This is a genomic window from Galbibacter orientalis DSM 19592 (genome assembly GCF_000260115.1).
GTDB classification, from domain to species: domain Bacteria; phylum Bacteroidota; class Bacteroidia; order Flavobacteriales; family Flavobacteriaceae; genus Galbibacter; species Galbibacter orientalis.
On record NZ_JH651379.1, the window covers coordinates 2,177,665 to 2,235,335 of the forward strand.

The 57,671-nt window shown below is 30.9% G+C and carries 51 protein-coding genes (2 of these 51 only partly in view); 25 read left to right on the plus strand and 26 right to left on the minus strand.

Translation table 11 applies throughout. The annotated features are described in order from the left end of the window. Window positions 1–745, minus strand: partial view of a CDP-alcohol phosphatidyltransferase family protein gene (locus tag JOOMADRAFT_RS09635; protein WP_008612867.1) — the 5' portion only. The gene continues 14 nt to the left of window position 1, outside the view; the window shows 745 of its 759 coding nt (coding positions 1–745); its start codon is at window positions 743–745; its stop codon lies beyond the left edge, outside the window. A 267-nt stretch (window positions 746–1,012) separates the two neighbouring features. Here JOOMADRAFT_RS09635 and lnt point away from each other — a divergent pair, with 267 nt between their 5' ends. Next, complete coding sequence (gene lnt, locus JOOMADRAFT_RS09640; RefSeq protein ID WP_008612868.1) at window positions 1,013–2,599, plus strand: apolipoprotein N-acyltransferase; 1,587 nt, start codon at window positions 1,013–1,015, stop codon at window positions 2,597–2,599. 61 nt (window positions 2,600–2,660) lie between these two features. On the opposite strand, the gene JOOMADRAFT_RS09645 is transcribed toward lnt, so the two are convergent. Next, window positions 2,661–3,329 (minus strand): DUF1684 domain-containing protein, encoded by a 669-nt coding sequence (locus tag JOOMADRAFT_RS09645; RefSeq protein ID WP_008612869.1) that lies wholly within the window; start codon window positions 3,327–3,329, stop codon window positions 2,661–2,663. Between the two features lie 679 nt (window positions 3,330–4,008). On the opposite strand from JOOMADRAFT_RS09645, the gene JOOMADRAFT_RS09650 reads away from it, so the two are divergent. Next, window positions 4,009–5,217: an MDR family MFS transporter gene (locus tag JOOMADRAFT_RS09650; protein ID WP_008612870.1), complete on the plus strand. Its 1,209-nt coding sequence runs from the start codon at window positions 4,009–4,011 to the stop codon at window positions 5,215–5,217. 133 nt (window positions 5,218–5,350) lie between these two features. Here JOOMADRAFT_RS09650 and JOOMADRAFT_RS09655 read toward each other — a convergent pair whose 3' ends face one another. Together JOOMADRAFT_RS09655 and JOOMADRAFT_RS09660 are read right to left on the minus strand one after the other, a co-directional pair. Further along, window positions 5,351–6,088, minus strand: coding sequence for a class I SAM-dependent methyltransferase (locus JOOMADRAFT_RS09655; RefSeq protein WP_008612871.1), 738 nt, complete (start codon window positions 6,086–6,088; stop codon window positions 5,351–5,353). A gap of 51 nt (window positions 6,089–6,139) precedes the next feature. After that, window positions 6,140–7,525 (minus strand): alpha/beta hydrolase, encoded by a 1,386-nt coding sequence (locus JOOMADRAFT_RS09660; RefSeq protein ID WP_008612873.1) that lies wholly within the window; start codon window positions 7,523–7,525, stop codon window positions 6,140–6,142. Window positions 7,526–7,654: 129 nt separating this feature from the next. On the opposite strand from JOOMADRAFT_RS09660, the gene JOOMADRAFT_RS09665 reads away from it, so the two are divergent. Next, complete coding sequence (locus JOOMADRAFT_RS09665) at window positions 7,655–8,224, plus strand: DUF1543 domain-containing protein (RefSeq protein WP_008612875.1); 570 nt, start codon at window positions 7,655–7,657, stop codon at window positions 8,222–8,224. 217 nt (window positions 8,225–8,441) lie between these two features. Here JOOMADRAFT_RS09665 and JOOMADRAFT_RS09670 read toward each other — a convergent pair whose 3' ends face one another. Next, the gene (locus tag JOOMADRAFT_RS09670; RefSeq protein ID WP_008612876.1) at window positions 8,442–8,885 is read right to left on the minus strand and encodes an Lrp/AsnC family transcriptional regulator; all 444 of its coding nucleotides are present in this window, start codon (window positions 8,883–8,885) and stop codon (window positions 8,442–8,444) included. 322 nt (window positions 8,886–9,207) lie between these two features. Between JOOMADRAFT_RS09670 and JOOMADRAFT_RS09675 the strand changes: the two genes are divergently transcribed. The 7 genes from JOOMADRAFT_RS09675 to JOOMADRAFT_RS09705 all read left to right on the plus strand — a co-directional run bounded on the left by JOOMADRAFT_RS09675 (window position 9,208) and on the right by JOOMADRAFT_RS09705 (window position 18,307). Further along, window positions 9,208–9,636, plus strand: a complete 429-nt coding sequence (locus tag JOOMADRAFT_RS09675) for a hypothetical protein (protein ID WP_008612878.1) — start codon at window positions 9,208–9,210, stop codon at window positions 9,634–9,636. Between the two features lie 158 nt (window positions 9,637–9,794). Beyond that, window positions 9,795–11,657: an ABC-F family ATP-binding cassette domain-containing protein gene (locus tag JOOMADRAFT_RS09680; protein WP_008612880.1), complete on the plus strand. Its 1,863-nt coding sequence runs from the start codon at window positions 9,795–9,797 to the stop codon at window positions 11,655–11,657. Window positions 11,658–12,063: 406 nt separating this feature from the next. Further along, entirely contained in the window at window positions 12,064–12,393 is a 330-nt protein-coding gene (locus JOOMADRAFT_RS09685) for a hypothetical protein (RefSeq protein WP_157136670.1), read from the plus strand. Between the two features lie 181 nt (window positions 12,394–12,574). Next, entirely contained in the window at window positions 12,575–13,162 is a 588-nt protein-coding gene (locus JOOMADRAFT_RS09690) for a cob(I)yrinic acid a,c-diamide adenosyltransferase (protein ID WP_008612883.1), read from the plus strand. Between the two features lie 133 nt (window positions 13,163–13,295). Then, window positions 13,296–13,517 (plus strand): DUF2795 domain-containing protein, encoded by a 222-nt coding sequence (locus tag JOOMADRAFT_RS09695; RefSeq protein WP_008612884.1) that lies wholly within the window; start codon window positions 13,296–13,298, stop codon window positions 13,515–13,517. Window positions 13,518–13,602: 85 nt separating this feature from the next. Further along, complete coding sequence (gene secA, locus JOOMADRAFT_RS09700; protein ID WP_008612885.1) at window positions 13,603–16,959, plus strand: preprotein translocase subunit SecA; 3,357 nt, start codon at window positions 13,603–13,605, stop codon at window positions 16,957–16,959. Window positions 16,960–17,146: 187 nt separating this feature from the next. Beyond that, complete coding sequence (locus JOOMADRAFT_RS09705) at window positions 17,147–18,307, plus strand: sensor histidine kinase (RefSeq protein WP_169313487.1); 1,161 nt, start codon at window positions 17,147–17,149, stop codon at window positions 18,305–18,307. A gap of 5 nt (window positions 18,308–18,312) precedes the next feature. On the opposite strand, the gene JOOMADRAFT_RS09710 is transcribed toward JOOMADRAFT_RS09705, so the two are convergent. Continuing rightward, window positions 18,313–18,684, minus strand: a complete 372-nt coding sequence (locus tag JOOMADRAFT_RS09710) for a hypothetical protein (protein ID WP_008612888.1) — start codon at window positions 18,682–18,684, stop codon at window positions 18,313–18,315. 2 nt (window positions 18,685–18,686) lie between these two features. Beyond that, complete coding sequence (locus JOOMADRAFT_RS09715) at window positions 18,687–19,256, minus strand: RNA polymerase sigma factor (RefSeq protein WP_008612889.1); 570 nt, start codon at window positions 19,254–19,256, stop codon at window positions 18,687–18,689. Between the two features lie 124 nt (window positions 19,257–19,380). On the opposite strand from JOOMADRAFT_RS09715, the gene JOOMADRAFT_RS09720 reads away from it, so the two are divergent. Beyond that, complete coding sequence (locus JOOMADRAFT_RS09720; RefSeq protein WP_008612890.1) at window positions 19,381–19,722, plus strand: DUF6249 domain-containing protein; 342 nt, start codon at window positions 19,381–19,383, stop codon at window positions 19,720–19,722. Window positions 19,723–19,907: 185 nt separating this feature from the next. After that, entirely contained in the window at window positions 19,908–20,597 is a 690-nt protein-coding gene (gene msrA, locus JOOMADRAFT_RS09725; protein ID WP_008612891.1) for a peptide-methionine (S)-S-oxide reductase MsrA, read from the plus strand. A 233-nt stretch (window positions 20,598–20,830) separates the two neighbouring features. On the opposite strand, the gene JOOMADRAFT_RS09730 is transcribed toward msrA, so the two are convergent. The 3 genes from JOOMADRAFT_RS09730 to JOOMADRAFT_RS09740 are packed head-to-tail and all read right to left on the minus strand — an operon-like array spanning window position 20,831 to window position 23,349. Beyond that, window positions 20,831–22,261 (minus strand): hypothetical protein, encoded by a 1,431-nt coding sequence (locus JOOMADRAFT_RS09730; protein WP_008612892.1) that lies wholly within the window; start codon window positions 22,259–22,261, stop codon window positions 20,831–20,833. Further along, the gene (locus tag JOOMADRAFT_RS09735; protein WP_008612893.1) at window positions 22,233–22,823 is read right to left on the minus strand and encodes a hypothetical protein; all 591 of its coding nucleotides are present in this window, start codon (window positions 22,821–22,823) and stop codon (window positions 22,233–22,235) included. Before JOOMADRAFT_RS09735 ends, JOOMADRAFT_RS09730 begins: the two co-directional genes overlap by 29 nt. Next, entirely contained in the window at window positions 22,807–23,349 is a 543-nt protein-coding gene (locus tag JOOMADRAFT_RS09740; protein ID WP_008612894.1) for an RNA polymerase sigma factor, read from the minus strand. The genes JOOMADRAFT_RS09735 and JOOMADRAFT_RS09740 overlap by 17 nt, the downstream gene beginning before the upstream one ends. Before the next feature lie 268 nt (window positions 23,350–23,617). Here JOOMADRAFT_RS09740 and JOOMADRAFT_RS09745 point away from each other — a divergent pair, with 268 nt between their 5' ends. Then, on the plus strand, window positions 23,618–24,571 hold the full coding sequence (locus JOOMADRAFT_RS09745) for an aldose epimerase family protein (RefSeq protein ID WP_040879661.1): 954 nt from the start codon (window positions 23,618–23,620) through the stop codon (window positions 24,569–24,571). 79 nt (window positions 24,572–24,650) lie between these two features. Here the strand turns inward: JOOMADRAFT_RS09745 and JOOMADRAFT_RS09750 are convergent, their stop codons facing one another. Beyond that, the gene (locus JOOMADRAFT_RS09750) at window positions 24,651–25,076 is read right to left on the minus strand and encodes an organic hydroperoxide resistance protein (protein WP_008612899.1); all 426 of its coding nucleotides are present in this window, start codon (window positions 25,074–25,076) and stop codon (window positions 24,651–24,653) included. A 93-nt stretch (window positions 25,077–25,169) separates the two neighbouring features. Between JOOMADRAFT_RS09750 and meaB the strand changes: the two genes are divergently transcribed. The 5 genes from meaB to JOOMADRAFT_RS09775 all read left to right on the plus strand — a co-directional run bounded on the left by meaB (window position 25,170) and on the right by JOOMADRAFT_RS09775 (window position 29,940). Next, window positions 25,170–26,249, plus strand: coding sequence for a methylmalonyl Co-A mutase-associated GTPase MeaB (gene meaB, locus JOOMADRAFT_RS09755; protein WP_008612900.1), 1,080 nt, complete (start codon window positions 25,170–25,172; stop codon window positions 26,247–26,249). 70 nt (window positions 26,250–26,319) lie between these two features. After that, the gene (locus tag JOOMADRAFT_RS09760; RefSeq protein WP_008612902.1) at window positions 26,320–27,033 is read left to right on the plus strand and encodes a glycosyltransferase family 2 protein; all 714 of its coding nucleotides are present in this window, start codon (window positions 26,320–26,322) and stop codon (window positions 27,031–27,033) included. Beyond that, on the plus strand, window positions 27,034–27,657 hold the full coding sequence (locus tag JOOMADRAFT_RS09765; protein ID WP_008612903.1) for a lipid-A-disaccharide synthase N-terminal domain-containing protein: 624 nt from the start codon (window positions 27,034–27,036) through the stop codon (window positions 27,655–27,657). Then, entirely contained in the window at window positions 27,650–29,272 is a 1,623-nt protein-coding gene (locus JOOMADRAFT_RS09770) for an ArnT family glycosyltransferase (protein WP_008612904.1), read from the plus strand. The genes JOOMADRAFT_RS09765 and JOOMADRAFT_RS09770 overlap by 8 nt, the downstream gene beginning before the upstream one ends. Before the next feature lie 2 nt (window positions 29,273–29,274). Further along, a complete protein-coding gene (locus JOOMADRAFT_RS09775; RefSeq protein ID WP_008612905.1) occupies window positions 29,275–29,940 on the plus strand; it encodes a hypothetical protein in 666 nt (221 codons plus the stop codon). A gap of 62 nt (window positions 29,941–30,002) precedes the next feature. Here the strand turns inward: JOOMADRAFT_RS09775 and JOOMADRAFT_RS09780 are convergent, their stop codons facing one another. Further along, on the minus strand, window positions 30,003–31,514 hold the full coding sequence (locus JOOMADRAFT_RS09780; RefSeq protein ID WP_008612906.1) for a carboxypeptidase-like regulatory domain-containing protein: 1,512 nt from the start codon (window positions 31,512–31,514) through the stop codon (window positions 30,003–30,005). Window positions 31,515–31,758: 244 nt separating this feature from the next. Between JOOMADRAFT_RS09780 and lpdA the strand changes: the two genes are divergently transcribed. Together lpdA and JOOMADRAFT_RS09790 are read left to right on the plus strand one after the other, a co-directional pair. Continuing rightward, a complete protein-coding gene (gene lpdA / locus JOOMADRAFT_RS09785) occupies window positions 31,759–33,150 on the plus strand; it encodes a dihydrolipoyl dehydrogenase (protein WP_008612908.1) in 1,392 nt (463 codons plus the stop codon). 354 nt (window positions 33,151–33,504) lie between these two features. Then, window positions 33,505–34,134, plus strand: a complete 630-nt coding sequence (locus JOOMADRAFT_RS09790) for a porin family protein (RefSeq protein ID WP_008612909.1) — start codon at window positions 33,505–33,507, stop codon at window positions 34,132–34,134. A gap of 104 nt (window positions 34,135–34,238) precedes the next feature. Here JOOMADRAFT_RS09790 and JOOMADRAFT_RS09795 read toward each other — a convergent pair whose 3' ends face one another. Beyond that, window positions 34,239–34,967: a Dph6-related ATP pyrophosphatase gene (locus JOOMADRAFT_RS09795; protein WP_008612911.1), complete on the minus strand. Its 729-nt coding sequence runs from the start codon at window positions 34,965–34,967 to the stop codon at window positions 34,239–34,241. 62 nt (window positions 34,968–35,029) lie between these two features. Beyond that, window positions 35,030–35,452 carry a type II 3-dehydroquinate dehydratase gene (aroQ, locus tag JOOMADRAFT_RS09800; protein WP_008612913.1) on the minus strand — a complete coding sequence of 141 codons (423 nt, stop codon included), beginning with the start codon at window positions 35,450–35,452 and terminating at the stop codon, window positions 35,030–35,032. A 649-nt stretch (window positions 35,453–36,101) separates the two neighbouring features. On the opposite strand from aroQ, the gene xerD reads away from it, so the two are divergent. Then, entirely contained in the window at window positions 36,102–37,004 is a 903-nt protein-coding gene (gene xerD / locus JOOMADRAFT_RS09805; RefSeq protein ID WP_008612915.1) for a site-specific tyrosine recombinase XerD, read from the plus strand. 172 nt (window positions 37,005–37,176) lie between these two features. Further along, complete coding sequence (locus JOOMADRAFT_RS09810; RefSeq protein ID WP_008612916.1) at window positions 37,177–38,124, plus strand: aldo/keto reductase; 948 nt, start codon at window positions 37,177–37,179, stop codon at window positions 38,122–38,124. 191 nt (window positions 38,125–38,315) lie between these two features. Here the strand turns inward: JOOMADRAFT_RS09810 and JOOMADRAFT_RS09815 are convergent, their stop codons facing one another. Continuing rightward, complete coding sequence (locus JOOMADRAFT_RS09815) at window positions 38,316–39,647, minus strand: NAD(P)/FAD-dependent oxidoreductase (RefSeq protein ID WP_008612917.1); 1,332 nt, start codon at window positions 39,645–39,647, stop codon at window positions 38,316–38,318. A gap of 240 nt (window positions 39,648–39,887) precedes the next feature. Between JOOMADRAFT_RS09815 and JOOMADRAFT_RS09820 the strand changes: the two genes are divergently transcribed. The 3 genes from JOOMADRAFT_RS09820 to JOOMADRAFT_RS09830 all read left to right on the plus strand — a co-directional run bounded on the left by JOOMADRAFT_RS09820 (window position 39,888) and on the right by JOOMADRAFT_RS09830 (window position 43,611). After that, a complete protein-coding gene (locus tag JOOMADRAFT_RS09820) occupies window positions 39,888–40,382 on the plus strand; it encodes an RNA polymerase sigma factor (RefSeq protein WP_008612918.1) in 495 nt (164 codons plus the stop codon). Then, a complete protein-coding gene (locus tag JOOMADRAFT_RS09825) occupies window positions 40,382–40,999 on the plus strand; it encodes a hypothetical protein (protein WP_008612919.1) in 618 nt (205 codons plus the stop codon). The genes JOOMADRAFT_RS09820 and JOOMADRAFT_RS09825 overlap by 1 nt, the downstream gene beginning before the upstream one ends. Before the next feature lie 566 nt (window positions 41,000–41,565). Further along, the gene (locus JOOMADRAFT_RS09830; protein ID WP_008612920.1) at window positions 41,566–43,611 is read left to right on the plus strand and encodes a tetratricopeptide repeat-containing sensor histidine kinase; all 2,046 of its coding nucleotides are present in this window, start codon (window positions 41,566–41,568) and stop codon (window positions 43,609–43,611) included. A 527-nt stretch (window positions 43,612–44,138) separates the two neighbouring features. Here the strand turns inward: JOOMADRAFT_RS09830 and JOOMADRAFT_RS09835 are convergent. The 11 genes from JOOMADRAFT_RS09835 to JOOMADRAFT_RS09885 all read right to left on the minus strand — a co-directional run. Next, window positions 44,139–46,094: a polysaccharide biosynthesis protein gene (locus tag JOOMADRAFT_RS09835; RefSeq protein ID WP_008612921.1), complete on the minus strand. Its 1,956-nt coding sequence runs from the start codon at window positions 46,092–46,094 to the stop codon at window positions 44,139–44,141. 94 nt (window positions 46,095–46,188) lie between these two features. Then, window positions 46,189–46,743, minus strand: coding sequence for a sugar transferase (locus tag JOOMADRAFT_RS09840; protein WP_008612922.1), 555 nt, complete (start codon window positions 46,741–46,743; stop codon window positions 46,189–46,191). Between the two features lie 174 nt (window positions 46,744–46,917). Continuing rightward, window positions 46,918–47,817 carry an NAD-dependent epimerase/dehydratase family protein gene (locus tag JOOMADRAFT_RS09845; protein ID WP_040879664.1) on the minus strand — a complete coding sequence of 300 codons (900 nt, stop codon included), beginning with the start codon at window positions 47,815–47,817 and terminating at the stop codon, window positions 46,918–46,920. 106 nt (window positions 47,818–47,923) lie between these two features. Next, complete coding sequence (locus JOOMADRAFT_RS09850; protein ID WP_008612930.1) at window positions 47,924–49,126, minus strand: glycosyltransferase family 4 protein; 1,203 nt, start codon at window positions 49,124–49,126, stop codon at window positions 47,924–47,926. A gap of 33 nt (window positions 49,127–49,159) precedes the next feature. After that, a complete protein-coding gene (locus tag JOOMADRAFT_RS09855; RefSeq protein ID WP_169313488.1) occupies window positions 49,160–50,590 on the minus strand; it encodes an alginate lyase family protein in 1,431 nt (476 codons plus the stop codon). A 137-nt stretch (window positions 50,591–50,727) separates the two neighbouring features. After that, window positions 50,728–52,854: a bi-domain-containing oxidoreductase gene (locus JOOMADRAFT_RS09860; protein WP_008612932.1), complete on the minus strand. Its 2,127-nt coding sequence runs from the start codon at window positions 52,852–52,854 to the stop codon at window positions 50,728–50,730. Continuing rightward, a complete protein-coding gene (locus JOOMADRAFT_RS09865) occupies window positions 52,826–53,296 on the minus strand; it encodes a hypothetical protein (RefSeq protein WP_008612933.1) in 471 nt (156 codons plus the stop codon). Before JOOMADRAFT_RS09865 ends, JOOMADRAFT_RS09860 begins: the two co-directional genes overlap by 29 nt. Before the next feature lie 296 nt (window positions 53,297–53,592). Further along, complete coding sequence (locus tag JOOMADRAFT_RS09870; protein ID WP_157136671.1) at window positions 53,593–54,411, minus strand: O-antigen ligase family protein; 819 nt, start codon at window positions 54,409–54,411, stop codon at window positions 53,593–53,595. A gap of 244 nt (window positions 54,412–54,655) precedes the next feature. Continuing rightward, window positions 54,656–55,666: a glycosyltransferase family 4 protein gene (locus JOOMADRAFT_RS09875; protein WP_008612937.1), complete on the minus strand. Its 1,011-nt coding sequence runs from the start codon at window positions 55,664–55,666 to the stop codon at window positions 54,656–54,658. 15 nt (window positions 55,667–55,681) lie between these two features. Beyond that, window positions 55,682–56,740 (minus strand): glycosyltransferase family 4 protein, encoded by a 1,059-nt coding sequence (locus JOOMADRAFT_RS09880; protein ID WP_008612938.1) that lies wholly within the window; start codon window positions 56,738–56,740, stop codon window positions 55,682–55,684. 6 nt (window positions 56,741–56,746) lie between these two features. Beyond that, window positions 56,747–57,671: the 3' portion of an O-antigen ligase family protein gene (locus JOOMADRAFT_RS09885; RefSeq protein ID WP_008612939.1), read on the minus strand. It continues 293 nt past the right edge of the window; only the last 925 of its 1,218 coding nucleotides appear in the window; the start codon falls outside the window, past its right edge; the stop codon is at window positions 56,747–56,749.

The following is a 57,671-nucleotide window of genomic DNA, read 5'->3' on the forward strand; positions in this document are numbered from 1 at the left end:
TCTGTTGAAAACTCATCACAACCGAAAACAATACATACAATACTATAATCAATGGAATTGCAGCAAACTGGAGCAGTATTAATAAAAGGGCTGCTATTACTAAAAACACATATCGGATGCTATTTTCTTTGAATCCCCAGCTTTTAAACTTCAATGCAAAAAGAGCAATTCTGGCATTCAACATATAGGTACTTAAAATGGTTATTACTATTAAAAACCATTTATTAAGAATTAAACTGTCTAAAAAACTAGACTCTTGAAAATGTAATATTAATGGTAACGATAATATAAAAAGTGCATTTGCTGGAGTTGGCAAACCTATAAAAGAAGTTGCTTGCTCCTCATCTATATTAAACTTTGCCAATCTGTATGCAGAGCCTAAAGTAATTAAAAGCCCGAAAATTGCTAAAAAAGAAAATTTAAACCCGTCAACATTTACCATCGTTTGAGTTACTTCATGATTGTCCCAAGTATAATTTTCTTCGCTCATATTAAATAATTGAAACATAACTATACCTGGTACAACCCCAGAAGTCACCATATCTGCCAACGAGTCGAGTTGTAAGCCTAATTCACTTTGCGCATTTAAGAGTCTTGCAGCAAGCCCATCAAAAAAATCAAAAAAGATTCCTGCAAAAACAAAATATGCAGCAAAAATGAGACTACCTTGAACTGCTAAAATAACTGCAATAGTACCGCAAAGTAGGTTTAAAAGTGTTAATCCGTTGGGAATAAATTTCTTCATTAGTGTAAAATTTCAATTATGTAAAATTACTATTTTTAAAATTTAAGTGGATGAGATATTATTTAAATATAATAATTATATAGTATCTCTTTTCACTCCACATGGTGCTATCAAATTTTATTAAGATATTAGCAGTATCAAAATAATTTCATGAAACCCTCATGGAGGGATTAAGTATAGCCAAGGTAAACGTTTCTTAAAAGAAAATGATTCTTTGCTTAATTATGTAAGTTCTTGAAATTTAAATTTTAACTTAAGTTTATTAGTGTGAAAAACTCGTATTTACTCGCCATATTATCAGGACTATTATTAGCACTAGCTTGGCCAACATATGGTGTCCCTCTGCTTGCTTTTATTGGTTTTGTTCCCTTACTGTTAGCCGAAAAACACATCCGAGAATCTAATTATAAAAGAAAAGGAACTAAAGTATTTTTTACAGCATACCTAGCTTTTATTATTTGGAATTCTATAACCACTTGGTGGATTTGGTATTCTACCCCTTTTGGGATGTTTTTTGCATTGGCTGTGAATTCACTTTTAATGACGATTGTTTTTTCTCTTTATCATTTTGTTGCAAAGCGTTTACCCGCAAAAATCCATCTTATATTTCTCCCTGCTATTTGGATGGCTTTTGAAAAGTTTCACCTCAACTGGGATTTTTCTTGGCCATGGCTCAACTTAGGAAATGCCTTCTCCCAATATACTACTTGGATTCAATGGTATGAGTATACAGGAACTTTTGGAGGTGCACTTTGGATTTGGATTATTAATATTGGAGTTTTTACAACAATTGTTAAATATCAAGAAAGTAAGAATAGACGTATTTTATCAAAAGGAATTGCTCGCAATGTTTTATTAATTGCGATACCTATTATTTTTTCTCTCTTTTTACTGAAAAATTACGAGGAGTCCTCTCAAAAAGCAGCAATTACTTTACTACAACCCAATATAGACCCATACTCTCAAAAATATGATATTTCAAACCTTCAAATGGCAAAAAGCCTTGTAAAACTAGCTGAACCAGTTGTTACATCGAATACAAATTATGTTATTGCGCCAGAAACGGCATTGGCAAAAGGCTCGTCTATAGATGCATTTGATAACGCTACAGAAAAAATGGTTTTACAAAACTTTGTGAGTCAGTATCCAAATATGCAATTTATTACAGGAGTAGATTTCTATCGTCATTATCCTCAGAAAGAAAAACCTACAATTACTGCAAACTTTTACGGTCAAAATGGTTGGTTTGATTTTTACAATGCTGCCGTACAAGTAGGAAAAAATAACATTTCAGAAAAATATATAAAATCAAAATTAGTTGTTGGGGTTGAAAACTTTCCATTTAAAAATGTTCTAGAACCTTTATTAGGAGATGTCATGCTAGACTTAGGAGGAACTGTGGCAATGCGAGCAACACAAAAAGACCGCAGCGTTTTCTTTTCAAATGATAAAGTATTTGCAGCTGCTCCTATTATATGCTACGAATCTATTTATGGGGAATTTGTAACAGGATATGTAAAAAACGGAGCTAACTTTTTAGCAATTATTACTAATGATGCTTGGTGGGACAACACCCAAGGACATAAGCAACATTTAAGTTACGCAAGACTTCGTGCTATAGAAACTCGTAAAAGTGTTGCCAGAAGTGCAAATACGGGAATTTCTGCCTTTATAAATGAGAAGGGAGAGGTTACCAAAACACTTGCTTATAATGCCAAAGGAAGTTTATCTGGAGAAGTTACTATCAATAATAAAGAAACCTTTTATGTAAAATATGGGGATTATATTGCCCGATTGAGTGTGCTTTTTGCAGGAATGATTTTACTTTATGCTATTGCTCGTAAAAAACAATAACTTTTTACTGTTAATTAGAAATGCTAAATCAAACTCACGGTATGTAACTTCCTTTAGATATTTAATGAGACTTAAATTTTTTAACCCCAGCAGTAATTGCATAATCTAACGTATTCTCTTTTGGCACAATAGGACAAGAGTATTTTTTATTATACGCACAATACGGATTATACGCTTTATTAAAGTCAATTGTAATGGAATCGGTTTCCGGGATCCTAAGGTCTATATAACGCCCCCCTCCATAGGTTTCTTCCCCATTAGTTGTATCAGCAAATGGCAAAAAGAGATAATCTTTATATTCTTCTGTTTCTTTTAACTGTAGATTTTGATATACGTTTAAAGAAAACTTTTTACCATGCAATTCAAAATAAAGGATTCCAAACAAAACTTCCTCCGATTTTCTATCTGTGGTTGTTGGCATTAAAAATGGCTGTTCGTTTGGAGTTAATTCTAATTTGGCAACCACATTAAAACTTGTATCTATTGGAAAAAATTCTAAACTCTCAAATCCTATAAAATCTTCTTTCGTTAATGGAGATTCTTTAGGATCTGCATATTCTTCATTTATTTCCTTCTGAAAAGCTAGTGCCTGAGCTTCCTTACTTAATTCAGTTTTTATATTTTCTGAAGTTGCTTTTATTTCCTTTTTATCATCATGATATTTTTTCCCATCCTTACAAGCAGTCATTAAAAACACAATAGAAAGAGTAATAAAAAAGTTTAATTTCACACTAATAAATTTAAGTTTAACAATTAATTCTCAATGTTTTATCCCACAACACAAAGCGCCACTACCTTTAAAAAGACCTTCGTTTTATTATTCCCTTTTGTGGAAGTAACTGTTCTTGGTCATTATAAAATCCTACTATAAGGACATTTTAAATAGTTTTTTCTGAAAAACAAAAATACAACTTATTACTTTTTTAAGTAGCTTTGTTTTGAATTCGTTTAGGCGAGTTCATTAACAATAAAAAAATGATGAAACATATTACAACGTATAATAAATCTTATGTGTACTCTCTGGTACGCTGTTGGTGCTTTTGTATGATGTAATAATGTTACAAACATAACTATATAAAAGCCCGACGCTAAAAACGTCGGGCTTTTCTTTTTAAAACCAATTAATAATTTTTTAAACTGATAAACCCCATACAGAGGGATTTGTTTTAGTTTAAGTATTTGCCTTAATAAAAGTAATTGAACAAAGCTAAGGGTTTTAAAAAAGCTAGTTATTAATCAACTACCTCGGGGCAAACTATGAGGTAGTCAAAGGAAAATAAGTAAATCCATTTCGATATCGAGCCCTTTGGTAAACTCTGGACAGGCTTTGGGGAATAAAACCCTCAATGATGGATTTACAAAGCAGATTAACAATCTTAAAACAAAGTATATAACTTAAAAATTTTCATGTGAAAAAATTATACTTAGGATACATTTCATCTTTTCAAGGGCTATCAAAAGAAGTTTGGTGGCTTGCTTTAATAACTTTAATAAACCGAGCTGGAACTATGGTAATCCCATTCCTATCGCTTTATCTTACACAAAAATTAAGTTTTACCCTTGCAGATGTTGGCTGGATTATGACTTTCTTCGGACTCGGCTCGGTTGTTGGCTCTTGGATTGGAGGCAAGTTAACCGATAAAATAGGATATTATAAAATAATGGCATTTAGCTTATTAGGATCGGCTCTAAGTTTTGTAGCGCTTCAATTTTTAGACACTTTCTGGAGTATTTGCTTCGGTATTTTTACAGTAATGTTGATTGCAGATATGTTCCGTCCTGCTGTTTTTGTAGCATTAAGTGCTTACAGTAAGCCAGAAAATAAAACACGCTCTGTAACGCTAATCCGTCTTGCTATAAATCTAGGATTTTCTGCAGGACCAGCTATTGGCGGACTCATAATAACAAACATGAGTTATGGCGGACTTTTTTGGGTTGATGGGATTACATGCTTTTTTGCTGGAATATTATTGTTAAATGTACTAAATCCAAAAAGAGCTAAAGTTTTAGATGAAGTAAAAAACAATGCTCCAAAATCGGCTTATAACGATTTTCCGTATTGGTTATTTTTTGTGTCCATGATTTTGTTTGGATTTATTTTCCTTCAATATTTTTCAACAGTTCCGCTTTATTACAAAGAAATTTTCACCCTAACTGAAGATGAAATAGGACTTCTTCTAGGGTTTAATGGTTTTTTAATATTTTTATTTGAGATGCCTTTGGTTCAATTTTTCGAAAAGAAAGCATGGAGCAACCTTTCTATTGTAATGATAGGCTGCTTTTTAACCTTTTTGAGTTTTGTAGTTTTAAATATTTCTGGATGGATAGGAATGCTAGTTATCGGGATGATATTAATGAGTTTTGGAGAAATGCTTGTGTTTCCATTTTCTAATGCATTTGCCTTGAATCGAGCCAAAAGAGGTAATCAAGGAGAGTATTTGGCTCTTTACAGTATTTCATTTTCTGTATCGCATATTTTAGGACATAATTCTGGCTTCCATTTAATAGATTTATTTGGGTTTGAATTTACTTGGTACTTTATGATTATGCTTGGAATTATAGCTTGCCTATTGCTTTATTATTTAAACAGAAGAGTTATAATTCAAGGAAATGATTAAATAAGAGGCTGTCTTATAAACAATTTGCCACGAATTCACAAATGTATTTTTATTCCCTGTCATCCCATGGGCAAACTCTAAAACGAAGTCAAATACAATATATTTGTAAATTTGTGGCTAAAATTTCACCTCCCTATTTTAAACTTCCAATTCTATAAAAAACAGGGAATTCTAAACTGATTTTCTCAATTCCAGAAAGCAGTTGTATAAAATCTTCAACTGGATTCTCGTTATTTTGCTTTTCATATTTTTTTACTGCCGACCAACTTTCTAAATACCCCTTTAATTGCGCTAATGTCCAATTAACTTTTATGAAATAATCTTTAGAGAGGTTTATTTCATTGAAAGGAAAATTAATGTTCTGATATTTTTCATCAATATAAATACGTTCCTTATCCCAATAACTCCCTATAACTTCTTCGTAAAAAACGTTCATTTTTGCATTAAAATCAGCACTTCCTCTCAAAACACCATAACCAAATAAAGCTAGTACCCCCCCTGGTTTTAAAATCCGCTTCGCTTCTTCATAAAAAGCATCAAAATCAAACCAATGAAATGCTTGCCCAACCGTAATTAAATCAAAATACTGATTGTAAAATGGCGTTTCTTCCGCTCTAGATACCTGATATTCAATATTAGGTAACTGTATCGCATTTTTAAGCTGATTCTCACTAATATCAATCGCATTTACTTGTGCAAAAATTTCACTTAAAACAACAGCTACTTGCCCATTTCCTGTGCCAATATCTAAAGCTGACTTCTTGTAATTTACATGGTGAGAAATTTCCTCTATAAACTCTTTAGGATATGTAGGACGGTATTTAGCATAATTACCAGAATCAGTAGAAAAATTATCTATTATTGTTTTCATATGCATATTTTTATTGTTTTTCAATAGCTATATAGACAAACTTATGAAGAATTAATACATTGTTTCCAAACCATATGCTTCTAGCAAATCGTTATATTCTGGTTGTATTCTTAGCAACGTAATTCCCTCTTGATTATTTAATTGGTCAACATCTTTAAAATCATTCTTCAGCATTTTCTCCAAGTAAAATAGTGCCATTCCATAATCTCCTTTTTTCACTGTATATTTCAACACTTTCAAATATGCGTCATATTCTTTTGGAGTTATTATTGTTTTAAAAATATTGATATACAGCAAATTCTGTAAGTTTTCTTCTTCATTATACGAAGCTTCTAATTCCGAAGGAACAACTGTTAAAAAACTTATCAATCGCTTGCCCATTTTCTGTTTTGCTGGATCTGGAGAATTTATAAAATCTTTATTAAGTGAAATTATTTCTCCCTCCCAATATCCCAAAGATTCAAGCTCTGCGGCAGCAATATCTCTAGGAAGGTAATTAAGATAATCCATATAATAACTAGGCTCTATCTCATCTACATAATATTGACTATTACGCTGAGTTCGATAATTTTTTGTCCTCTTAACCTCCTTTTGTAAGTCTTTTATGCTATCTTTTTCAAAATAAAAACGGTAATTTTCTTTCATTGCTTCAAGGTCTCTATAGGCATAAAGCATTTCATTTTTATTCACTAAATCCCTATTAAATTCTAGATCTTCAGTATAAAACTGTTTAATTTTTTCTTCATTCTTCGGAAGTATATTTCTAGTCATCGACTTTAAGGTTAGCAGTCGTACTCCTTTTGTAATAAAGTGTTTTGGTGGCCATACGTGTCCTTCAGAAAAAATTAATAAATCTGAATCGAATTTCAATTTATTCAAATAATCGTCGGCCGATTTCATTTCACGATAATTAAAATCCTCATCTCCTACTATTCCTACATATAAAAAGCTATTTCTTTTAGGCATATAGGTATTATTATTCGCAAAAGAAGCTCCGCAAGCCAGCACCCCTTTAATATTTTTAGAGATTACTGCTATTGCAGATGCCAAACGAGCACCTCCCGAAAAACCTCCCAAATAAATTCCGTTATCATCGGTGCTATAACGAGACAAAACCTCAGCATAAAATGCCCTTGCGATATTAAAATTTTCCTGATATGTTGCATTTTTGACATTATTGGAGCCTGCAATTATATAACCATACTTCTCGGAGGCTTCTATAAAATGACTCACAGCCAACTCCCCTCTTCCGGATGGGTCGAAAACCATTATTACAGGCCATTTTTTTTCTTCAGAATAGGTAGTTGGTAAATACACAGCGTAGGTACCTCTATCTCCGCTAATTAACAGAGAGTCGGTTATTTTTCCAAGGGGTAATTCTTTATCCTGAGCAAGCCCAATAGTAGATATAAAAAGAAGTAAAATTATTTTTCGCATAAAAAATTAGGTGTCAAAAATATAGCCAAAAGCTGTTTCTAAATTTATTGATAAAAATAGATTTCTCAAGAATGTTCTTAAATTCTTTTTAAAAAAATATCTTTGTTCCCTTAAATAAAGAGATCAAGAATGGCGACTAAATTAAAACTTTTTATGGTGATGTTAGGCTGTAAACCTGAAGGAAGATTTACAGAACAACACGATATTTTCTTCGGAATTGGGACTTCTTTAAAAGAATTAATCCCTGAGATGAAAGCTTTTTGGCCAGAAGCAAAAGGACAAATTCATATCGATGCTTGGCGCGAAGTTACTAAAGTAGATGGTTTCCAAATTGATGTTGAAGCTAGAACATCTCCCGTTAAAAATGACTCTCAATTATTTTTTATCAACCTTGGCGGTTATAAAGAAAATGAATTTGAAGAATATCATTATAAAATTTTAACAGTTGCACCAACTAAAGCAGAGGCAATAAAAAAATCTAAACAGACTACTTTTTACAAACACTGTGGGTTTAAAGGAGCCGAGTCTCATATTGATGATAAATACGGAATTGATGTAGATGACATTTATAATATTGAAGAAATGCTTCCTGCTATTTTCAAAGAAAAACAGCAATTAAAATATACCAAAACAGAACATAAAGATGAAGATGAATTACATATTGGTTATGTAAAAATAGATAAGCTATTAAAGGAGTAAATTGGTTTTAAATAAAGAAAAATTTGTTTGCCACGAATTCACTAATGTATCTTTTATTCCAGTAAACCTATAAAAAGGGAAATACTATAAATCCGTGAATTTGTGGCTGAAATTTTTGAAACCCAAAAGAAGCTGCAATAAAATTGAGTATTTTAAAGCATATCTGAGATTAATACAATAGTACATTTTCAAATTATACAATCGTTAAATTAAACAATCATCTATTTTTACCGATTGGATTATTCTCAATAACATTAGAAAGCACTATTGAAGTACGAACTTCTCCATAGGTAATAAGTTTATCGATAAATTCTTCCAGATGAAATTGATCGTATAACACCACCTCCATTACCAAATTCTCATTTCCAGTAATTCGGTAACAATTAAGTACTTCTTTATAAGTTTTTACTTGCTCCAAAAAAGGTTTTAGTTTCCCCATAAAGGCTCGTAAAGTTACGAAGGCTTTTAATTGATATCCTGTTTGAATATGGTTTATTTCGGCCTTATAACCATCAATAACCCCTATATCTTCTAATTTTTTTATCCGCTCTGCAACTGCTGGAGATGAGAGTCCTATTGTACGTCCAATTTCTGCATTTGTATAACGTGCATTTTCCTGTAAAAGCTTTAAAATTGACCAGTTTAGATTATCTATCTTCATATAAAAATTCAAATTAAACAATTAATTTTCGGTATTTTATACAATCACACAAAAGGTTTCTAGCTCATAGAAATCTTCACTTTATTATGAATGCAACTATTTTAATTCTAATAAATCTCTCTATAAAGGTTTCATCTAATTAACTTTTAAGAGAAATTAATACTTACATAGTCTAGCTACTTAGTAGAGTAAAACGAATGCATGCTGTTATTTTTAAATAAAAAAACATAAAATACCTTTATTATTAATGCAAAATAATCATTTCACTTTAAAAAATAAATAAATCTTTTTGTTTTCTGATGTAATTTTGTAAAAAGCAGCAATGATGAAAAAGAACTATTCTCTTTATAATTACCGAAGGCGTAATGTAACCAAATTACCGGTGTACAGAAAAGCGCTTTATATCTTTAAATTAAGTAGGCAAATTGTTGAATACTTAAGAGGAGATAAATCGGTTATAGAGCTTCATAATTCTAAAATTGCATCAGACCAATTTTCAGATAAACTGGTAATGACATCTTTAGGTTTGGCTCCAAAAATAGCCATGGCAGAAGCAACGCCAGATCCTACAATTAAATTAGCTTCTATTTCTTCCATTCAAAAAAACACAGCTGCTTTGCTTCACTATTGTGAAAGTTTAGAGTTAACTCATGGTCAGGGAAAAGAATTTTTGCACCTTTTACGCAAAGAGGTTAAAAAATTTGGGCATCTTCAAAATAAATGGGCTTTAGGAATTTCCAACAAAAATTAATCTCTCATGGAGGGTTTAACATAAAATATAGTAGGTATATATAGTACACTTTCTTTTTAATTCAACATTCAACATTTAAAATTCAACATTTATAATTCAGTTAGTGTTTTTTATCGCTTCTCAATTCTAAATTGCTTTAATTTGCAAAAATTGTTTTTGTGAATTACCTATCAATAGAAAATATTGCCAAATCTTTCGGAGAGAGAGTTCTATTTACCGATATTTCTTTCGGAATAAATAAAGACCAAAAAATAGCATTTATTGCTAAAAATGGTACTGGAAAAACTTCCATGTTAAATATTATTACTGGAAAAGATACACCAGATAGCGGACAAGTTGTTTCTCGAAATGGAATTAGGATTTCTTTTTTATCTCAAGAACCAGATTTAGATCCAAATCTAACTATTGAAGAAACCATTTTTGCTTCTGATAATAATGTTTTAAAAACAATTCAAAATTACGAAAAAGCACTAGAAAATCTAGACGATACGGAGGCCTACCAAAAAGCCTTTGAACAAATGGATATTAAAAATGCTTGGGATTTTGAAACGCAATACAAGCAGATTTTATTTCAGCTAAAACTTGACGATCTTAACAAAAAAGTAAATAAACTTTCTGGAGGTCAGAAAAAGCGACTAGCATTAGCTACTATTTTGTTAAATACGCCCGATCTTTTAATTCTAGATGAGCCTACAAACCATTTAGATTTAGAAATGATTGAGTGGCTGGAGCAGTATTTTGCTAAAGAAAATATTACGCTATTTATGGTTACACACGACCGTTATTTTTTGGAACGTGTATGTAATGAAATTATAGAATTAGACCACGGAAAAATATATCAATACAAAGGAAATTACTCCTATTATTTAGAAAAGAAAGAAGCGAGAATTCAAGCAGAGCAAGCCTCAGTAGATAAAGCTAAAAATTTATTTACTAAAGAACTAGATTGGATGCGTAGACAACCAAAAGCTCGTACTACCAAATCGAAATCTAGAATTGATGATTTCTATAAAATTAAAGAAAAAGCGCATCAACGAAGACAAGATCATCAGATCCAATTAGAAATTAATATGGAACGGTTGGGGAGCAAAATTGTAGAGTTCCATAAAGTTTCCAAAAGTTTTCAGGAAAAAACAATTCTCGACCAGTTTGAATACAACTTCCAAAGAGGAGAGCGTATTGGAATTATTGGAAAAAATGGGACTGGAAAATCTACTTTCCTTAACATTTTAACTGGTAATTTAGAACCCGATGCTGGAAAAGTAATTATTGGAGACACCATTAAGTTTGGGTATTACACACAAAGTGGAATCAATCCGAAACCTGAACAAAAAGTTATAGATATTATCAAAGAGTATGGAGAGTTTATTCCGCTTACAAAAGGAAGAACAATATCTGCTGCTCAACTTTTAGAACGCTTTTTATTCGACCGTAAAAAGCAATACGACTATGTGGAAAAACTAAGTGGAGGAGAATTAAAGCGTCTGTATCTATGTACTGTTTTAATTCAGAATCCAAACTTTTTAATTCTCGATGAGCCTACCAACGATTTGGATATTGTAACACTAAATGTATTAGAATCGTTTCTCTTGGATTTTCCAGGCTGCTTATTGGTTGTTTCTCACGACCGTTATTTTATGGATAAAATTGTAGATCACCTTTTTATTTTTAAAGGAAAAGGAGAAGTAGAAGACTTTCCAGGAAACTACACCGACTACAGAGCCTATGAAAGTAGTGAGCCACAAAAAGAAGAGAAAATTACATCTGAAGACACTCCTAAAAAAACTTGGAAAAAAGATGCTAATACAGCTTTAAGTTATGAAGAACAGAAAGAGTTTAAAAAGTTAGAGCGAGATATTAAAAAGTTAGAAGAAAAGAAAAAAGAAGCGGAAGCAGTTTTTGCTACTGGGGAATTAGAAGGTGAAGAAATTGATAAACAGTCTATAAAACTTCAAGATATTATAAATGAACTTGAGAAAAAAACAGAAGCTTGGTTTGAACTTTCTATGAAAATGGAGTAGCTCTAGGCTCTAGGCTCTAGGCTCTAGGCTCTAGGCTCTAGGCTCTAGGCTCTAGGCTCTAGGCTCTAGGCAAAAAAAGCTTTTCTGAAACATTTCAACAACCTAACTCGATAACTTTTTAACTTAACAAAAGTCAGAAGACGGGAGTTAGAAGTGTTCAGGAAACAGTAAGCCGTTTTTATTAAATTTCATAACAACATAACAGCGTAACAACATAACTTTTTTTACTTTCAACTTTTCAACTTTTAACTTTATAAACTTGCTTTCCTACATAACATACCTTTTTAAATCTACCAATCAGCATGGTATCCACTCCCCTTTTGTGTATTGTTTGGTTACAAAAGGACTTTATAAAAAGCAAGTTTTAGAGGAGCATTCATTTTTAAAAAATTTAAAAAAGAGTGTTATGTTGAGTGCTAGAAAACAAAAAATTATCAATCGAGCAATTAACTATTTGAATAATGCGGATTTTGTAAATGAGCACGAGAATGCCTTCAGCAGTAAAAAAACCACCTATTTTTCATTAAAGAAAGCTACTTTAGAGAGCATTCAGAAAGAAAAAAATAACTTTACTTTTTTTATAGTGGACGATTTAAAATGCAATAAAAACGCACAAAATGGGTGGGAAAAATTAAAAAACAGTGATTCTTTTACCGTTAGTATCGACTTTTACAACATCGGATTTCTATTTATTAAAAAGGGACAGGTAAAAGAAGGTTTTTGTATCCGAATTTAATTTATTATATTCTTATAAAGAAAAGTAAAATGGAAACTAATATTATTTGGATTGTTGTTATGGCAGTTCTCTTTATTTTTGTTTGGCTTAATAATAAGCGGAATATGAAAAACAAGAGAGAACGAAGAAACAATAGGTTTGAGGACAGATATGCGTCTAAAAAAAATAAAAACTTAGAATCTTGAAAATTTACACCAAAACTGGCGATAAAGGAACCACTGCTCTATATGGCGGCACGAGAGTTCCAAAACACCACATCCGAATTGAAGGATATGGAACTGTGGACGAATTAAATTCGTGGATTGGACTTATACGCGACCAAGAAATTGAAGATGCTTATAAAACAGTTTTGATAGCAATTCAAGACAGATTGTTTACCATAGGTGCTATTTTAGCAACTCCGCCAGAGAAAGAGTTTTTGAAAAATGGGAAAAAGCGCCTTGATATCCCAAGGGTTTCCAAAGAAGATATTTCTTTATTAGAAACCGAGATTGATGCAATGGATGCTTCGCTTCCACCCATGACACACTTTGTCCTTCCAGGAGGGCACACAACGGTGTCATATTGTCATATAGCTAGAACTATCTGTCGGAGAGCAGAACGAAAAGCCACTTATTTACATGAAAATGAACCTTTTGACGAATTAGTTCTTAATTATTTAAATCGTTTATCGGATTATTTATTTGTATTGGCACGGAAGTTGACTTTCGATTTAAAGGCAGATGAAGTAAAATGGATTCCAAACAAAGAAACATCGGAACAAAAATGACATTTTATTGATTTTTATTCAATATAAAGCCTTAAAAACTACGTTCTTAGAAATAATATGTAAATAATATAAATTTTACTTGACTTTTTACTATAAAAATTTATTTTTGCACAAAATTAAAAATCAATAGCAGATGTATTGGACTTTAGAATTAGCATCATATTTAGACGATGCGCCTTGGCCAGCAACAAAAGATGAATTAATTGACTATGCTATTAGAACCGGCGCTCCATTAGAAGTTGTAGAAAACTTACAAGCAATGGAAGACGAAGGCGATATGTATGAATCTATTGAAGAGATTTGGCCGGATTATCCAACAGAGGAAGATTACCTCTGGAACGAGGATGAATATTAACAAACACATTAACATTATAAAGCAAAAAAGTCTCTGTCGAGGCTTTTTTTTTGCTTAATTTTGAAATATAAATACACATACAGACATGAGTTTACTCAATTCAGTTTTAAAAGTTTTCGTAGGAGATAAGGCCAAGAAAGATGTTAAGGCATTACAACCTATTGTAAACCAAATAAAATCTTTCGAAGAAACACTTTCTCAACTCTCCAATGACGAGCTTAGAGCTAAAACACAAGAATTTAAAGATAAAATAAAGGCTTCTTACGCCTCTCTAGACGAGAAAATACAAACGCTAAGGACAGAAGCAGAAGCTTCAAACGATATCGACAGAAATGAAGATATTTATACAGAAATAGATGCGCTTAAAGAAAAGGTATATGAAAATACCGAAAAAACACTTAATGAAATTCTTCCTGAAGCATATGCTGTAGTTAAAGAAACTGCAAAACGCTTTGCGAATAACGAAACTATTACCGTTACCGCTTCCACTTTTGATAGAGAAATTTCTGGAAATAACGATTACGTTAGCTTACAAGACGACAAAGCCATTTGGAAAAACTCATGGGATGCCGCTGGAAAAGAAGTTACCTGGGACATGGTACATTACGATGTGCAGCTTATTGGAGGGATTGCAATGCACCAAGGTAAAATTGCAGAGATGCAAACGGGAGAAGGTAAAACATTGGTAGCAACCTTACCTGTTTACTTAAATGCACTTTCAGGAAATGGAGTACATTTGGTTACTGTAAACAACTACTTAGCACGTCGAGATAGTGCTTGGATGGGACCTTTATTTGAGTTTCACGGACTTTCAATAGACTGTATTGATAATCACCAACCTGGTTCTACAGGACGTAGAAATGCATATTTAGCAGATATTACGTACGGAACTAATAATGAGTTTGGTTTTGACTACTTGCGTGATAATATGTCTCATACGCCAGAAGATTTAGTGCAACGTCCTCACAACTACGCTATTGTTGATGAGGTCGATTCTGTTTTAGTGGATGATGCAAGAACCCCACTTATTATTTCTGGACCTGTTCCACAAGGAGACAGACATGAGTTTAATGAGTTAAAACCAAAAGTAAACGATATTGTTTCTAAACAACGTCAGTATTTAACAGGAGTTTTAGCAGAAGCCAAAAAATTAATAGCTGCTGGAGATACTAAAGAAGGTGCTTTTCAATTATTAAGAGTACACCGTGGTTTACCTAAAAATAAAGCATTAATTAAGTTTTTAAGTGAAGAAGGAATTAAACAATTACTTCAAAAAACTGAAAACCATTACATGCAAGATAACAATCGAGAAATGCCAAAAGTAGATGAGGCTTTATGGTTTGTTATCGATGAAAAAAATAATCAAATTGAATTAACCGATAAAGGAATAGAATACCTGTCTGGAGATACAGATCCAGATTTCTTTGTTATGCCAGATATCGGAACTGAAATTGCTCAGATTGAGAAGAAAGACCTTCCTACAGAGGAAGAAGCTGAACTTAAAGAAGAGCTATTTAAAGATTTTTCCATAAAAAGTGAGCGTATTCACACTATGAATCAGCTTTTAAAAGCATATACTCTTTTTGAAAAAGATGTAGAGTATGTGGTAATGGAAAACAAAGTAATGATTGTTGATGAGCAGACTGGACGTATTATGGACGGTCGTAGATACTCAGACGGATTACACCAAGCTATTGAAGCAAAAGAAAGTGTGAAAATTGAAGCTGCTACGCAAACTTTTGCTACGGTAACACTTCAGAATTACTTTAGAATGTATAGAAAACTATCTGGGATGACAGGTACTGCTATTACAGAAGCTGGAGAATTCTGGGAAATATATGAATTGGATGTTATGGAAATTCCAACCAATCGTCCAATTGCAAGAGCAGATAAACAAGATCTTATTTATAAAACAAAACGAGAAAAATACAATGCTGTAATTGAAGACATTGTAAAACTTGTAGGAGAAGGTAGACCAGTACTTGTAGGTACAACTTCTGTTGAGATTTCGGAATTACTTTCTAAAATGCTTTCTATTAGAAAAATACCTCATAATGTATTGAATGCTAAAATGCATAAAAAGGAAGCAGATATTGTTGCAGAAGCTGGTCAAAGTGGTATTGTTACAATTGCAACCAATATGGCAGGACGTGGTACCGATATCAAACTTAAAAAAGAAGTTAAAGATGCAGGGGGACTTGCAATTATTGGTACTGAGCGTCATGACTCAAGACGTGTTGACCGTCAGTTAAGAGGTCGTGCTGGTCGTCAAGGAGATCCGGGAAGTTCTCAGTTTTATGTTTCTTTGGAAGATAATTTGATGCGCCTTTTCGGTTCAGAAAGAGTTGCTAAAATGATGGACAGAATGGGACTTGAGGACGGAGAAGTTATTCAACATTCCATGATGACAAAATCTATTGAACGCGCACAGAAAAAGGTAGAAGAAAATAACTTTGGGGTTCGTAAGCGTTTGTTAGAGTATGATGACGTTATGAACGCACAACGTGAAGTAGTTTACAAAAGAAGAAGACATGCTTTGGAAGGTGAGCGTTTAAAACTTGACATTGCGAATATGGTTTTTGATACTTGCGAAGCTATAGTTGAAAGTAATAAACTTGCCAGCGATTATAAAAACTATGAGTTTGAATTGATAAAATTCTTCTCTATTACATCTCCAATTAGCGAAGAGGAGTTCAAGAAGAAATCGGCAAGAGAAATAACGGAGATTGTTTATAAAGCTGCTTTAAATTACTATCAAGATAAAATTGAGCGTAATGCAAAAACTGCTTTTCCTGTTATTAAAAACGTTTATGAAAATGAGAACAATAAGTTTGAGCGTATTGTAGTACCTTTTACAGATGGAATAAAAACTCTAAAAGTAGTTACTAACCTTAAAGAAGCTTACGATTCTGAAGGGAAAAAATTAATTACAGATTTTGAAAAGAATATAACGCTTGCAATTATTGATGATGCTTGGAAAACGCATTTAAGAAAAATGGATGAGTTAAAACAATCTGTACAGTTAGCCGTTCACGAACAAAAAGATCCATTACTAATTTATAAGTTTGAAGCTTTTGAATTATTTAAAGTAATGATTGACCAAGTGAATAGAGAAGTTATTTCTTTCTTATTTAAAGGAGAACTTCCTACAGAAGACACAAACAACATCCAAGAAGCTAGAGAAGTTAAAAAGAAAGAAAACTTTCAAACTTCAAAAGAAGAAATTCCAAATAGTGATGAGTTAGCCGCTCAAAATAGAGCTGCCGGACAAACACAACAAAGACCACAAGTTACCGAAACCATCGTTAGAGACAGACCTAAAATTGGAAGAAACGATAAGGTAACAATAAAAAATGTAATGTCTGGAGAAAATAAAGTTGTTAAATTTAAGCAAGCTGAGCCCCTGTTATCTAAAGGCGAGTGGGTACTTGTAGAAGAATAAAACAACACCAATTTTTATAAAAGCGATAGAACTCATACTTCTATCGCTTTTTTTTTGAAGAAAAATGAGATACCTTAGATATTAAATAAAAAACCTAGAATATAACCACTATCCATCCAACAAAACTATTTATAGTTTGTAGGGCGTATTAAATTAAATGAATCAACCTACTCATACATCCGAAAGAATGAAAGAAAAAGTGCAATTAATTCTTAGCACTAATTACTTTTCATCAATATTAATGATATGCTTAGCTCCTCTATGCTATTTCCTTTTGGACATAAAAGAAATAATACCCCAAACATTTATTATATATGGAGTATTAAATATTATAAATACATTTTTTTTCTACAGACATAGAAAGCTTATTTACACATATTTAATTACATCTTGTATTGGAATTATATGTGCAGCAATTGTAACATTATACAGCGGAGGTATTAATAGTCCGTTTACATTTGTTCTTGCATTAATTGTGTTTGCAGGGTACATTTCTACTAAAAATTATGGAAGATTCCATCTCTACCTAATTTTACTCTTTATCCTTTTTATTTACTTTCATGATAGTTTAGATTTTAACTTTCAAAACAAAGTTCCAGAATATTCTAGAGATTCCCTGAGCTTAATTGGAATTCTATTTAGCGTTTATATTCTTGGGGGGATTTTTGGTAAAATTTTACTTACCAATTATAACAATTTATACATTTCAAAGAGAGAGATAGAGAAGAAAAGTAAGGAAAATGAAATCTTATTAAAAGAAATTCATCATAGAGTAAAAAACAATTTGCAAACAATTTCTAGTTTACTAAATATACAAGCTAGAAATACTAATAATGATGAAACAAAAAGAATCTTAACAAATAGTCATAACAGAGTACTATCTATGGCTATAGTCCATGAAATGCTATATGCTAGAGAAGACTTATCTAGAATAGAATATAAAGAATATGTAACTCAATTAGGAAAATTCCTCATAGAATCTTTAAATAAAGAGGATAAGAAAATAGAGTTGAATATAGCTATTTCTAATATCAAGTTTAATATTGAAACCTCTATTCCCTTAGGACTTCTTATAAGTGAATTTATAACAAACTCTATAAAACATGCATTTTTAAACAAAAACAGTGGTAAAATTGGAATCAACATCGAAAAGGTAGATCCAGAATTTTTCCAACTTACCTTAACGGATAATGGAATTGGATACAATAAAGAGCTCCTTTGTGAAAATCCAAACTCTATGGGTTTTAAATTAATTGCTAATTTATCCAGACAATTAAGAGGTACAATAAATAAGACTACATCCGAAGGAAATGGTGTTATTTATGTTTTAAAATTCAAAGAAATATAAAATTACTAGTTGTTATCTAAGCGCTTTTTCAAAATTGGTATTTGCACTATTATTAAGCTCCCTACAACTACAATTCCATAAATAAAATTATTAGGTAAATTCACCGATAATGATGCTACAAACTGAGAAAAATTGCCTAAAACTGGCGTTAATAAATCGTCATTAGATAAAAAAGTAGACAATCCTATAATTCCAATAAGCAATATAAAAACAATCACTTTTGCCCTGTTAGATATTAAAGCTCTATAACGAATAGCTTTAGATTGTGTGTTCAAAGCCTGCATAATATTTAGCTTTAAAGCTGCAGAAGGCTGTTCTTTCCCTACTTCATTAACAATTCTACGAGTAAGTTCGTCTAATTTATGTTCTTTACTCATCTTCATATATTTTTATATAATCCTTGCTTATTTTTCAATATAGTAAAAAGCTTTTTTCTAGCTCTAAAAAGTTTTATTTTTACATTTTGAGCAGATATTTCAACAACTTCTGCTATTTCTTTAATAGATAAATCATCAAAATAATACAGTGTAACAATGGTTTGCTCTTCAGCTTCCAATCGTTCTAAGGCACCTTTTACAAGCTTTACACGCTCTTCAGACTCTAATATATCCAATGCATTAGCTACATCATCTACTTGGTCATAAGAATATTCCTCTATGGTTTCCGACAGTATGTTCCTATCATTTTTCCTACATTTATCTAAAGCACTATGATATACAATTCTGTACAACCATGTAGAAAACTTTGAGTCTCCTTTAAAAGAAGCAAGAGAATGATAGCACTTTATAAAAGCATCTTGAACAACATCTTCTGCTTGTTCTCTATCTTTTAAGACCCGTATAGCAACTGTAAAGGCTAAGTTTTGATACGTATCTACAAAATAAGAGAAAGCATTTGTGTTTCCATCTAAAACACGCTTTATATATTCTTTATCTGTTTGGCTAGTCATTCATTCATAAGACGCAACATTTTCATTATTGGTTACAAGATAAATCAACTTTATTATTTTTTTTGTAACCAGCTTGTTTAAAGTTACGTCATAATAGCAAACAATATATTAAAAAATAAAAATTATGGAAGGAGTTATCGTAGTAGCAATCATTTTTGGAGCAATATTCGGCATTATCTATTTATTTATTACAGCCAGGCACAAAGAGCGTTTATCTTTAATAGAAAAAGGAGCAGACGCTTCTATTTTCTACAGCACAAATAAGAGAAAGACAGCTCCTATTTGGAAAATTCTAATACTTAATATCTCATTACTATTAATAGGTGTTGGTGTAGGGATATTTTTAGCTGGTATTTTACATCGTAATTTTAATGTAGATGCTGAAGTAGCCTTCCCAGGAACTATCTTCACATTAGCAGGGATTGGTTTATTTGTTGGATTTAACCTGTCTAAAAACTTAGATTAGTCATAATCGACTACCTTTAGGCAAGCTCATGATGGATTCAAAGGAAAATAATTTAATCCATTTCGACACAAAGCCCTTCGATAAACTCAGGACAGGCATCGGGGAATAAAAACCCTCCATGAGGGATTAAAAAAGATTAGAGTAAGGAATTCAGTACATTTAAGACTAAATATAAAAATATATTTATGAAACTTATAAAACTGAATTCTTTACTTTTTTTATGCTTATTCTCCATAAGCTGCCAATCTTCCACAAAAAAACAAACCTCAACAGTAGCTACAGATGGTACAAGCTCAAAAGTTGAGCTCAAAAAAACACCACAAGATTTATCTAAATATGAAACTGCTTATTTTGCTAGCGGATGTTTTTGGTGTGTAGAGGCTGTATTTGAGAGTGTAAAAGGAGTTAAAGAAGCTGTTTCTGGATATTCTGGAGGAATAGAAAAAAATCCCACTTACCAACAAGTAGGCGCTGGAAATACTAGTCACGCAGAAGCTGTAATGGTTTACTACGACCCAAAAATTGTGTCTTTTGAAACATTAGTTCGTGTGTTTTTTGGTTCTCAAGATCCAACTCAATATAACGGACAAGGGCCGGATATAGGAGCACAATACCGCTCTATTGCTTTTTATAAAAATGATGAAGAAAAAGAAATTATAGAACGCTATATAAAACAGCTTGAAGACAAAGAGATTTACTCAAAACCAATTGTTACACAAGTAGCACCTTTTGATAAGTTTTGGAAAGCAGAAGACTACCATCAAGATTATGAAAAAAGAAATCCTAACAATCCATACGTTAAAAATGTATCGATTCCTAGGTTAAAAAGGTTTCAGAAAAAATATCCTGAATTATTAAAAGATAATGTTCATTAATTATTTTAATATATTGTTGTCCGATAAAAGCAGACAGCGTTTATTGCATTCCACATATATCAAGGGTTAACAGAGGTTTTTAAAATAGCCCCCTTTGCTATTAAGAAAAATGAATAAAAAGAGGAGTTTCGTAATATTATTTCTTTAAGTTTCTCATTTTGTAATAGTTAAGATTTAGTCTTTGTTCTTTTCTCTTACAGCGAAGCGGTCTTGTATTTTTAATCGGACATTAATTATTTTAAAACAACATCACTAAAAGTAGCAACAAGATTAATAGTTTTGTTGCTATTTTTTTGTGCATAATAGCCGTTGGCAACTTCATTATCATAGCGTTTAGAAACATCTAATGTAAGTCCTTTTGGATATTTCATCATTGAATTTGAAGCATTGCTATAAAAGTTAAAAGCTGCTTTAGGCAAAGTAAGAACTGCCTCAGAATTATCTAAAATAATATTAAGGGTATTAAAATTATTTGAAATTAGATCTACAGACAAATCTCCAAAACTCCCATTAATAATAGCATCTCCAAAAAAATCTTGAATCTGTACATTTGAAGATTTAGAGGTTAATTTTATACTGTTAACATGTTTAAGCGACACCAACTCCACATAATTTACAGATAATTCTCCTTCCTCCCAATAATCCACAGAAATTGGAGAATAAGAGGCAGTTATTACCGAGTTTTCACCTTCCACCCTTGGGGCATGCAACCTTGTATAAGACAAGGTTGCTTTTATATTAGTTGTATTATCTGCCAAGGTTACTTCTCCATGACGCACATCCATTTTTAATTTCACTCCTTTTGGAATTTTAATCTTAATGGTTTTCTTAACTTTTAAATTATTGTTTCCTTCGCTAGAATTGTAATAAAAAACTCGATTCCCTTTTCCTGAATTTGCACTTCTTCTTATTTCATGAATTTCTTGTTGAGCCTCTTGCATCGCTTTTCTTGCCTCTACGGAAGCCTTTCTAGCTTCTTCGGATGCTTTTCTTGCTTCTTTCTCAACATCTATAATTTCTTTTCTATAAGATTTCCATTCCTCTTGCTGCTCTTTAACATCTTTCTTCCACTCTTCTAAATTCGCCTTTACTTCATCATCAAAACTCTCATTAAACTGCTCTTTCCATTCTTTTAAATATTTATCGCCATCCTTTTTATAGGCTTCATAATCAAAAGAAAAACTATCAAAATTAAAAGGTAGTGGAGGCATTGGTGGCATTGGAGCCATTACCATCATAGAATCCATTGGAGGCATTGGCGGCATCGGTGGCATTGGAATTGAATCTGGAAAAACAAAATCCATCTCTCCTATTCCAGATAGCATAATTACTTTATTTCCTTGCGACCAACGGACTCCATTGGCAGTAGAAATTTTTACTTTGTTAGCATTCCCTTCAGCCTCAAAACCCCATTCCTTAAAATATGCTGCAGCTTCCTCTTTAGAAACGTCTTCTATTTCTATAGTTGCCTCTACTTCTACTCTATTTTTATTCCACGTTTCAAAAGTTACATCTGCGTAGCTAGTATTAACTTCTACAACAGCATCTTTATTTACCTCAAAAGATTCTTTATAATTTTTAGCCTGCTTTTGGGCTTGCATACAAAATGAGAACAGCATTATAAATGCGGAACATCTATACATTTTGGTCTTTAAATTTTTCATTTTCAGTTTCTTTAAGTTCTTTAATCTTTTCTTTTAATCGATATAGTAACTGTAAACGTAATTGCAAATTATTAATAAGCGCTTCGATGGTTTGATTATTAGGGCCTACTTCATTGAGTTCTAAAGTTAGCTCTTGGTATGCATCATTCAACTCAGACAGCCTATTCATATAACCATCCAAAAGCTTTTTATTGGCCTCTGTTAATTCAATATCGGCAAGTTCTAAGTTGATATTAGCCACATAATATTGCTCCACCTTTTTTAAATCTGGAGAAATATCTCCTAATGTAATTTTTGAAGCTTCAGAATTTTCTTTCTTCTGTTGCGTATCAACCACTGTTTCTTCTACAGTATCTCCCTCATTCATATAAACAGTAATTCCTATCCCAAAAATTATCGCAATTGTAGCTGCTATCTTCCAAAGTCTAAAAGGTTTTTCCTCTTTTTCCTGCGGAAGTTCTTTGTCTAAAAGTTCTTCAAAACGTTTGCGATGTCCTTTTGGTAATTCAGAAAACTGTTTTTCCGAATCGTTCTCCATCAATTCTTTAATATCTTTTGCCATATTCCTTTTCTTTTAAAAGCGATTTCAACTTTTGTTTTCCTCTTAACAAATGAGTTCTAGATGTAGAATTGCTTATCTCTAAAATTTGCGAGATTTCCTCATGGTCATACCCTTCAATTAAATACAACATTACAACATACTTATACTTTTCTGGAAGCGTTTCTATTGCTTTTTTCACTTCAGAAACATCAATTTCTTCATCCACACTCCAATCAGAATCATCTGCTAGCTGAATATTAGTTTCTTCAATAGAAACTTGCAATTGATGTTTCGACTTCAAAAAATCCAAACATTTATTAATTACAATCCGCTTTAACCAAGCTCCAAAGGTAACTTCTGCTTTAAACTGATTTAATTTTTGAAATGCTTTGATAAATGCTTCTTGCATAACATCCTGCGCATCGTCTGTACTTTTTACATAGCGCATGGCTATACAAAACATAGCATCACAATACATATCGTAAAGTCTCATCTGCGACTTACGGTCGTTGTTTTTGCACTTTTCTATTAAATCTATTTCAAGCATGCCGGCTTGTTACTTTTGGTTTGGTACTAGTTACTAATCATCTTAAAGACGACACTAAAAATTAAACGTTGCATTTTATTTTTATAAAGTTACAATTATGCACTTATACTTTTTGTAATTTAGCCTTTCCATCAACTACCATATGGCTTTAGCTAAAGTAGTGTATTGAAACAAATTTAACTCATTTTCGACTTAGAGCCCTTCGGTAAACTTAGGACAGGCTCTAAGGCATTAAACCCTCTAAGGATAAAAAAGAATTCTAATTGTGATGAAAAAATATACTATTGAAAACAATTATATAAAATTAGTAACTATAGATTATGGAGCTGCAATTCATCAGCTTATTACAAAAGATAAAAATGGAAACGACGTAAATGTGGTTATTAGCTTTGAAGATTTAGAAAGCTATAAGCACAACCCAACCTACCTTGGTGCTTCTGTTGGACGTTTTGCAGGAAGAATTAATAAAGATGGTTATACAATAAACGGAAAACATTACAGCGTTTACACAAAAAATGATGTTCATTTACATGGAGGAAAAGAAGGATTCTCATTTAAAACTTGGAAAATGGAAAGCATTTCCGAAGGAGAGAATCCTAGTATAAAATTTTCTTATTCAAGTAACGATATGGAAGAAGGATACCCAGGAAATCTTCAAGTTTCTGTTACCTATACAATTGTTGAAAATCAGCTTTCCATTGTTTTTGATGCTACAACAGATCAAGACACCATTGTAAACTTAACCAATCATAATTACTACAACCTCAGCGGAGAAGGAAGTATTTTAGACCATGAATTACTTATTAATGCTGAAAGTATTCTTACAAAAGATTCTGATGCTATTCCTACAGGAAAGTATACTTCTGTTGCCAATACCTATTTTGATTTTAGGGAAAAAAGAGAGATTGGAAGTACTTATGAATTTAAAGGCATAGACGACACCTATGTTTTAAAAGAAAACAATCCGTTAGCAACTATATATAGTAAAAAAACAGGTATTGAAATGGTGGTTACCTCTAATCAGCCTGGAGTTGTAATTTACACTCCAGAAACTATGGACGAAAACAAAATATCAAACAAACCTCTTGGTAAGTATCCAAGTATTTGTTTTGAAACTGAAAAGTTTTCTGACGGACCAAATCAAAAAGATTTTCCTTCTACATTATTAAAAAAAGGAGATATCTATAAAAATGAAACTTATTTGACATTCAATATAAAATAATCAAATAAAAAGTGTAGTCTAAAAAGTAATTTATAGTTTGCATACTTTTTAGACTACACTTTATCTATTTTAGATTTAATTATACCATTAAATTTAAAGTAACGTCTATATTATCTTCTGTTGCTCTGGAATACGGGCAAACTTCATGAGCTTCATTAATAAGTTCCTCTCCTACTTCTTCATCAATTCCTGGTAAAATAACGTCTAAAACCACTTCTAATAAAAATCCACCAAGTTCTGGATGTTTTCCTATTCCTACCGTTGCTCTTACATCAAAATCGGTTCCAATATCAACTTTTTTTTCTTTCGCTACATGCTGTAGTGCACTCCCAAAACAAGCAGAGTATCCAGCTGCAAACAACTGTTCTGGATTGGTAAACGCACCTCCGTTACCGCCCAAATCTTTAGGCAATTCCAATTTCATATCTATTACACCATCGTCACTCTTTACGTGTCCTGCTCTTCCGCCAGTGGTTGTAGCACTAGCTTTGTATAATGCTTTCATTTGTCTATTTTTAATAATTCATCTCTAATATACTTTTAATAACACACATTATCATAATTTTAGTTATTAAATTTGTTTTAAAATTTAGCAAAATTGTCAACCAAAAAGCCACATAAATCAGCTTTAAAAAACCAAGAAGGGGTTTCTATAGATGAAATTACAAACCCAGCTGCTATTGCTAAATTTAAAGCTAAAAGAAACAAAGACATTTCTGCTAAAAAATTAGCGCACGCAATTATAAAAGGAGATATTACTGCATTAAGTAGAGCGATAACTCTTATAGAAAGTGCCAATCCCGACCATACAGCAAAAGCAAATGAGGTTCTTAATTTATGCCTTCCTCATGCCAATAATTCAATTCGAATTGGAATTACTGGCGTTCCTGGAGTGGGAAAAAGTACTTTTATTGAAGTTTTAGGAAACACCATTGCAACCAGTAAAAATAAACTTGCAGTGTTGGCGGTAGACCCAAGTAGTTCTGTTACCAAAGGAAGTATTCTAGGCGATAAAACTCGCATGGAAAACTTAGTAAAAAACAAAAATGTGTATATCCGCCCTTCTGCTGCTGGCAATTCTTTGGGAGGTGTTGCTCGTAAAACTAGAGAAAGTATTATTTTATGTGAAGCCTGCGGATTTAAAACTATTTTAATAGAAACTGTAGGAGTTGGACAAAGTGAAACTGCTGTTCATAGCATGGTAGATTTCTTTTTATTACTGAAATTAGCTGGTGCTGGCGACGAACTTCAAGGTATAAAACGGGGAATTATTGAGCTTGCCGATGCCATTGTAATTAATAAAGCAGATGGAGACAATCTTCAAAAAGCAAAAATTGCAAAAACAGAATTTAAAAGAGCGCTCCATCTCTACCCTCCAAAAAATAACGGATGGATTCCTAAAGTGTTATTAACCTCAGCAATTGAAAATAAAGGAGTTGATGAAGCATGGAGTCTTATTGAAACGTATCTAAAAATTTCTAAAAGTGATGATTATTTCAATATTAAAAGAATAGAACAAAATAAATTTTGGCTTTATCAAACTATTGAAGATTCCTTAAAATCTAATTTTTATCATCATAAAAAAGTAAAAGAAGAGTTACAATTACAGTTAAAAGCTATTGAATTGAACGAAACGACTCCTTTTGCTGCAGCTCAATATTTACTTACTTTATTATAATTATTATCTTAAATACCTACATTTGCAAATATTTTGAACTTCAAATGTTCAAAAAATAGCTTTTAAATATATGAATTACGAGTTTACTATAATAGTTCCTGTTTACAACGAAGAAGACAACTTGGAAAGAGTTGAAACAGCCTTTAACGATTACTTTAAGATTGCTACAAAGTCTACCAAAGTTCTTTTTGTAAATGATGGATCAAAAGATAAAAGTCAGGAACTTATAGAAACTATTTGTAAGCGTTCTCCTAATTTTGAATACATTTCTTTTTTAGAAAATAGAGGTTTAAGTGCTGCTATAAAAGCAGGATTTGATTATGTAGATACGCCGATTTTAGGATATATCGACTCCGATTTACAAACAGCTCCGGAAGATTTTAATCTTCTTTTAAACCATATAAACCACTACGATTTGGTAACTGGGGTTCGGGCTAATAGAAAGGATTCTTTTGTTAAAAACATGTCTTCTACCATTGCAAATGGAATTAGAAGAACCTTTACTCACGATGGAATGGACGACACTGGATGCCCATTAAAAGTTATAAAAACCGATTTTGCAAAACGAATTCCTATGTTTAATGGTTTACATCGGTTTTTGCCTGCCATGATTTTACTACAAGAAGGTAAGATTATTCAAATTCCGGTACAGCATTTCCCACGTATTGCTGGAACGGCTAAATTTGGCTTTTGGAACCGATTAATAGGGCCACTTCAAGATTGTTTTGCTTACTTGTGGATGAAGAAAAAGTATATTAATTATACGGTTGCTAAAAAAGGATAAATGGCAAATTGGATTATATACTCCATTGGCTTTCTAGCGCAAATTCTATTTTCAGGAAGACTCATTTATCAATGGTTAGCATCAGAAAAAAGTAAAAAAGTATTAACTCCTTCTTTGTTTTGGAAATTGAGTTTATTTGCTTCTTTTCTATTATTTGTTTACGGATGGCTTAGAGATGATTTTGCCATTATGCTAGGACAAATGCTTACTTATTTTATCTATATTAGAAATTTACAGTTACAAGGAGAGTGGCAAAAAGCACCTAAATTACTTAGGATATTCTTACTTTTTTTTCCAATTCTTATCATCATTTATGGGTATAATAATAACGTATACGATATAGATGACCTTTTTAAGAATGAAGACATTCCTATTTGGTTATTAATTCTTGGAATAGTAGCGCAAATTCTATTTACCTTCCGATTTATTTACCAATGGTTATATTCTGAAAAAAGAAAAAAATCTTCCTTACCCGCAGGTTTTTGGCTTTTAAGCTTAGTTGGAGCTTTGCTGATTCTTAGTTATGCTATTTTCAGAAAAGATCCTGTTTTATTGGTTGGACATTCTTTAGGAACAATTATCTACGCTAGAAATCTATTTATTTTAAAAAAACAAGATGACTGAGTTTATAGAAAAGCATTCGATTAAGATATTACTGGTAGTTTGTGTAGCTATTTTCATAAGCAACCTAGACGTAATTTATGTAAATATAATGGAAGCTAGAAACTTTGTAACAGCAAGAGAAATGCTTTATAAAGGGAATTGGCTACTTACCACCATGAACGATTTTCCTAGATATGAAAAACCCCCATTACCAACATGGCTCACCGCCATAAGCGCAAGTTTAATTGGGATTCATAATTTATTTGCCTTACGTTTACCCGCAGCTTTATCGGCTATTATATTAGTTTTCTTCTTATATAAAATTGCAGTTTTACTTTTCAATAATAAAAAATTAAGCTTCTATGCTTCTTTAATTCTTGCCACATCCTTTTATATTATTTTTTCAGGTAGAAATGGGCAATGGGATATTTTTACGCATAGTTTTATGGTAATTAGCATTTATCATTTAATTAAAATGCTACAATACCAAGAAAAATGCTGGCAGAATTCTTTAATTGCTGGGCTATTTTTTGGAGCTTCCTTTCTAAGTAAAGGTCCCGTATCTATGTATGCCTTATGGCTTCCTTTTTTAATAGCTTACGGTATAGCATACAGAAGTAATATTAGCAAGCGTAAAATTCTTCCATTTTGTGCGATGTTAATTTTAGGGCTTATTATTGGAGTTTCTTGGTTTGCCTACGTTAGATATGCCGACCCACAAGCATTTTTAGATATCGCAAAAGAAGAGGCTGGAAATTGGACAAGCTATAATGTACGTCCATTTTATTACTATTGGAGTTTCTTTACACAAAGCGGAATATGGACAATCCCCGCTTTTGTAGCACTCCTTTATCCATATTTAAAAAATAAAGTAAGTAATAAAAAAGGATACACTTTTGCATTAGCTTGGACTCTTGCTTCTGTAGTTTTATTATCTATAATTCCTGAAAAGAAATCGAGATATTTATTACCTGTTCTAATCCCAATGGCGCTAAATACTTCATTTTATATGGAATATTTAATTCTTCATTTTAAAGAACTTAAAAGAGGTGAAAAAATCCCTGTTTATTTTAATTTTATATTAATAGGGCTTATTGGGGTTTCTTTTCCAATTGGTGGTTTTATCTTTTTAAAAGATAAACTCGACGGTTTCTATATCAGTTTTATTTTAACATCTGTATTCCTTTTTACTATTGGAGTATGCATTTTTTATTTTCTGCGAAAAAAAAATATAGAAAACGTATTTTACCTCGTTATTTCATTTATTCTTACAATATTAGTTTTTGGCTTTCCTTTAGCTAAAACCTTTAATACCAATCAGAATTTTAACAATATCAACACCTTAAAAACCAACTTAAAACTGTACTCATTAGGAGAACCTGCTCCAGAAATGATCTGGCACTTAGGATATTCCGCTCCTGAAATTAAACATGGAGAAACTATAACTTTTCCTGAAGAAAGTGAGTTTGGTATTTTAGTTAATAAGGATAGAGAAGATGAATTAAAACGTATCTTTGAAACTGAATATTCTATAAAATTAATAAAAGAGTACGATATAAATTATACTGCCAATCCAGGGGAACGCGCATATAAAAACCGATTAACAAGCAATTATTACCTTATTAAAAAAGATTGATTATGATATTTAACAAAACCGAAAAACTAGGATATGCTTTTTTAGCAATTATTTTTATTTTCAGTTTATACTTAGGGTTTACAAATCCAGAATATTTTGACAACACTTTTGCGGCTGAAGATAAAACTGTAGAATCTGGAACGGCAATTATGCTTTTATGTGTAAGTTTACTTTGTTTCTTTAGATTGTTTACCATTAGTAAAGGCAAATCTTTAACTTGGAAAATTGGAGTATTCCTTTTTGCCCTATTATTCTTTTTTGGAGCTGGAGAAGAAATTTCATGGGGACAACGCATTTTTGGAATCGAATCTGGAGACTACTTTTTGCAAAATAATGCTCAAAAAGAAACCAATTTGCACAACTTGGTAGTAGGTGGTAAAAAAATTAATAAAATAATTTTTAGTCAACTTCTTATGGTAGCTATGGTTGTTTATTTATTAGTATTACCTATACTTTATAGAAAGAAAGATTGGGCTAAAAACCTAGTTGATAAGTTTGCAGTTCCAGTTGTAAAGTGGCATCAAACAATAGCTTTTATTGCTTCTACAATTATAGTAGCTATTATCCCTCCAAGTAGAAAATGGGAAGTTTATGAACTCGCCTTTGGAGTTATCTTCTTTTTAATATTTTTGTATCCTTTAAACGATTATATCTTTAAGAAAAAATAAATAATAAAATAACAAGGGCTAGCAATATTGCTAGCCCTTGTTATTTTATTTCTCCCCTAACTTTATTCCTCTACACTCTTAAACTTTTTAATAGCTTCATTTGGCGCTATAATATTATATCCTTCCCAAAAAGATGGATCATAATTTGGCAAATAAGTCGGAATCATAGTAGGCTCTATTTCAATTTTCTCAAATATTTCTTTATCAATTGGAGTGCTTTCAAAAATTACAAGCTCATTTTTTATGCTATTTTGAAGAGTGAAATTAACATGAGTTGCTACTTCATTTTGTTTTCTTCTGCCTTTAACATTTTTATTTTTTTCAATAATAGATAAAGGTCTATCAAAACCTACTTTTTCTGCATTTGCTTCTTCTAAATATTTTAAACTGTATTTTCCTCTTGAATTTTTTTCATATAAAAAAGTTCCTCTTTGTAAGTAATTTAAATAGGACACCCCAAAGAGGTTAATTTTTTTTAAAGGCTTTACATTTTCATAATCCAGTCTTACAACGGCAAAATCATCTGCATTAACATACATTACCCCTTTAAAATCGTCACCTCCATCTGGTTCAAACCTTATCTTATAAACCAAATCCGTTTGTAAATACACAAGTCCTTCTAATGTAAAGTCATACTTTCTAGATTTATGTATAAAATTTAAATCGCTATCCTCATAAATAAAATTCTTTTTTAATAGACTTGATAGATAGGAGCTTCTATACTTTAAAAAATTCTCCTTTTTCTTTTTCTCTTTTTTAAGTTTATTTTCTACTATGGTATCCATTGCTTCATCTTCAAAAAATGAAGAATCTATTTCTGATTTAGCGCCAATAATGCCCGACTTTATTTTAAAATAGGAATCTCGTTTTACATGCTTTCGCATAATTTTTTGCAACTTATCTTCAACCCCCTCAAAAGAGAGCTGGTTATTTTTATCATAAAGCTCTGATGCTTTAATAATATCGAGTTTTGCTAATTGATTATCTTCCTCCATTTTTAAATAATAATCGCCTAAAACCTCTGTATGGTAAGAGGATTTCTTTGGAATTGCATTGACAATACTATCTGTAAATTGCTGATTTATTTCTGGAATAGTACTTTCTTTAAGCTTCACTTTTTTATCTAAAACATTTGTATAATCTGAAGTTCTCAAAAATATACGCTGTTGTACAAAATCAGTATCATAATTTATCTCCAAACTATCTTTAACTTTTTCCAGAATTTCATCTATGGTATACTGTTTATTTAATAAAACTACTTCATCAAGTTCAATATCTTCTGTGCTTAACTCAATAGCAGTTTCAGAGAAATTATTAATTGCGTAGCTCTTTTGATTATAGCCTAAGCAACTTATAAACAGTGAATCTTTCTCTAAAGTTATTGTATCAATATTGATGGTAAAATCTCCAGCTTCGGAACTTATTACCCCTGCTTTTTTATTATAAGAAATGGTTGCAAAAGGGATGGGTTCTTTGGTGGTACTATCTATTACCTTAGCCGAAATTATTTTTTGAGAAAAAACAGTGTTTAATGATAAAAAACATACAAAAATGGTAATGTAAACTTGCTTCATATATTATGGATTTTAATCGAAAATAGACTAAAAACTAAAATCAAATAGTTCCTTTAAGCTTTTATTATGCCATATTTATAATTATTTAACATATAAATTTGACGGTTAAATATAGTTATAAGATTTGCCTCTTTCCATTGGTTTGTGAAGAACCTCCCAATTTCATAAAAAAATTTACCCTTTAGAAAGTTATTCCGTAACTTCGTAACCGCAAAATTTTTCAGATAAACAAAAAATCTACGATATGAGTAAATACGATGTAATCGTTTTGGGTAGTGGTCCTGGTGGCTATGTTACTGCCATTCGCGCATCGCAACTCGGTTTTAAAACTGCTGTTGTTGAAAAAGAAAACCTTGGAGGTGTATGTTTAAACTGGGGATGTATCCCTACAAAAGCCCTTTTAAAATCGGCTCAAGTTTTTGAATATTTAAAACATGCTGACGATTACGGTATCAAGGTAAAAGATGTTGATAAAGATTTTGACGCCGTAGTAAAAAGGAGTCGGAATGTTGCTGATGGAATGAGCAAAGGAGTTCAATTCTTGATGAAGAAAAATAAAATTGATGTTCTTGAAGGTTTCGGAAAATTAAAATCTGGAAAGAAAATCGATGTAAAAGATAAAGATGGTAAAACTACCGAATATAGTGCAGACCATATTATTATTGCTACTGGCGCACGTTCTAGAGAATTACCAAGTCTTCCACAAGACGGGAAAAAAGTAATTGGCTACCGTGAAGCTATGACCTTACCTAAACAACCAAAGAAAATGATTGTGGTTGGTAGTGGAGCTATCGGAATTGAGTTTGCTTACTTTTACAACTCTATGGGAACCGAAGTTACTGTAGTAGAATACTTACCAAACATTGTTCCTGTTGAAGATGAAGACGTTTCTAAACAATTAGAACGTAGCTTTAAAAAAGCTGGAGTAAAAATTAAAACTTCTGCTGAAGTTACTAAAGTAGATACTTCTGGAAGTGGCGTAAAAGCTACAATTAAAACTAGCAAAGGAGAAGAAGTAATAGAAGCCGACATAGTATTATCTGCTGTAGGTATTAAAACAAATATCGAAAACATTGGATTAGAGGATGTAGGTATTGCTACCGACCGTGATAAAATCTTGGTTAACGATTATTACCAAACAAATATCCCAGGATATTATGCTATTGGTGATGTTACTCCTGGACAAGCATTGGCACACGTTGCTTCTGCTGAAGGAATTCTTTGTGTAGAAAAAATTGCTGGAATGCATGTAGAAGCTTTAGACTATGGAAATATTCCTGGTTGTACCTATGCTACCCCAGAAATTGCTTCTGTAGGATTAACTGAAAAACAAGCTAAGGAAAAAGGCTACGAACTTAAGATTGGTAAATTCCCTTTCTCAGCTAGTGGAAAAGCAAAAGCTTCTGGAACACCAGATGGTTTTGTAAAAGTTATTTTTGATGCAAAATATGGAGAATGGCTGGGCTGCCATATGATTGGAGCTGGAGTTACAGATATGATTGCTGAAGCGGTTGTTGCTAGAAAACTAGAAACTACTGGGCATGAAGTATTAAAAGCTGTTCACCCTCATCCAACTATGAGTGAGGCAGTAATGGAAGCAGTTGCCGATGCCTATGATGAAGTGATTCATTTATAATAAGAATATATTTTTTATTAAATCGCCATTTGAAAGTTTTCAAGTGGCGATTTTTTATTTCCTCTAAAGAGAAAATTAATCCCCTTCTACTACGCTTCTAGACATTAAAAGAAGTAACTCAATTTATGCCAATTTATACATTGAAGAATTGAACTACCCTTTCCCTAAAATCAAAACACATCAACGAAAACGTTGTAGCGTAAAATCGCAATTATAGAATAAATGTTAAATTATTTATGTAATACGTTGACTAGTAATTGCTAGGATTTTTCTTTATAAAAATGAGATTAAAATCTTTTTAATTAAGGATTTAATCTACATATATTTGCAACCAATTATTAAAATATAATGAATATGAAGAAATTATTTTTTTTGACTGTAGCTATGTTAGGTTTTATAACAACTACTTATGCACAAAAAATTAATTATGGTATTAAAGCTGGTACAAACTTTTCAAATATTAGTGGAGATACAGAAGTAGACAATTATAGAGTAGGTTTGTATGGAGGTCTTTTTGTTGAAGTTGGACTTACCGATAGAATCTCTATCCAACCAGAAGTTTTATATTCTTCTCAAGGAGCACATGAAACTTTTAAAACATTTGATGCTTCTGGAGTCTCTTCAGAAGAATATACATTAAGACTAGAGTACTTAAACGTTCCTGTTATGTTTAAATATAAAATTTACAATGGTTTAAATGTTCAAGTAGGTCCACAAGTTGGTTTTTTATTAAATGCAGATCAAAAAACTGAAGTTGGAAGTTATGGATATACGCTTTATGACGAAACAGAAAACATCAACGAATACATTACTGATGTAAACTTTGGAGTGAATTTTGGACTTGGTTATGAGTTTAACAACGGACTTTTCTTTGATGGACGTTACAATTTAGGTGCTATAAATATTGCGCAAGAGGATAATCTTTCTAAAGGAACAGAATTAAAAAATCATACTTTTCAAGTGGGAGTTGGTTACAAATTTTAATAAATCTATAAAACTTTTTTCAGCTTAATTAACACATTTTATTTATAGATTTTATTTATGCCTCGTAAGGATTCATCTTTACGGGGCATTTTGTTTATACGCTCTCATACATATAAATCGCAATACCAAAAAGAAGTATCCCATTTCAATTTGTCATCGGTTTGGAAACATTGATCTTCTTCATCTTCTGTAGATTGGTAGCTCCTTAAAACCTTTTCTCCAATTTTAAAATCTACTGGAGTTTTAAAAATAGGACCATCAAAAACAAACGTATGGAATTCGCCATTTTCACCACAAGGGTCTACTCCCCTTGGCAAATCTTCCAGAAACTGTTTATCTATAATCCTCCCCACAAAAGATTCATCAAGTAGTTTTGCATTTACACAAACTGTAATGGCTTTAAAACCTAAACTAATAAATTCTTCAAGAAGGTTCTTAGTATTTTCTTTCCATAGAGGAAATTCAGCTTGAATTCCAACTTCGTTTAATTTTTGCTCACGGTATTGTTTTAAATCTTCTAAAAAAATATCTCCAAAAACTGTGTGCGTAAATCCCTCAGACTTTAATTCATTCATGGCAGTTTTCATAGTTTCATCATAAGTAGCCATGGATACATTACCAGAAAGTGAAATTATTTTTAACGGAATTTCAATACTTTTTGCTTGCTTAAGCAGAAGCTCATTCCTAAGTCCGTGCATGGAAACTCGCTCCATATCAGAATTTACAGTAGTAACCAAAGCTGCAATATCAAATAATGGGTTTTGAAGGGTTTTATATAACGCTAAAGCACTGTCTTTTCCAGTACTCCAATTAAAATATGTTTTATTTGACATTGAATTATGATTGGTATAGAAAGTTACGATTTAAAAAAGATAAACAATTAAGAAAACTAGTCCTATTTTACATTCAAAAAGCTTTGTATTGCTAAGTCATAACTTTGCATTCCAAACCCAAGTATAACACCTTTAGCATTTGGAGATATGTACGATTGATGGCGGAACTCCTCTCTTCCAAAAGTATTGGAGATATGAACTTCTACAACAGGCGTAGTTATTCCTTTAATAGCATCTCCTATCCCGATGGAAGTATGCGTATATGCCCCAGCATTAAGAATTACTCCATCATAATCAAAGCCAACTTCATGCAATTTATTAATTAATTCGCCTTCTACGTTTGATTGATAATACTCAATAGTAATATTTTTAAATTTTTGCTGAAGTAAATTTAAATAGTCTTCAAAAGTTTGCGATCCATAAATTTCAGGTTCACGTTTACCAAGAAGATTTAAATTAGGCCCGTTGATGATGATAAGTTTCATACAAATATATTGACGTTAAATAGTTTATTTTCAGTTTTTTATAAAATTAAGTAAAGAATCACTACCGCTCATAAACCTTCCTTTATTCATTTCCTTTTGAGAGGGCAATTATTTTGTCCATAATAAATCCCTCAATGAGGGTTTGATTTATTAGTCTTTTCAGTAAAAGTAAAGAAATAATCATAAAAAAACGGAAGCAAAATACTCTCATATTTTTAACATACATTCTTTATACATTCATTAGAAAAAATACCCTACAGAAAACATCATGGTAACATTTCTAAGCTTACTATCTGGAACAATACTTGTAAGCTTACGTATATTCTATTATCAAACGTATACCCAATCCCAGAATTCAGTCCTATTTTTTTTATTTTGAATTTATTGTTGTCCGATAAAAGTTAACGGAATTTATTGAACTCCACTTATATCAAGGTTCAAATAGGGTTTTCAAAATAGACCCCTTGCTATTAATAAAAATAAATAAAAGGAGAATTTTTGAAATGTTATTTCTTTAAACCACTTATTTTATGATATTTAAGATTTAGTCTTTGTTCTTTTTTCTTGCAGCGAAGCGGTCTTGTATTTTTACTCGGACATTAATGTTTTGAATTATTAAATATGAATTATTTATTATTAATTTCACAGTATGAAATGGAGTCATTCACTTATAGATTATCAAAATTATTTAAGGATAGAAAGAGGGCTCTCCAAAAATTCTGTAGAGAACTATTGTTTAGATATTAAAAAATTAATTCGCTATTTAGAGCTTCACCAAATTGAAGTTTCTCCTATTAAAATTTCTTCACAAACACTACAAGATTTTATTTATCAAACGGCTAAGACAATAAATCCACGTTCTCAAGCACGACTCATATCTGGATTAAAAAGCTTTTTTAATTATTTAATTTTTGAAGATTACAGACCAGACAACCCAATGGAACTGATAGAATCTCCAAAAACTGGTCGTAAACTTCCAGACACGTTAGCAATTGAAGAAATAGATCAAATTATTGCAACCTTGGATTTAAGCACTCCAGAAGGCGAACGAAATCGAACCATGCTTGAAACGCTTTATAGTTGCGGACTTCGAGTTTCTGAACTTGTAACCCTCAAAATTTCTGATTTGTTTTTTGAAGAAGGTTTTATAAAAGTAAGCGGAAAAGGAGATAAGCAACGTTTTGTACCTGTAGCTCCTTCAACCATTAAATATATTACTATTTACATTTCTGAAATTAGGCCTCATGTAAATGTTCAAAAAAATTATGAAGACTTTGTTTTCCTCAATAGAAGAGGCAAAAATCTTACACGAGCTATGGTATTTACTGTTATTAAAAAGGCTACTGAAAAAGCAGGAATTAAAAAAAATATTAGTCCGCATACCTTCCGGCATTCTTTTGCCACCCATCTCTTACAAGGTGGTGCCGATTTACGTGCTATTCAACAAATGCTAGGTCATGAAAGTATAACAACTACAGAAGTATATATGCATTTGGACAGGAATGACCTTGCTAAGACTATTAAAAAACACCATCCGAGAAACGATTTTTAACTTTTTGTTATTGTAAATTCTGTAATATTATTGAGAACTTTATGTGTTGTTTGAAACAAATGAGAGTTCATCTCAATGTAAAGCCCTTTGATAAACATAGGCACGCATAGAAAACTTAAGCTTTAATAAGGGATTAGAAGTAGTTAGTATATAAAAAACTAAAAAATAAGCCATGAAATTTTACACATTAAAAAATGACCTTAATCTTCCTGCTATCGGACTTGGAACATGGAAGTCGGAACCTGGAAAAGTAGGCAATGCTGTTATAGAAGCTATTAAAGCTGGTTACCGCCATATAGATTGTGCTGCAGTTTATGGAAATGAAGCAGAAGTTGGGGAGGCACTTAAAACTGCATTTGCCCAAGGCTTGGTTGAAAGAGAAGATCTATGGATTACCTCTAAACTATGGAATAATGCACATGAAAGTGATAAAGTCCTTCCTGCATTACAAAAAACCTTGGCCGATTTACAGTTAAAGTATCTCGACTTATACCTTATACATTGGCCAGTTGCTTTTAAAGCTGATGTTGGTTTTGCTAGCAAAGCAGATGAGTTTTTAAGTCCTGAAGAAGCTCCTATAATAAATACATGGAAAAAGATGGAAGAAGCCTACAACAAAGGGCTTGTAAAAAGTATTGGAGTTTCAAATTTCAGCTTAAAAAAATTAAAAGATCTTTTAGTAGATGCTACTCATCCCCCAGAAGTAAACCAAGTAGAATTACACCCTTTATTACAACAAAAAGAGCTTTTAGAGTTTTGCGATACTAATTCCATTATCTTAACTGGTTATTCTCCGTTAGGCTCTGGAGACCGATCTCAAGACATGAAAAAAGAAGACGAACCTAGTTTGTTGGAAAATAAAGTTATTACAGAAATAGCTAAAAAACATAATTGCTCTCCTGCGCAAGTATTGTTAGCATGGCATCTTAGTTGTGGAACAGCTGTGATTCCTAAATCGACTAACCCAAAAAGAATAAAAGAAAATTTAGAAAGCTATGATGTTTCTTTAACCAATGAAGACCTTTTAAAAATTAAATCTTTAGATAAAGGTTACCGTTATGTAGATGCTAAGTTTTTTGAAGTTCCTGGCGGTCCTTATAAAAATATCTATGATGAATAAACTTCGACAAGCTCAGTTTGACAGACTTCTTTGACAAGTTCAGTTCGACAAGTTTTACAAGCTTAATTTGACAGCCTCTATTTGACAAACTCGGTTTTACAAGCTTAATTTGACAGACTCCTTTGTCAAGACTAATTTTATAAGCTTAGTTTTGACTTCTACAAATTATTTTTTAGACAGCCACTTATAATTTATGACATTTCTATATCCTTAGGTTTATTGTCTAGCTCACGCAACAATGCTGCACGTTGTTTTTTGTAAGGTCTAATAATTAAACGAGCTTCTCTATCAAAACGGATGTAATTATACACCCAATTTGTAAAAACTACTACTCTATTTCTAAAACCTATCAGAAAAAATAAATGAACAAACATCCAAACAAACCAAGCAAACATTCCTTGGAACTTATATTTTGGCATGTCTACCACTGCTTTATTCCTACCAACAGTTGCCATGGTTCCTTTATCTTTGTAGGTAAAAGGCTTCATGGATTTATTTGCTTCTATAAAATTTACTAGATTCTCTCCTAGATGTTTTCCTTGCTGAATTGCTACTTGTGCTACCATAGGATGTCCATGCGGATAGGCTTCAGAAGTCATACATGCCACATCTCCAATAGCAAAAATAGTATCGTACCCTTCCACTTTATTAAAATTATTTACTTTAAACCGATTGCTAAATGTTATACAATCTTTAGCATCTATTCCTTTAACAGTTTCCCCTTTAACACCAGCTGCCCATATAAGGGTTGCGGTATTAAAATTTAAATCGGTATTTGTTGTTACAAGGTCTCCATCATATCCAGTAACGCGTGTATTTTTCCAAATATTAACTCCTAATTCTTCTAAATAATCTTCAGCTTTTTTAGAAGCTTGACTACTCATTCCTTTTAGAATCATATCGCCAGATTGAACAATATTAATCTGCGCCCTTCTCGTGTCGAGGTCTGGATAATCTTTTGGTAGAATTCCTCTTTTTATTTCGGCTAAAGCTCCTGCTAGTTCAACTCCTGTAGGACCAGCGCCCACTATAACAAAATTCATTAAGGCATCTTGTCGGTCTATGCTATCTGTAAGTAAAGCCTCTTCAAAATTTTCAAGAATTAAACTTCTTAGATTTAATGCTTCAGGAACTGTTTTCATAATCATACTATTGGCTTCAATCTCTTTATTTCCGAAGAAATTTGTAGAAGAACCCGTTGCCAATACCAAATAATTATATTTAAGCGGACCAATATCGGTATGAATTGTATTTTCTGCTGCGTCTACAGTTTCAACATTTGCCAATCGGAAATAAAAATTAGGGTATTTAGAAAGAATCTTCCGAATTGGATACGCTATAGAATCTGGCTCTAAACCGCCAGTAGAGACTTGATATAATAAAGGTTGAAACGTATGGTAATTATGTTTGTCTAGAAGTACTACCTGCATTTCCTGCTTTGCTAGTTTTTTTGCTAAAGCAACACCTCCAAAACCTCCGCCAATAATAACTACTCTTGGGTAGCTAGTTTGTGGTATATTCATATACAATTGTTTATAAAACGCAATCAAACTTTCTTCTTATCTCCTACAAAATGCATGAAATTATCTTACATTTCAGTTGAAAATCAAAAAGCTTGAATGAGTTGATTCTCAAATTTAAAGTTATTCTTTGAGAAAAATGAATCTGTTAGCGCTTTTTAAAAGCGAATATTAATCTTTCTAAGATAAACTTGTAACAAACTAGTATCTTTAGCTACTAATAATACACTAACTAATCCCTTTGTGACGAAAGAGCTTGAACATAAATTTATTATTGAACTTGAGGAAAATCAGAATATCGTACATAAAATATGTAAGATTTATACTGATAATACTGATGCTCACAACGATTTATTTCAGGAGATAACCATACAGTTATGGAAGGCATATCCAAAATTTAGAGGCGATGCTAAGTTTAGCACATGGATGTACAGAATTGCACTTAACACAGCTATTACGCTTTACCGAAAATCAAAACGGCAAATCCGAACACAAGATTTTGACTCGGTATTATATAAAGTAAAAGCCACAACTTATGATGATACAGAAGAACAACAGCTTAAATTAATGTACGACGCTATTAAGCAATTAAACGACATTGAAAAAGCATTAGTGTTTTTGTATTTAGAAGATAAAAATTACAAAGAAATATCGGACACCATAGGTATTTCTGAAGTCAATGCAAGAGTGAAGATGAATAGAGTTAAAACAAAACTTAAAAATATTTTAAACCCCTAATGGACGAATTAGAATTTTTAAAAAAAGACTGGCAGAAAAAGGAAAAAGAGCTCCCTAAGCTTTCCTATGAAACTATATATGCCATGATGTTGAAGAAATCTTCATCATCTATAAAATGGATTTTCTATATCAGTTTAATAGAGTTAGGCTTCGGTATTCTAGTTGGTATATTTTATCATCCTTCTTTTGAAAAAGGAATTCCTTTGCCTTCAATAATAGACTATGTTACATATAGCTCTATGCTCGTTACCCTATATTTTATCTTTCGTTTTTATAAAAATTACAAAAGAGTTTCTACAACTTCTACGGTTAAAGGCTTATTAGAAAGTATTATAAAAGCCCGTAGAACTGTTCGTCAATATATCATTTTTAACCTAACTTTTGCAGGAGTTTTAATGATAACTTGTATTATTTATATTTATGTAATGCAGCAAGGAGGATGGAATTCTTTTGTTGCCAATGCGGACATAAAAGATTACTTAATAATTTTTGGAGTTTCCATTATTAGCACCGTAATTATTATTGGATTTTTCTTAGGAATCTACTATTTACTTTATGGAATTTTAATGAGAAGGTTAAAAAGAAACTATAACGAACTCAAAAAAATGGAAGTTTAATTATGAAATAAGCAAAGAGAATCTAATTTGATAATTATTATACTTTAGAAGCGAAAATGTGGCTATCTAAAAAGCATTTTTCAGTTATCAAACCAAGCTTATCGAAGTTTTAAACAACTAACACACAAAACCATCCTTCAGCAAGAGCTAGCATAGGAACTCTGGTTAGCTAAGGAAAGTTATAAAACCCAAAAAAACCTACAAAATTGTAAGGTTTTAAAGCATGTTTTTAATTCTATAAAGCTTCTACATAAATAATCTACTTACTCGGGGCGAGCATAGGAAATATTCAAAGCAAACAAATTTAACTCATTTCGATACAGAGTCCTTTGGTAAACTAAGGACAGACTTTTGGGAAATTAGCCCCTTATGAAGATTAAAATACTAAATACCCGCTACTGAGTAAATTACAACAAAAACAAGTGTAAGTAGGATAAACCATACTCAATATGTAAAAAAATAAATCTTTCTAGATAACTTGTTACTTTTTCAGGTTGTATTTAACATCAGAATAATACAAACTAATTATTTTTTATATTAAATTTGAGGTTGATACAAGTCCCCGAATGAATTACCGACTATTTATAACATTATTTTGTTTATTAATTTGCTCTGTCAGTTTTTGTCAGAAGCAAAATATAGATAGTCTATATAAAATAGTTGCGCAACAAAAAAAACTTCCTTTAGCGCAAAAAAAAGATACATCCTACATAAATCTTCTTAACAGATATGTACTTAGCAACTATTATATTAGCAATGATACTATAAAACATTATGCAGAAGAAAGCTTAAAATTATCTGAGGCTATTGATTATAAAAGTGGAGAAATTGAATCTTTAATAAATTTAGGATTTTATGAAAGTGAAATCGGAAATTATAAAGAAGCTATTAAGTATGCGGAGCGAGCCCTTGAAAAAGCTATGGCTTTAAATCAGCTTAAAAATATACTAATAGCATACAGTAATTTAGCTACTTTTTATGAATATTCTGGAGATATAAAAAAATCTGTTGAAGCTAGTTTAAAAGGAATAAGCATGGGTGAGAATGAGGCTAAAAAAACAGAAACTGAACTTTTATATTTAGGTTTGATATATGAAAATTTAGGCATCACATATGGAATGCAGCAAGAGTTTAAAAAGGCTCTAGATTTTTTATACAAAGCACAAGAAATAAACAAACATACAAATAGTGAATTAGCAAGTGCACAAACGTTAAGTAATATTGCTAGCTTTCAGTTAAAAACCAAAGAATATCGAAAAGGTATAGAAAACATAGAAAAATCTATTCTTACTTTTAAGGAGTTGGGATTTGGAGATTGGTTGGCATATGCATTAAAAGTAAAAGGACAATTATATGTTGAAATAAATAAATACGAAGAAGCACTAGATATATTTATGCAATCGCTTTCTTTATACGAAAAAATTGAAGACAAGAGAGAGAAAACATCTTTGTTAAATGGAATTGCCAAGACCTACAATGGGATGCAAGAATATGATCTTGCAAAAATTTATGCTGAAGAAGGACTAAAATCTGCTAAAGAATTAAATTCTTTTGAAGATATTAAAGAGTGTTCCGAAACTCTTTATAAAGTATATAAAAGAAAGCTAGATTTTGAGCATGCATTATTTTATTACGAGCAATTTAAAAGTTACAATGACAGTATTTTTAACAATGAAAACACAAAGAGTATAGCTGCTCATGAAGCTCAAATGTCTTTCATTGCTATGGAAAATGAATTGAGATTAGACAATCAAAAGCAGCATAATAAACAACGCCTCTTTATGTATCTCTCCACAGGCGGGGTAATTATTTTATTAACCGTACTTTTCTTTACCCAGAGAAGTAGAAAAGTAGAGCGAAAATTAAATGGGTTACTGGCAAATAAGAATCACGAACTCAAAAAGAGAGAACAAGAGCTTCAGAGTCTCAATGAAACTAAGAATAAATTCTTTTCTGTAATTGCACACGATTTACGGGCTCCTATAGCCTCTCTAAACTCGCTTATTGATTTATTAAAAGACAATCAGATATCGCCGAAAGATTTTATGCAATTTGCTCCTAAACTAAGCGAGCAGGTAAAAAGCGTCTCTTTTACATTAAATAATTTATTGGTATGGGGACAAGCACAGATGAAAGGTGCTATTTCCAATCCTGTAGAAAGTAAATTGGGGGCTTTTGCAAAAGATTCCAGTTCATTATTAAAAGGATTGGCACATAAAAAAGATATTACTATTAATAATAAAATACCTGATGAAGCTAAAGTTTTTGTGGACGAAGATCAGGTAAATATGGTCTTTAGAAACCTTATTAATAACGCTATTAAATTTACACCTACAAATGGCATTATAGAGGTTTTAGCAACAGAAAATGATAGTTTTTGGCAAGTAGAAGTCAGAGATAGTGGTGTTGGGATCTCTCAAGAAGAAATAGACAGTATCTTATCCAATAAAACACAATTCAACTCTACCTACGGAACCGATAATGAAAAAGGAACCGGATTAGGACTTAATCTTTGTAAGGAAATGATTAAGAAGAATAAGGGCAAATTATGGATTGAATCTACAGTAAACAAAGGAACCAGCTTCTTTTTTACACTTCCTAAATTAAGTTAGTTTTTAGTAGGTTTAGGGTTTAGGGCACACTAAAAATTCTCAAAAAAATACAAAATGAACACTGAATACATTGTACTAAATACTGCTTACTACACTATTATTTTAAATGTTAAGTGTTGAATTTTGAATGATAAACCTGCCTACTGAACACCCTGCAAAATAACGTATGTTCGACATATGAATTATGAATATAAAAGAAAACTGACCTATTTAAAAAGTATTAAAAATCAAGGAAGCTGTATGGAATTATAGATAAAAAGCTGTCTGAGCGTAGCGAGTTCTTTTTATCTGTGGAGGGTGTTTCCGTAGATTTTCTCATACTTTAATCAGTCTTGACTTTTTTGTTTCGTTTTTGTGTCAAGACAAAAATGAAAATGTTGAATTATAAATGCAAAATTTTGAATGAAACTATATTGAAAAACTGAGCACTGCATACTGAGCACTGATTACTGAATCCTAAACACTGCACAGCTAATTCTTAATAACTCGACTACTTAAAATAGTACGTTCTTTGAGGAGGAGTAATATTAGGATGATAACTTACTCTTATCAAAAACTGTTTTCAATTTTACATCAAAGCTTTCATATATAGAATTCTGACTTTTATACTCAGGTACTAACTTTTTCATTGCTATAATCATAGAGTCTATTCTATTATTACGTGCATTAGAGACAATACTTGATATGCTTTCATCAACTAAGTTATAATTATCGGTATAAACCTTACCTATCATTATTTTTTCATGATGAGTCTGCATCGTTCTTTCTTTATCACTCAGAAGCTCTTCGAATAACTTTTCTCCTGGGCGTAGCCCCGTAATTTTAATTTTAATTTCCTTATCAGGGGTATAGCCAGCAAGTCGTATCATTTTCTTAGCTAAATCCAAAATCTTAACAGGATCTCCCATATCAAATAAAAAAATCTCTCCTCCTCTTCCCATTCTTCCAGCTTCTATTACCAACTGACAAGCTTCTGGGATAGTCATAAAATATCTAATAATTTCAGGGTGAGTAATTGTTACTGGACCACCTTTAGATATTTGCTCTTTAAACAAAGGAACTACAGAACCATTAGATCCTAAAACATTTCCAAAACGAGTAGTTATAAATTTTGTGCACTCAGGATTTTCTCTTTGTGCTTTATAATATAAAGATTGCACATACATTTCTGCAATCCTCTTAGATGCACCCATAATATTTGTTGGATTAACCGCCTTATCTGTAGAGATCATAACAAACTTTTCTGCTTGAAACTTTAAAGCAAGATCTGCTAAATGCTTCGTCCCTTCTATATTAACTAGAGCTGCTTCTGTAGGATTATTTTCAATAAGTGGCACATGTTTATATGCTGCTGCATGAAAAATTACATGAGGACGACAGCTTTTAAAAAAGCATGTAATTCTATCCTTATTACGAATATCTGCTAATACTACCTCTAATTTTAAATTTGGATGCTTATTAGCAAGTTCAAGGTGAACACTATGTAACGGTGTCTCTGCTTGATCTAATACATATAATTTTTCTGGATTAAAAAGAGCTATCTGTCTTGCAATTTCACTTCCAATAGACCCTGCTCCTCCAGTAATTAAAACTCGCTTGCCCTCAATATCTTTTAAAATTGAAGAGATATTTAAGTTAATTGCTTTTCTTGGCAATAAATCTTCTATTTGAATTGCTTCAATTTTACTGGAAACTTTTTCATCCTCAACATCAGAAACTAACGGAGCCATAAAGACACTCATATTGTTCTGAATACAATCTTCAACAATCTTATTTTTCTTTTTTAAAGAAATCGAATTATCTGTTAAAATGACACCTTGTGCTTTGTGAAATCTCATTAACACAGAGATACGTTTACTCAAATAGATTATAGGCTCCCCTAAAATTCTTTTATTTGTATTTTTCTTCTCATCTGTAATAAAACCCACTACATGAAATCTAGATGGACTTTCAGATTTTAATGCACTCGCAACAGATACTGCATTAGAATTAATACCATATATTAACACCTTAATGGAGTCCTTTTCTCTTATTGACTTAATAAAAAACTCAAAAAATTGTTTAGTTGCTATTCTAAATACAAATAATAATGAAAATGAAATTAAAAAATAAAGAATGAGAAAGGAACGAGGCATTAAATAAGCATTGGTTTTAAAATAAAAACCATAATTAACTGCCATTACTACTATAAAAGTAAAAATTGCAGCTAATAGAATTCTTATTGCATCTATAAATCCTGAATGTCTAATTAACCCTGCATAGGTTCTAAATATGATAAATGCAGAACTATTTACAATTAAGACGGTTAAAACTATTAGATTTAAATTGGATTGAATCTGAGTTAAAGGTTTATCCATCTGTGCAACGAGCATTGATAACACAAGTGCAACCAAGCATATACACACATCAATAAAAAACACTCCCCATCTGGGTAAAAAACCTAATTTAGATAAGTCTAGCTTATCTTTAATATTATAAGACATAATAAACCACAATTACGTGCTACGAATATACAACTTTTTCTACAACTCTCTGTATTCTTTCTCTTTCGTTATTAGTTAAGTTGGAATACAATAGTTATTGCTTTCGAATTCTATCTCCTTGCCCTTTTCCACTTACTGTAGCAAAAATATATTTAAAATAATTTGTTATCGTTAAACTTTTAAGCATCTCAGCATCTTTTTCTGCTAATACTTTTGGTGTAGACATATCAATTTTATTGATTTGGGAAAGACCTGTTATACCTGGAACCACATTATAAACTCCTCTTTTATCTCGCTCTTCTATTAATTCAACTTGATTAAATAAATTTGGTCGTGGTCCTACTAAACTCATATCTCCAATCAAAACATTAATTAATTGGGGAAGCTCATCTAGCTTAGATTTTCTTAGAAAACTACCAAACTTTGTAACTGATGACTGATTTGATAAATGGGTAGCAACCGATTTAGTATTCACATGCATTGTTCTAAATTTAATTAGTTTAAAAGGTTTTTTGAACCTCCCTACCCTTTCTTGTACAAAAATAGGAGAACCAGTATCTAAGAAGCCTATAAGATAAAGAATTAACAATATTGGAAAAAGAAACAGTAAGCCTAGAAATGCAAAGAAGAAGTCGAATATACGGGTCATAAAATAAGTATTATTACATTAAAATTTTTTGAGAATTTATTTTTCTCTTTTGAGAATTTTTAATGATTTTAATTCAATCCACTTGATTGTATTAAAAAACCAACTGTTATCAAGTAGTTCTTAGTATTAAGAAAAAAGTTTGAAAATAAAAACATAATTAAATCAAAAATTAGTTTAATCATTATAATTCAACATTAACTTATCAACAACCTTACTAGGAGTCCAATTCAATTCCTTTTTAGCTCTTGAACAGTCAAAAGTTAAGTCATTTGACATTTTTTTAATTTTGTTTGAATTTATAGGCAATATGGTTAATTTATCACCTATGAGTCCCAAATATTTAATCCCCCACGAAGGAAGGTTCAACACATTTTTCTTACCTAATTGTTTTGTAATAACGGCTTCTAACTCGTGAAATGTTGGGTCATAATCGTCTGTTAAATTATATATACCAGATTTCTCAAAATTATCGCCAATGAATTTAGCAATATCAGCTACCATTACCATACTTCTTCTTGCTCTACCTTTATTAACACTAAAGTAATAACCTTTTTTTATAGCTTTAATCATGGCTCCTAAATTCCCAGGTGGGTTATCTCCTACTATTAAGGGAAGTCTTAAAATTAATAAAGGAATTTTCTTTTTTTTAGACCATTTTCTAGTTATCTCCTCCGCTTCAATTTTACTCATAGCGTAGGGTGTGTCACCATTTAGAGGATAATTTTCTTTGATATTAGTCCCAGTTTCGAGACCATAAACTGCTACTGTACTAATAAATATAAATGACTTTATTTTTTTACCCTCTAGTGCTTTTAGTAAGTTTTTAGTACCAGTTACATTGATATCAAAAAATTCTAACTTTTGCTCTTCTGTTTTTGGAACTATATGAGCTTTACCAGCTGCGTGAATAACATAATCAATATCATTATCTAATTTTGGGCATTCACTTTTTAAATCTGATTTTATATCTGAATTTGTTCGGCTTAGACCTATAACAGAATGGTGTTTTTGTAAAAATTCTGAAATATTTCGTCCAAAAAAGCCGCTAGAGCCTGTTATTAAAATTTTGGCCATATTTAAGTTTCTTAAGATTAAGAATAAAATTCCCAATACTTTCCTTATTTTATATTTTTAAAAATTAACTTAGCAAAAAATTATATCCGTCAAGCAAGATAATAAACTATATAGTATTATTATTCACTTTTATTAAAACATCTAGCATTTTATTAGCTAAATATTTTTTATCAAAATATTTTTTTGCTACGATATATCCATTATACCCCATTAATCTACCTTCCTTAGGGTTATCTTTTAACCAAATTAGTTTATTTGCTAGTTGTTGTGGATCATTTGGGTCTAAAGTAAATCCTACAGAATTTTCTTCAATAAAGTTTTTCATCCAACCATTTGTGTTCTGAATTACTGGAACACCAGCAGCTAAAGATTCAAAAAATTTATTAGGTGACGAAGTATCTAAAACGGGGGAATCTTTAAGTGGAACTAGGGATACGAAAGAATTCTGAACATAAGATACTAAATCACTTTTAGGCATAAGATTCAGTCTAATGAAGTTTTCCACACCCTCATTCTTGGCTAATTCTTCAAGTTCCTCTCTCTGCTGCCCCTCTCCTATTAACAATATTTTAACATCACTCCTTTTCATTTTCTTTAATTCTTTAGCTGCGTTGTATAACCAATATGAGTTATTAACCATTCCTATATTTCCAGTATAAATAGCATATGTTTTAGAAGTTATTTTTTTTTCATCAAAACTCATTTTTGCCGAAAAAAGATCAATGTTTGCTGCATTGGTAACATCTATTATATTGTTGATGCTAAATCTATTCTTTATGTTTTCTGTCATACCCGGTGAGAGAGTTACAATGTAGTTCGATGAAACATAACATGTTCTTTCAAACCAATATCCTACTCTTTTTAATAATCCATTATTAATAATGCCTAACTCTATTGCACCTTCTGGCCACAAATCCCTAACCTCAAATATTAGTTTTCTTCCTCGAAAAAATTTAGCTATCAATCCTGGTATACCCATTGTAATTGGCCCAGATGAAGCTATTACAATATCTGCAGGTAATATAAGAGCGTATAATGATGATAATAAACTATATTGAATAAACGACCAAATCCTTTTTAATTTAGATTGTCTGTTATCTATATCTATGTTAAGAATTTTTATATGAATTCCATCAATATTTTGATCATCAACAAATTTATCAGTTTTTATATCTGATTTATTATATATAGCGGTTACAACGGTCACTTCATGCCCCTGTTCTATCCATTCTTTTGCAAATTCATAGACTCGTGTTCCCCAAGCCCCATTTGGCGTAGAGAAATATTGATAAAAATATAAAATTTTCATTCAGTTATATTTTTTTACAATTTATAAATTGAATTATAAGGTGTCTTGCTTGTTTAAATATCTGATTCTAGTATTTAAACTGTCATAAAATTCAACTAAAATCTTTCTAGTATTTTCCACTATATTAAATTCATTCGAAACTCCTATCTCTTCCATTTGTATTGATGATAAATACCCCTCAAATTCCAATATAACTCCATCAATAAAAACAGATTTATCATTAAGTAGTATTTTATTAATGCTTGGTGATATAATGAGATTAAAAACACCTGTAGATGAACCGATTCTATCCTCTATCACTAAAGAATCATTATCATCTATCATCCAGCTTCTTTCATGAGAACATCCAATATTATTGTATCCATCATGAATAGCCTTAATGATTTTTTTTTCATCTTTTAATATATTTACATTTGCTCTTTTACCGACTCTAAATGCTCCCCACACATCACTAGAATCCTTTCCTTGTACTGTAACTGTATTATGAGCTCTAGTTGATCTTTCGTAAGCACGTCTTGTATTATTCTCGTATGTTGAAACACCTGTATCAATAAATATTGGTGTTTTATTAACATGTAGAATAAAGCTCAATGAGTCAGCATGCGAATGCCCTGGTTGGTACGAAGGTGATATATGTCCTACATCCATCAACAATTCAAAACCATTAAACTCAAATTTCCTGTAACCACTTTCACTTAAAACGCCTTTATGTGCATTCAAACCTAATCTTTTTGCATAAGCAATTAACTCCTTGGAAGGGGGAGCTATACCAAAAGCACTATCATTAACATAAGGAATTTCTCCATTATCAAATGTTATGGATTGTAGCCATTCTAACATTCTTAAAGCAGTATCCTTTAACAATTGTTCTAATTCATCTTTCCATTTATTACTTATTATTAGATTATAGCATTCCAATATTCTAAATAATATAATTTGATGATACATTGGGCTTAATTCATAATGTCCGCCATCTTCTAATATTTGTTCTTTCAACTCTTTTTGAATTATTCTTTTTGCGTTTGAGTATAGCTTTTCATCTCTAAAATAAAAAGATCCAAATAATAGAGAAAAACCATTTTCTAATAAATGGTTTCCAAGTAAATGATACTCTAAATTATCAAGTAATCTTTGATAATCATTATATAAAAATCTATTAATTGCTTCTTCATTTATTTTTCTTTTAGAAATAAATTTAATCCAGTTTATTCCTCTTAAAGAAATAGTATATGGTTCCTTACCATCAATCCTTTCATTAGCTTTTTTTATGTAATCATATATTAAAAATTTACCTTCTTTAGAAGTAATATTCTCTTGATTAAGAAAGTCAAAGTAATTTAAATTATAAGTCCATAATTTACCATATTCAGTATGATTCCAATCAATACCTGAATTAAAGCAGTGGTTAATATTTAGAAACGAAAAACATGAATTTGTAAGATAACTGGTTTTATTATAAAGCACGTTTTCATACAAAACAGATTCAACACATAAAAATTCAGCATTATATGACTTTTTAAAAAATCTATTTCTTAGTCGGTAATAAAACTGATAATAAATCTGTTTAACCTTAAGATATTTGATTGTGTTAAATAACAACCCTAGCCTATATCTACCCATCTTCCTTCCTTAAGAGATTCTATTGCAGCAAATGAAGCTTTAGTTGTGTTAATAATTGAATTAAAAGGAATGATACCGTCACATCCTCCACTTTTTTGATGCTCTATTAATTCCTTAAATTGATTAAAGTGCCCTTTATCCTGTTTAGTCTTATAACTTGATTTACCTTTAAACCCGTATGCTTTAAGCTCTCTCCAATTATCCATCACTAATGTACGTTCTTGCGAATAAACTTCTATTCTTTCTTTTGAATAAGATTTACTTCCATTAGCAAAATAGTTAATCACAACATTTGATCCATTGGCATATCTCAACAGAATACTTGCATTATCTGTATTCTCTTGAACATCTAAACCCATCGCATTCATACATACAGAAACAACTTCACTACCACATAGAAAACTACATAAATCAATAAAATGACATGCCTCACCAATGATTCTACCACCACCTATTTCCATATCATGAACCCAAACATTCTGAGGAATAAATCCTGCATTCATTGTTGCTACAATATTGATAGGATTTGTATTATCTCCAATATAAGTTTTCATCTTTTTTGCCAGTGGGGCAAACCTTCGATTAAAACCGACTGTTACATTAAGATTCCTTTTTTTATATTCTTCTATAATCGCTTCAAGTTCATCAATATTAAGTGCTAAAGGCTTTTCTACAAATACATTTTTATTAGCTTTTAATATTTCTAAGACCATTGAAGCGTGCACATTATGCTGAGTCGTCACGATTACTATATCTACCTCCTTATCTTCTAATATATTAATGTAATTTGTTGTGGAATTTTCAATAGAATATTTTTTTGCTAAAACCGTTGAGGAAAGTCCTCCTGAACTAGCAATAAATTTAACTTCAGCTTTAAGCTTTTTAAGTTTAGGCAACATTGTTGAACTTGTGAAATTTCCAGCCCCAATTATCCCCAACACTCCTTTACTTCCATGAAAGGACTTTTTTTCAACTACAATATTATCTATATCAGAATTTGAATCTGTTGAATATTCTATAATCGAAGCTATTGATTTAGAATTACTCATATCACCATAAATCTTATTATATTCAGATAATTTATAGCGATCTGTTATTAAATCACTTACATTAAGCCCCCCCTTTTTAATTGCATTTAATATAGCTTCAAAGTTTCTGTTTTCAGTCCAACGTACATATCCTACAGGGTAATCTATCCCTTTTTGTTCATAAGACTCATCATACCTCCCAGGTCCATATGAACAAGATACTTGAAAGGAAAGTTCTTTTTCATAAAAATCAGCTCTACTAATATCAAGACCTATGACACCTACTAACACAACTCTACCTCTTTTACGGCTCATCTTAGCAGATTGCGAAATGATATCATTACTTTTATTAGAAGCAGTGATAATAACTCCATCAGCTCCAACACCATTTGTATATTCCTCAACAAATTTAACTTGATCTGTCCCATCTGCAGGGTTTATTGCCAACACTCCTTTATCTTTAGCTAGCTGAACTTTTACAGGATCATAATCAAACCCTAAAACATTACAACCATTAGCTATTAATAATTCGGCTGTAACCAAGCCTATCAAACCAAGCCCTACTACAACTATTGTTTCTCCAAATGTTGGTTTTAACAATCTAATTCCTTGTAATCCTATAGAACCTATTACCGTAAAAGCTGCTTCTTCATCAGATACTTCTTTTGGTATTTTAGCAACCAAATTTTTCGGCACTAAAACATATTCAGCATGATTCCCATTTGATACTACCCTATCACCTACTTTAAACTCTGTCACACCCTTTCCTACTTCCTTAACAACACCTACATTACAGTAACCTAGTGGTAAAGGTTGATTTAATTTGTTAAAAACTGCTTCCATTGTTGGTTTTAGACCGTCCGATTTGATTTTATCTAGAACCATCTTAACTTTATCGGGTTGTTGCCTAGCTTTTTGAATAAAGTTTGCTTTTCCAAACTCAACTAACATTTTTTCAGTTCCTAAAGAAACTAAACTTCTAGTAGTTCTAATCAAAACACAACCTGCCTTTACCTTTGGAACTGGAACTTCTTCTAAAATTGTATTTCCTTTATTTAAATCTTGTATTATTTGTTTCATTTAAATTCTTTTTATTTATAAAATTGTAATCAGGCAATGTAAAATAAATTTTTCCCTCCACAGAATTCTTCTCTTTTGGTAAATCAAGTCTAATTCCTAGGGTATATGGCCGAGAAAAGTATTTATTATTGATATATAAATATTGCCAACTTCCTTTATTTTTCATATCATATGTATCTACATAAGATGTATCTATTCTATCCCAACCATAAATATATGCTCTTTCTATATTAGACTCACATGAAACATAACACCAAATCCCAAAACTCACAAAGTCTTCTTTTCGATTAAAAGAATTATATATTTCAGGAGCCAAAAAATAACCATTTTTATAAGATCTGAAGCTTTCAAAATCTACTAAAAGCACACCTCCAGCTTCATTAACAAACTGTTCTTTATTCGGTAAATCCTTATATTTTATTTTAATGTAATCAGTGGTCATGTATGTACTAGGATTAGTAGAATCAAACTTCAGAAAACAATATTTAACAAACATCGAAACAAATAGTATCGCAACAAGCAATATTAAAAAAAAAATATTTTTTTTAATTCCATATGGGATTTCATCCAAATATATTGAATCGGAATAACCTTTAGAGGATATGAGTAAAAAAACCCATAATGAAAATGGAAAAACTCCAATATTTCTAACTAAAATGGATTCAATAAAAAAACTGAAACAAAAAACAAGAATAAAAACAATAAGATATATAGGTTTATCATTTTTATATAATGATATTATAAAAAATAAAAAAATAAAAGTCCAACAATACCAGATTGTAATAGAATTTGCAAATATTGATTATGTGCGTTAAATTTATTACTTAATTGGTAAAAATTATTATTTATTTTATAGGACTTTGTCAATTCATTATTAGCGTCACCTAAGCCTACTCCAACAAAAAAATTTTCAGAAATGATATCTATTGCATTCTCCCAAATCACTACTCTGTCATCTAGCTTCTCTATTGATATGTTATTTTTAAATAATTCAACAGTTAGTTTAGTTCTGGGATGAAAAGAAATCATCAAGTAAATAAATAATCCAGCCAAGATAATTCCTAAAATAACGAAATATTTATTGAAGTACTGTTTTAAATTAGCGAGTAATAAAAAGAATAAGATAATTATGTTCAAAAAAATTAATATTCTAGCACCAGACGAATAATTTAAATAAAATAAAAAAAATAGAAGAAAAATATTAGAAACTTTATTTAGTTTACTTTTAGAATAATAAATAGAGTTAAAAACATATGGAGTGATCATTAAAATTGACAATCCAACATACAGTCTATGCTCGAAAAAACTAAAAAAGTTAATCTGCGTAAAACCTTTAACTTGAGCAATTCCTAAATAATATTTAAAATGATAAAAATAAAATGTATAAGCAGAACTAATAATTACTAAAGTTATAAGCCCGTAATAGTTATATTTTAATGCCTTTTTAAAATCAAAAAAAAGATTTCCTGAGAACAATCCTATGAAAGAAATCAAAAACAAAGGAAGTATCTTTTCCAGCTGCTTAACACCATAGTGTTTATCCTCAGTATAAATCATACTTATTAAGGTAACAAGAATAAATGCAATAAGGTAAAAATAAGGTGATTTCTGTTTGAGATTTATCCTATACCTATATGTTTTATTGATCAAAATATTAATTAATGAAATAAAAATAAAAATATAGAATACAAAATTGAATATAGAAAAAAAAATACTAAATGCCCATAAACAGAAAACAATCTGATTTAATTTATTAATATTCTTTTTGGTAATTTTATCAAAAAAAAATTTGTTGATATAATTATGACTGTACACCGAATTCATTTATATTCAATAACTTTCTTATTCCTACTTCTCTTCTTTTAACAGAAAATAACCCGACCACTCTCTCTCGCGCTTTTATTTGATAATTTTGCATTAATTCTTCATTATGAACTAACTTCAAAATCCCCTCAGCAATAGTATTTGGATTGGTATCATCCAACATATACGCAGCATTACCTACAACATTTGGAACTTCACCGACTTTACTTGTAATTATAGGACATCCACAACTCATAGCCTCTGCTATAGCAACCCCAAATCCTTCATATCTTGAAGGTTGAAGATATATACTACATGAAGATAAAAATTTTATTTTTTGCTTTTCAGTAACATCCATGAAAATTTTCACCTCATCATTTAATTGATTCTCCTTAATAAAACGAATTAAATCATTGACAGCATCTCCTTCTCTTCCTACAATATTTAATTTAAATTTATGCCCTTCTTCTTTTAATATTTTAACTGCTCGTATTGTTTCAAAGACACATTTTCTTTTAAGATTATTTTGCTCCAACCAACTTATAGTTAGCAAAACATTAGGATTTCTTTCATGAGATGCTTTATACCTATCAATATAAACACCATGGGGAATATATGAAATATTTTTTTTTCTAAATTTATTCTTAAATATCAAATATTCTCTTTCAGAAACAAAAATGTTATTTGAAGCAAATTTCAAAGAAATCCATATTAAGATTTTTTGATAATACGGTCTTTTCTTGTAATCACTAGGAGAACCCGTGTCATAATTAAACGTACCTGTAATGATTACTTTCTTTCCTAATAGTTTACTTTTAATTACTGGGAATATAGCATATGACCACCACCAAATAAATATCACATCTGATTTATAATCTATTTCACTCCATTTTGTGGCTATAATCAAGTTTTTATCAATTTTTTTTAAAATATCTATATCTTGAACATAGAATAAGTTTTTCTCTAAAATTGTTTTATCCTTAGTTTTACAAAAAAAAGTTATTTTCAAAATATCTAATAATTTTTAATTAATTAACTCTTTAATATAAAAAGCGTTAATGTCTTTATTTAAATCCTTAATGGTTCTCAATGACTTCAGTTGCATCTGAATATTACCTCTAAGACAAATCAGTTCATTCTTATCAACCAATATCTTCGTGATGAATTGATTAAACTCTTCTTTATTATTAACTAAATAGCCATTTACGCCATTTTCAATTAAATAGGGCATTGCAGAATTATTAAAAGCTACTACTGGTAACCCATATTGCATTGCCTCAACAATAACCATCCCATATCCTTCATGAAGCGATGGGAAAACAAAAACACTAGAACTCTTATAAAAAGAATCTAATTTTTCATCTGATACTCTTCCATGAAAAATAATTTTATCTGATAGTTTATAATCTTCAATCATTTTTTTTAAAGATAAATAATAACTATCATTAGAGTCATATTTACCAATAATATTTAGTTTATAAGGTACTTTAATATCTTTTATAGATTCAATCAACAAGTGGAGTCCTTTTCTTTTTTCAATTGTTCCAACATAAAGTAATTTACTACTATTTAAAGGTTTTTTTTCAATATCATATCCTTTTTTTATAAAGCCAATTTCTAAAAGAAAAAGATTATTCCTTTTTAAGACGCTCTGAGTTAAGTCATAAACATATCTACTTGGGATTATTAAGCCACTAAATCTCTTTAAAAAGCCAACTTCAAGAAACTTATTTATTACTCTTTTAAACCCTACTAAAGTAAAATAATTATAATGATGATGAATAGCAAACATTGTGAGTTTTCTATTTAAAATATTTAAAAATGGTAACAATAAAAATAATCTTGGATATAGTCTGCTATTACAAATAAGAACATCAGCATCCATAAGCGTTTTTAATTTACTCAAGTATATTAAATTATATAATAAAGATATCTTACTATTATACTTTAGTCTCTCATCAACAATAATGTTAATATCATTTGAGGCTTCCTTCAATTCATTTAAAAAATGAATATCATATTTCTGTCCTCCAGTTAATGCCTTCTCTTTTATAGATAAAATTATTACTATATTTTTTTTCATTTGATTTTAAAGTTTCTCGCTTGTGTTTATAATAGAGCTAAAGCGTTCAAAAATAACAAACAAGACCCAGAAAGATATATCCATTGTAATCCACCCTCTATTTAAAATCCCATTACTTTCAAACAAACATCTAATAATTGATCCAACAAAAAAAGCCCAAATTAAATAATACAAGTTCTTATGAAGAATATTTCTTTTTATTCCATAAAAGTATTTCTTACCAATTTTAAATAGAATAAGAACTAAAAATATTATTCCAAAAACTCCTAATTCTGCTGAAGTTTCTATAAATAAATTATGTGAGCTCTGAATACCTACTTTTAAAATATCATCTTTTTGCCATTGACCAATTGGATAACTATTTACGTAGGCTGGACCAACATATTTTAAATTCCCTAAACCAATTCCAAAAAAAATATTATCACTTGTAATATCTAAACCAACATTATATAAAATATCCCTAGCAGACAAACCCCTTTCTAGTCTGAGACTTGACATTATTTTATCTTTAAAAAAATATAACATCCCTCCAGAAAACAAAAGCCCTGAAAGAATAGTTAATAAAACTTTCTTAGTTAATTTATATCGAAAATTATAAATCAAAACAAATGTTCCTAAAGCAAGCATACTAGCTCTTGATCCAGTCAGAATTAATGTAATAACCATCAATAAAATTGCATAAACATATATATTTTTTTTCTCAAGCAAATACAACAGAAAAGTAAATATTGATGCACAATAAAGTATAAACCCAGCACTATTAACATTAGAAAAAAATCCTCCAGACCTTATTATTCCTTCCGCTTCAATAACTACTTGACCAAAATAGCGACCATAAATTATCGAAAAAGACAAAGACAAGCCGCATAAAGTAAAAGCCTTTAGCGTTAAAATTAATTTATTATAATCATTTAACCAATGATAAAATGAC

Excerpts from the sequence above, each read along its gene's own strand:
- JOOMADRAFT_RS09655 (WP_008612871.1), bottom strand. The coding sequence starts at position 6,088 with ATGAAAACAATAATAGATAATTTTTCTACTGATTCTGGTAATTATGCT.
- JOOMADRAFT_RS09660 (WP_008612873.1), bottom strand. The coding sequence starts at position 7,525 with ATGCGAAAAATAATTTTACTTCTTTTTATATCTACTATTGGGCTTGCT.
- JOOMADRAFT_RS09665 (WP_008612875.1), top strand. The coding sequence starts at position 7,655 with ATGGCGACTAAATTAAAACTTTTTATGGTGATGTTAGGCTGTAAACCT.
- JOOMADRAFT_RS09670 (WP_008612876.1), bottom strand. The coding sequence starts at position 8,885 with ATGAAGATAGATAATCTAAACTGGTCAATTTTAAAGCTTTTACAGGAA.
- JOOMADRAFT_RS09675 (WP_008612878.1), top strand. The coding sequence starts at position 9,208 with ATGATGAAAAAGAACTATTCTCTTTATAATTACCGAAGGCGTAATGTA.
- JOOMADRAFT_RS09685 (WP_157136670.1), top strand. The coding sequence starts at position 12,064 with ATGTTGAGTGCTAGAAAACAAAAAATTATCAATCGAGCAATTAACTAT.
- JOOMADRAFT_RS09695 (WP_008612884.1), top strand. The coding sequence starts at position 13,296 with ATGTATTGGACTTTAGAATTAGCATCATATTTAGACGATGCGCCTTGG.
- secA (WP_008612885.1), top strand. The coding sequence starts at position 13,603 with ATGAGTTTACTCAATTCAGTTTTAAAAGTTTTCGTAGGAGATAAGGCC.
- JOOMADRAFT_RS09705 (WP_169313487.1), top strand. The coding sequence starts at position 17,147 with ATGAAAGAAAAAGTGCAATTAATTCTTAGCACTAATTACTTTTCATCA.
- JOOMADRAFT_RS09710 (WP_008612888.1), bottom strand. The coding sequence starts at position 18,684 with ATGAGTAAAGAACATAAATTAGACGAACTTACTCGTAGAATTGTTAAT.
- JOOMADRAFT_RS09715 (WP_008612889.1), bottom strand. The coding sequence starts at position 19,256 with ATGACTAGCCAAACAGATAAAGAATATATAAAGCGTGTTTTAGATGGA.
- JOOMADRAFT_RS09720 (WP_008612890.1), top strand. The coding sequence starts at position 19,381 with ATGGAAGGAGTTATCGTAGTAGCAATCATTTTTGGAGCAATATTCGGC.
- msrA (WP_008612891.1), top strand. The coding sequence starts at position 19,908 with ATGAAACTTATAAAACTGAATTCTTTACTTTTTTTATGCTTATTCTCC.
- JOOMADRAFT_RS09730 (WP_008612892.1), bottom strand. The coding sequence starts at position 22,261 with ATGAAAAATTTAAAGACCAAAATGTATAGATGTTCCGCATTTATAATG.
- JOOMADRAFT_RS09735 (WP_008612893.1), bottom strand. The coding sequence starts at position 22,823 with ATGGCAAAAGATATTAAAGAATTGATGGAGAACGATTCGGAAAAACAG.
- JOOMADRAFT_RS09740 (WP_008612894.1), bottom strand. The coding sequence starts at position 23,349 with ATGCTTGAAATAGATTTAATAGAAAAGTGCAAAAACAACGACCGTAAG.
- JOOMADRAFT_RS09745 (WP_040879661.1), top strand. The coding sequence starts at position 23,618 with ATGAAAAAATATACTATTGAAAACAATTATATAAAATTAGTAACTATA.
- JOOMADRAFT_RS09750 (WP_008612899.1), bottom strand. The coding sequence starts at position 25,076 with ATGAAAGCATTATACAAAGCTAGTGCTACAACCACTGGCGGAAGAGCA.
- JOOMADRAFT_RS09760 (WP_008612902.1), top strand. The coding sequence starts at position 26,320 with ATGAATTACGAGTTTACTATAATAGTTCCTGTTTACAACGAAGAAGAC.
- JOOMADRAFT_RS09765 (WP_008612903.1), top strand. The coding sequence starts at position 27,034 with ATGGCAAATTGGATTATATACTCCATTGGCTTTCTAGCGCAAATTCTA.
- JOOMADRAFT_RS09770 (WP_008612904.1), top strand. The coding sequence starts at position 27,650 with ATGACTGAGTTTATAGAAAAGCATTCGATTAAGATATTACTGGTAGTT.
- JOOMADRAFT_RS09775 (WP_008612905.1), top strand. The coding sequence starts at position 29,275 with ATGATATTTAACAAAACCGAAAAACTAGGATATGCTTTTTTAGCAATT.
- JOOMADRAFT_RS09780 (WP_008612906.1), bottom strand. The coding sequence starts at position 31,514 with ATGAAGCAAGTTTACATTACCATTTTTGTATGTTTTTTATCATTAAAC.
- lpdA (WP_008612908.1), top strand. The coding sequence starts at position 31,759 with ATGAGTAAATACGATGTAATCGTTTTGGGTAGTGGTCCTGGTGGCTAT.
- JOOMADRAFT_RS09790 (WP_008612909.1), top strand. The coding sequence starts at position 33,505 with ATGAAGAAATTATTTTTTTTGACTGTAGCTATGTTAGGTTTTATAACA.
- JOOMADRAFT_RS09795 (WP_008612911.1), bottom strand. The coding sequence starts at position 34,967 with ATGTCAAATAAAACATATTTTAATTGGAGTACTGGAAAAGACAGTGCT.
- aroQ (WP_008612913.1), bottom strand. The coding sequence starts at position 35,452 with ATGAAACTTATCATCATCAACGGGCCTAATTTAAATCTTCTTGGTAAA.
- xerD (WP_008612915.1), top strand. The coding sequence starts at position 36,102 with ATGAAATGGAGTCATTCACTTATAGATTATCAAAATTATTTAAGGATA.
- JOOMADRAFT_RS09810 (WP_008612916.1), top strand. The coding sequence starts at position 37,177 with ATGAAATTTTACACATTAAAAAATGACCTTAATCTTCCTGCTATCGGA.
- JOOMADRAFT_RS09815 (WP_008612917.1), bottom strand. The coding sequence starts at position 39,647 with ATGAATATACCACAAACTAGCTACCCAAGAGTAGTTATTATTGGCGGA.
- JOOMADRAFT_RS09825 (WP_008612919.1), top strand. The coding sequence starts at position 40,382 with ATGGACGAATTAGAATTTTTAAAAAAAGACTGGCAGAAAAAGGAAAAA.
- JOOMADRAFT_RS09830 (WP_008612920.1), top strand. The coding sequence starts at position 41,566 with ATGAATTACCGACTATTTATAACATTATTTTGTTTATTAATTTGCTCT.
- JOOMADRAFT_RS09835 (WP_008612921.1), bottom strand. The coding sequence starts at position 46,094 with ATGTCTTATAATATTAAAGATAAGCTAGACTTATCTAAATTAGGTTTT.
- JOOMADRAFT_RS09840 (WP_008612922.1), bottom strand. The coding sequence starts at position 46,743 with ATGACCCGTATATTCGACTTCTTCTTTGCATTTCTAGGCTTACTGTTT.
- JOOMADRAFT_RS09845 (WP_040879664.1), bottom strand. The coding sequence starts at position 47,817 with ATGGCCAAAATTTTAATAACAGGCTCTAGCGGCTTTTTTGGACGAAAT.
- JOOMADRAFT_RS09850 (WP_008612930.1), bottom strand. The coding sequence starts at position 49,126 with ATGAAAATTTTATATTTTTATCAATATTTCTCTACGCCAAATGGGGCT.
- JOOMADRAFT_RS09860 (WP_008612932.1), bottom strand. The coding sequence starts at position 52,854 with ATGAAACAAATAATACAAGATTTAAATAAAGGAAATACAATTTTAGAA.
- JOOMADRAFT_RS09865 (WP_008612933.1), bottom strand. The coding sequence starts at position 53,296 with ATGACCACTGATTACATTAAAATAAAATATAAGGATTTACCGAATAAA.
- JOOMADRAFT_RS09870 (WP_157136671.1), bottom strand. The coding sequence starts at position 54,411 with ATGATTTATACTGAGGATAAACACTATGGTGTTAAGCAGCTGGAAAAG.
- JOOMADRAFT_RS09880 (WP_008612938.1), bottom strand. The coding sequence starts at position 56,740 with ATGAAAAAAAATATAGTAATAATTTTATCTATAAAAGAGAAGGCATTA.